Origin of the sequence: Neisseria perflava (genome assembly GCF_019334725.1) — a bacterium.
Lineage (GTDB): Bacteria > Pseudomonadota > Gammaproteobacteria > Burkholderiales > Neisseriaceae > Neisseria > Neisseria subflava_A.
In genome coordinates, this window is sequence record NZ_CP079818.1 from 746,129 (window position 1) to 803,799 (window position 57,671).

At 49.5% G+C, this 57,671-nt stretch carries 36 protein-coding genes, 4 tRNA genes, 3 rRNA genes and 1 riboswitch (2 of these 44 running past the window's edge); of the genes, 23 read left to right on the forward strand and 20 right to left on the reverse strand.

Going from position 1 to position 57,671, the window contains the following annotated elements:
- Both LPB400_RS03660 and pepN read left to right on the forward strand, forming a co-directional pair.
- Positions 1–9,034, forward strand: partial view of a YadA-like family protein gene (locus LPB400_RS03660; RefSeq protein ID WP_219089431.1) — the 3' portion only. It extends 5,876 nt beyond the left edge of the window; 9,034 of the gene's 14,910 nt are visible here — the last part of the coding sequence; its start codon lies beyond the left edge, outside the window; it ends in the stop codon at positions 9,032–9,034.
- A gap of 154 nt (positions 9,035–9,188) precedes the next feature.
- Entirely contained in the window at positions 9,189–11,810 is a 2,622-nt protein-coding gene (gene pepN / locus LPB400_RS03665; RefSeq protein WP_219089434.1) for an aminopeptidase N, read from the forward strand.
- Positions 11,811–11,994: 184 nt separating this feature from the next.
- On the opposite strand, the gene porB is transcribed toward pepN, so the two are convergent.
- From porB to LPB400_RS03695, 6 genes are all read right to left on the reverse strand, one after another.
- The gene (gene porB, locus LPB400_RS03670) at positions 11,995–13,056 is read right to left on the reverse strand and encodes a trimeric porin PorB (RefSeq protein ID WP_219089436.1); all 1,062 of its coding nucleotides are present in this window, start codon (positions 13,054–13,056) and stop codon (positions 11,995–11,997) included.
- Positions 13,057–13,444: 388 nt separating this feature from the next.
- Positions 13,445–14,458 (reverse strand): ketol-acid reductoisomerase, encoded by a 1,014-nt coding sequence (gene ilvC, locus LPB400_RS03675; protein WP_070646594.1) that lies wholly within the window; start codon positions 14,456–14,458, stop codon positions 13,445–13,447.
- Between the two features lie 61 nt (positions 14,459–14,519).
- The gene (locus LPB400_RS03680) at positions 14,520–14,813 is read right to left on the reverse strand and encodes a putative quinol monooxygenase (RefSeq protein ID WP_219089439.1); all 294 of its coding nucleotides are present in this window, start codon (positions 14,811–14,813) and stop codon (positions 14,520–14,522) included.
- A gap of 66 nt (positions 14,814–14,879) precedes the next feature.
- Positions 14,880–15,371, reverse strand: a complete 492-nt coding sequence (ilvN, locus tag LPB400_RS03685) for an acetolactate synthase small subunit (RefSeq protein ID WP_003685820.1) — start codon at positions 15,369–15,371, stop codon at positions 14,880–14,882.
- A gap of 10 nt (positions 15,372–15,381) precedes the next feature.
- Positions 15,382–17,109 carry a biosynthetic-type acetolactate synthase large subunit gene (gene ilvB / locus LPB400_RS03690; protein WP_003680037.1) on the reverse strand — a complete coding sequence of 576 codons (1,728 nt, stop codon included), beginning with the start codon at positions 17,107–17,109 and terminating at the stop codon, positions 15,382–15,384.
- A 389-nt stretch (positions 17,110–17,498) separates the two neighbouring features.
- Positions 17,499–17,583 (reverse strand) — tRNA-Leu (locus LPB400_RS03695).
- 284 nt (positions 17,584–17,867) lie between these two features.
- Between LPB400_RS03695 and LPB400_RS03700 the strand changes: the two genes are divergently transcribed.
- The 4 genes from LPB400_RS03700 (at position 17,868) to hisD (ending at position 21,404) form a co-directional block, all read left to right on the forward strand.
- On the forward strand, positions 17,868–18,530 hold the full coding sequence (locus LPB400_RS03700; RefSeq protein ID WP_070583489.1) for an SCO family protein: 663 nt from the start codon (positions 17,868–17,870) through the stop codon (positions 18,528–18,530).
- A gap of 82 nt (positions 18,531–18,612) precedes the next feature.
- The gene (gene hisG / locus LPB400_RS03705; RefSeq protein ID WP_219089441.1) at positions 18,613–19,266 is read left to right on the forward strand and encodes an ATP phosphoribosyltransferase; all 654 of its coding nucleotides are present in this window, start codon (positions 18,613–18,615) and stop codon (positions 19,264–19,266) included.
- Between the two features lie 48 nt (positions 19,267–19,314).
- Positions 19,315–20,040 carry an oxygen-insensitive NADPH nitroreductase gene (gene nfsA, locus LPB400_RS03710; protein ID WP_219089443.1) on the forward strand — a complete coding sequence of 242 codons (726 nt, stop codon included), beginning with the start codon at positions 19,315–19,317 and terminating at the stop codon, positions 20,038–20,040.
- Positions 20,041–20,111: 71 nt separating this feature from the next.
- Entirely contained in the window at positions 20,112–21,404 is a 1,293-nt protein-coding gene (hisD, locus tag LPB400_RS03715; protein WP_219089446.1) for a histidinol dehydrogenase, read from the forward strand.
- Between the two features lie 107 nt (positions 21,405–21,511).
- Here hisD and LPB400_RS03720 read toward each other — a convergent pair whose 3' ends face one another.
- Complete coding sequence (locus LPB400_RS03720; RefSeq protein ID WP_219089448.1) at positions 21,512–22,393, reverse strand: prephenate dehydrogenase; 882 nt, start codon at positions 22,391–22,393, stop codon at positions 21,512–21,514.
- Positions 22,394–22,689: 296 nt separating this feature from the next.
- Between LPB400_RS03720 and LPB400_RS03725 the strand changes: the two genes are divergently transcribed.
- From LPB400_RS03725 to LPB400_RS03740, 4 genes are all read left to right on the forward strand, one after another.
- Positions 22,690–23,184: a MarR family transcriptional regulator gene (locus LPB400_RS03725; protein ID WP_004521040.1), complete on the forward strand. Its 495-nt coding sequence runs from the start codon at positions 22,690–22,692 to the stop codon at positions 23,182–23,184.
- Between the two features lie 49 nt (positions 23,185–23,233).
- Complete coding sequence (locus tag LPB400_RS03730) at positions 23,234–24,640, forward strand: efflux transporter outer membrane subunit (protein WP_219089450.1); 1,407 nt, start codon at positions 23,234–23,236, stop codon at positions 24,638–24,640.
- Positions 24,641–24,865: 225 nt separating this feature from the next.
- Positions 24,866–26,056, forward strand: coding sequence for an efflux RND transporter periplasmic adaptor subunit (locus tag LPB400_RS03735; RefSeq protein ID WP_070591702.1), 1,191 nt, complete (start codon positions 24,866–24,868; stop codon positions 26,054–26,056).
- Positions 26,057–26,157: 101 nt separating this feature from the next.
- Complete coding sequence (locus LPB400_RS03740; protein ID WP_219089452.1) at positions 26,158–27,684, forward strand: DHA2 family efflux MFS transporter permease subunit; 1,527 nt, start codon at positions 26,158–26,160, stop codon at positions 27,682–27,684.
- A 42-nt stretch (positions 27,685–27,726) separates the two neighbouring features.
- Here the strand turns inward: LPB400_RS03740 and thrB are convergent, their stop codons facing one another.
- A complete protein-coding gene (gene thrB / locus LPB400_RS03745) occupies positions 27,727–28,644 on the reverse strand; it encodes a homoserine kinase (RefSeq protein ID WP_219089454.1) in 918 nt (305 codons plus the stop codon).
- 526 nt (positions 28,645–29,170) lie between these two features.
- Here thrB and LPB400_RS03750 point away from each other — a divergent pair.
- From LPB400_RS03750 to LPB400_RS03780, 7 genes are all read left to right on the forward strand, one after another.
- Positions 29,171–30,711: ribosomal RNA gene (locus LPB400_RS03750) — 16S ribosomal RNA — on the forward strand.
- Between the two features lie 105 nt (positions 30,712–30,816).
- A tRNA-Ile gene (locus tag LPB400_RS03755) sits at positions 30,817–30,893 on the forward strand.
- A gap of 5 nt (positions 30,894–30,898) precedes the next feature.
- Positions 30,899–30,974 (forward strand) — tRNA-Ala (locus LPB400_RS03760).
- Between the two features lie 347 nt (positions 30,975–31,321).
- Positions 31,322–34,210 (forward strand): 23S ribosomal RNA (locus tag LPB400_RS03765).
- Positions 34,211–34,304: 94 nt separating this feature from the next.
- Positions 34,305–34,418, forward strand: a 5S ribosomal RNA gene (rrf, locus tag LPB400_RS03770).
- Together the 16S, 23S and 5S rRNA genes with 2 tRNA genes alongside form the textbook arrangement of a ribosomal RNA operon.
- Positions 34,419–34,807: 389 nt before the next feature.
- Positions 34,808–35,095 carry a ComEA family DNA-binding protein gene (locus tag LPB400_RS03775; RefSeq protein ID WP_036472233.1) on the forward strand — a complete coding sequence of 96 codons (288 nt, stop codon included), beginning with the start codon at positions 34,808–34,810 and terminating at the stop codon, positions 35,093–35,095.
- A gap of 194 nt (positions 35,096–35,289) precedes the next feature.
- Positions 35,290–35,784 carry a type IV pilin protein gene (locus tag LPB400_RS03780; protein WP_219089457.1) on the forward strand — a complete coding sequence of 165 codons (495 nt, stop codon included), beginning with the start codon at positions 35,290–35,292 and terminating at the stop codon, positions 35,782–35,784.
- A gap of 79 nt (positions 35,785–35,863) precedes the next feature.
- Here LPB400_RS03780 and LPB400_RS03785 read toward each other — a convergent pair whose 3' ends face one another.
- From LPB400_RS03785 to metK, 6 genes are all read right to left on the reverse strand, one after another.
- Positions 35,864–36,688: an undecaprenyl-diphosphate phosphatase gene (locus tag LPB400_RS03785; RefSeq protein ID WP_107792448.1), complete on the reverse strand. Its 825-nt coding sequence runs from the start codon at positions 36,686–36,688 to the stop codon at positions 35,864–35,866.
- 44 nt (positions 36,689–36,732) lie between these two features.
- On the reverse strand, positions 36,733–37,374 hold the full coding sequence (locus tag LPB400_RS03790) for a thiol:disulfide interchange protein DsbA/DsbL (RefSeq protein ID WP_107768929.1): 642 nt from the start codon (positions 37,372–37,374) through the stop codon (positions 36,733–36,735).
- A gap of 11 nt (positions 37,375–37,385) precedes the next feature.
- Positions 37,386–38,486 (reverse strand): SPOR domain-containing protein, encoded by a 1,101-nt coding sequence (locus tag LPB400_RS03795; protein WP_107768915.1) that lies wholly within the window; start codon positions 38,484–38,486, stop codon positions 37,386–37,388.
- A gap of 154 nt (positions 38,487–38,640) precedes the next feature.
- The gene (locus LPB400_RS03800) at positions 38,641–40,137 is read right to left on the reverse strand and encodes a YifB family Mg chelatase-like AAA ATPase (protein ID WP_107768914.1); all 1,497 of its coding nucleotides are present in this window, start codon (positions 40,135–40,137) and stop codon (positions 38,641–38,643) included.
- 13 nt (positions 40,138–40,150) lie between these two features.
- Positions 40,151–40,471 (reverse strand): accessory factor UbiK family protein, encoded by a 321-nt coding sequence (locus tag LPB400_RS03805; protein ID WP_003684455.1) that lies wholly within the window; start codon positions 40,469–40,471, stop codon positions 40,151–40,153.
- A gap of 109 nt (positions 40,472–40,580) precedes the next feature.
- A complete protein-coding gene (gene metK / locus LPB400_RS03810) occupies positions 40,581–41,750 on the reverse strand; it encodes a methionine adenosyltransferase (RefSeq protein ID WP_107768913.1) in 1,170 nt (389 codons plus the stop codon).
- A 173-nt stretch (positions 41,751–41,923) separates the two neighbouring features.
- Positions 41,924–42,034: riboswitch (SAM-I-IV-variant riboswitch) on the reverse strand.
- 108 nt (positions 42,035–42,142) lie between these two features.
- On the opposite strand from metK, the gene LPB400_RS03815 reads away from it, so the two are divergent.
- Complete coding sequence (locus LPB400_RS03815) at positions 42,143–43,024, forward strand: lysophospholipid acyltransferase family protein (RefSeq protein WP_219089459.1); 882 nt, start codon at positions 42,143–42,145, stop codon at positions 43,022–43,024.
- 48 nt (positions 43,025–43,072) lie between these two features.
- Here the strand turns inward: LPB400_RS03815 and LPB400_RS03820 are convergent.
- Positions 43,073–43,149, reverse strand: a tRNA-Pro gene (locus tag LPB400_RS03820).
- A gap of 199 nt (positions 43,150–43,348) precedes the next feature.
- Between LPB400_RS03820 and recC the strand changes: the two genes are divergently transcribed.
- Together recC and LPB400_RS03830 are read left to right on the forward strand one after the other, a co-directional pair.
- A complete protein-coding gene (gene recC / locus LPB400_RS03825) occupies positions 43,349–46,648 on the forward strand; it encodes an exodeoxyribonuclease V subunit gamma (protein WP_219089461.1) in 3,300 nt (1,099 codons plus the stop codon).
- A gap of 3 nt (positions 46,649–46,651) precedes the next feature.
- Positions 46,652–47,158 (forward strand): thioredoxin family protein, encoded by a 507-nt coding sequence (locus tag LPB400_RS03830; protein ID WP_219089463.1) that lies wholly within the window; start codon positions 46,652–46,654, stop codon positions 47,156–47,158.
- A gap of 114 nt (positions 47,159–47,272) precedes the next feature.
- On the opposite strand, the gene lapB is transcribed toward LPB400_RS03830, so the two are convergent.
- Positions 47,273–48,442, reverse strand: a complete 1,170-nt coding sequence (gene lapB, locus LPB400_RS03835; RefSeq protein WP_107810861.1) for a lipopolysaccharide assembly protein LapB — start codon at positions 48,440–48,442, stop codon at positions 47,273–47,275.
- A 25-nt stretch (positions 48,443–48,467) separates the two neighbouring features.
- On the reverse strand, positions 48,468–48,791 hold the full coding sequence (locus LPB400_RS03840) for a LapA family protein (RefSeq protein ID WP_070873824.1): 324 nt from the start codon (positions 48,789–48,791) through the stop codon (positions 48,468–48,470).
- Between the two features lie 213 nt (positions 48,792–49,004).
- On the opposite strand from LPB400_RS03840, the gene ilvE reads away from it, so the two are divergent.
- On the forward strand, positions 49,005–50,003 hold the full coding sequence (ilvE, locus tag LPB400_RS03845) for a branched-chain-amino-acid transaminase (RefSeq protein WP_219089465.1): 999 nt from the start codon (positions 49,005–49,007) through the stop codon (positions 50,001–50,003).
- Positions 50,004–51,079: 1,076 nt separating this feature from the next.
- Positions 51,080–53,320, forward strand: coding sequence for a right-handed parallel beta-helix repeat-containing protein (locus tag LPB400_RS03850; RefSeq protein ID WP_219089682.1), 2,241 nt, complete (start codon positions 51,080–51,082; stop codon positions 53,318–53,320).
- 92 nt (positions 53,321–53,412) lie between these two features.
- Here the strand turns inward: LPB400_RS03850 and metE are convergent, their stop codons facing one another.
- The 3 genes from metE to iscX form a co-directional block, all read right to left on the reverse strand.
- A complete protein-coding gene (gene metE, locus LPB400_RS03855; protein WP_219089468.1) occupies positions 53,413–55,689 on the reverse strand; it encodes a 5-methyltetrahydropteroyltriglutamate--homocysteine S-methyltransferase in 2,277 nt (758 codons plus the stop codon).
- 89 nt (positions 55,690–55,778) lie between these two features.
- Positions 55,779–56,660 (reverse strand): methylenetetrahydrofolate reductase, encoded by an 882-nt coding sequence (gene metF, locus LPB400_RS03860; RefSeq protein ID WP_049323818.1) that lies wholly within the window; start codon positions 56,658–56,660, stop codon positions 55,779–55,781.
- A gap of 171 nt (positions 56,661–56,831) precedes the next feature.
- A complete protein-coding gene (iscX, locus tag LPB400_RS03865) occupies positions 56,832–57,029 on the reverse strand; it encodes a Fe-S cluster assembly protein IscX (protein WP_070461311.1) in 198 nt (65 codons plus the stop codon).
- Positions 57,030–57,344: 315 nt separating this feature from the next.
- On the opposite strand from iscX, the gene LPB400_RS03870 reads away from it, so the two are divergent.
- Positions 57,345–57,671, forward strand: the 5' portion of a protein-coding gene (locus LPB400_RS03870) for a hypothetical protein (protein ID WP_070461312.1). 294 nt of this gene lie beyond the right edge of the window; the window shows 327 of its 621 coding nt (coding positions 1–327); the start codon lies at positions 57,345–57,347; the stop codon falls past the right edge of the window.

Sequence of the window (57,671 nt, forward strand, 5' to 3'; positions counted from 1 at the left end):
CACCGTTGACAGCAAAGGCCTGACCTTCAACGGCGACAGCGGCAGCACCAATGTCGAAAAACTCGGCTCCACCGTGACCGTTGCCGGCGACGACAACATCACCACCGAAGCCCGAGACGATAAAGTGACCGTTAAGCTGAAAAAAGACCTGGTAGTGAACAGCGTCAAAGCCGGCGACACCACCGTGAACAACGACGGCGTTAAGATCGCAGGCGGTCCTAGCCTGACCAAGTCCGGTATCGATGCCGCCGGCAAGAAGGTTACCAACGTAGCCGACGGTGACCTCAATGCCAACAGCAAAGACGCCGTCAACGGCAGCCAACTGTTTGCGACCAACCAAAACGTAGCGACCAACGCCGCCAATATCGCCAAAGGCATCAACTTCGGCGGTACCGCCGGCAGCAACAACTACGCATTGGGCGACACCATCAATGTCAAAGGCGACAGCAACATCATCAGCGAAACCGTAGCCGGTGGCGCACAGCTGAAACTGGCCAAAGACATCACTGTTGACAGCGTCACCGCAGGCAACAGCAAACTGAATACAGACGGCCTCACCATTACCGGTGGCCCGAGTGTGATCAAGTCAGGCATCAATGCCGCCAGCACCAAGATCACCAATGTTGCCGCCGGTACCGATGACAACGACGCGGTCAACTACAGCCAGCTGAAACAGCAAAGCGCCGCCGCCCGTACCGAAGTTGCAGCCGGTACCAACATCAAAGACGTGGTTAAAGGAGTCGGCAATAAAGGCCAAGACGTTTACACCGTCAACGCCAAAGGCACGACTGCGAGCGCCGGTTCGAGCAAATTGACCGTTACCGCCGCTGAAAAGGCCGACAACGTGACCGACTACAGCATCGACTTGGCTGATGACACCAAAGCCGAAATCCAAAAAGGCGTAGATGCCAAAACCACCGTTGACAGCAAAGGCCTGACCTTCAACGGCGACAGCGGCAGCACCAATGTCGAAAAACTCGGCTCCACCGTGACCGTTGCCGGCGACGACAACATCACCACCGAAGCCCGAGACGATAAAGTGACCGTTAAGCTGAAAAAAGACCTGGTAGTGAACAGCGTCAAAGCCGGCGACACCACCGTGAACAACGACGGCGTTAAGATCGCAGGCGGTCCTAGCCTGACCAAGTCCGGTATCGATGCCGCCGGCAAGAAGGTTACCAACGTAGCCGACGGTGACCTCAATGCCAACAGCAAAGACGCCGTTAACGGCAGCCAACTGTTTGCGACCAACCAAAACGTAGCGACAAACGCCGCCAATATCGCCAAAGGCATCAACTTCGGCGGTACCGCCGGCAGCAACAACTACGCATTGGGCGACACCATCAATGTCAAAGGCGACAGCAACATCATCAGCGAAACCGTAGCCGGTGGTGCACAGCTGAAACTGGCCAAAGACATCATCGTTGACAGCGTGACCGCAGGCGACAGCAAACTGAATTCAGACGGCCTCACCATTACCGGTGGCCCGAGTGTGACCAAGTCAGGCATCCATGCCGCCGGCAACAAGATCACCAACGTTGCCGCCGGTACCGATGACAACGACGCCGTCAACTACAGCCAGCTGAAACAGCAAAGCGCCGCCGCCCGTACCGAAGTACGTGCCGGTACCAACATCAAAGACGTGGTTAAAACCGTCGACACTAACGGCCAAGACGTTTACACCGTCAACGCCAAAGGCGCGACTGCGAGCGCCGGTTCGAGCAAAGTGACCGTTACCGCCGCTGAAAAGGCCGACAACGTGACCGACTACAGCATCGATTTGGCTGACGGCACCAAAGCCGAAATCCAAAAAGGTGTGGATGCCAAAACCGCCGTTGACAGCAAAGGCCTGACCTTCAACGGCGACAGCGGCAGCACCAATGTCGAAAAACTCGGCTCCACCGTGACCGTTGCCGGCGACGACAACATCACCACCGAAGCCCAAGACGATAAAGTGACCGTTAAGCTGAAAAAAGACCTGGTAGTGAACAGCGTCGAAGCCGGCGACACCACCGTGAACAACGACGGTGTGAAAGTAGGCGACGATGTCGCATTGACCCAAGACGGTGTTAAAGCGGGTGATGTCAAACTGACCAAAGACGGTTTGAACAACGCCGGCAAGAAGGTTACCAACGTAGCCGACGGTGACCTCAATGCCAACAGCAAAGACGCCGTTAACGGCAGCCAACTGTTTGCGACCAACCAAAACGTAGCGACAAACGCCGCCAATATCGCCAAAGGCATCAACTTCGGCGGTACCGCCGGCAGCAACAACTACGCATTGGGCGACACCATCAATGTCAAAGGCGACAGCAACATCATCAGCGAAACCGTAGCTGGTGGCGCACAGCTGAAACTGGCCAAAGACATCATCGTTGACAGCGTGACCGCAGGCGACAGCAAACTGAATTCAGACGGCCTCACCATTACCGGTGGCCCGAGTGTGACCAAGTCAGGCATCAATGCCGCCGGCAACAAGATCACCAACGTTGCCGCCGGTACCGATGACAACGACGCCGTCAACTACAGCCAGCTGAAACAGCAAAGCGCCGCCGCCCGTACCGAAGTACGTGCCGGTACCAACATCAAAGACGTGGTTAAAACCGTCGACACTAACGGCCAAGACGTTTACACCGTCAACGCCAAAGGCACGACTGCGAGCGCCGGTTCGAGCAAATTGACCGTTACCGCCGCTGAAAAGGCCGATAACGTGACCGACTACAGCATCGATTTGGCTGACGGCACCAAAGCCGAAATCCAAAAAGGTGTGGATGCCAAAACCGCCGTTGACAACAAAGGCCTGACCTTCAACGGCGACAGCGGCAGCACCAATATCGAAAAACTCGGCTCCACCGTGACCGTTGCCGGCGACGACAACATCACCACCGAAGCCCAAGACGATAAAGTGACCGTTAAGCTGAAAAAAGACCTGGTAGTGAACAGCGTCGAAGCCGGCGACACCACCGTGAACAACGACGGTGTGAAAGTAGGCGACGATGTCGCATTGACCCAAGACGGCGTTAAAGCGGGTGATGTCAAACTGACCAAAGACGGTTTGAACAACGCCGGCAACAAAGTGACCAACGTAGCCGATGGCGACCTCAACGCCAACAGCAAAGATGCCGTTAACGGCAGCCAACTGTTTGCGACCAACCAAAACGTAGCGACAAACGCCGCCAATATCGCCAAAGGCATCAACTTCGGCGGTACCGCCGGCAGCAACAACTACGCATTGGGCGACACCATCAATGTCAAAGGCGACAGCAACATCATCAGCGAAACCGTAGCCGGTGGTGCACAGCTGAAACTGGCCAAAGACATCATCGTTGACAGCGTGACCGCAGGCGACAGCAAACTGAATTCAGACGGCCTCACCATTACCGGTGGCCCGAGTGTGACCAAGTCAGGCATCAATGCCGCCAGCACCAAGATCACCAATGTTGCCGCCGGTACCGATGACAACGACGCGGTCAACTACAGCCAGCTGAAACAGCAAAGCGCCGCCGCCCGTACCGAAGTTGCAGCCGGTACCAACATCAAAGACGTGGTTAAAGGAGTCGGCAATAAAGGCCAAGACGTTTACACCGTCAACGCCAAAGGCACGACTGCGAGCGCCGGTTCGAGCCAAGTGACCGTTACCGCCGCTGAAAAGGCCGACAACGTGACCGACTACAGCATCGACTTGGCTGATGACACCAAAGCCGAAATCCAAAAAGGCGTAGATGCCAAAACCACCGTTGACAGCAAAGGCCTGACCTTCAACGGCGACAGCGGCAGCACCAATGTCGAAAAACTCGGCTCCACCGTGACCGTTGCCGGCGACGACAACATCACCACCGAAGCCCGAGACGATAAAGTGACCGTTAAGCTGAAAAAAGACCTGGTAGTGAACAGCGTCAAAGCCGGCGACACCACCGTGAACAACGACGGCGTTAAGATCGCAGGCGGTCCTAGCCTGACCAAGTCCGGTATCGATGCCGCCGGCAAGAAGGTTACCAACGTAGCCGACGGTGACCTCAATGCCAACAGCAAAGACGCCGTCAACGGCAGCCAACTGTTTGCGACCAACCAAAACGTAGCGACCAACGCCGCCAATATCGCCAAAGGCATCAACTTCGGCGGTACCGCCGGCAGCAACAACTACGCATTGGGCGACACCATCAATGTCAAAGGCGACAGCAACATCATCAGCGAAACCGTAGCCGGTGGCGCACAGCTGAAACTGGCCAAAGACATCACTGTTGACAGCGTCACCGCAGGCAACAGCAAACTGAATACAGACGGCCTCACCATTACCGGTGGCCCGAGTGTGATCAAGTCAGGCATCAATGCCGCCAGCACCAAGATCACCAATGTTGCCGCCGGTACCGATGACAACGACGCGGTCAACTACAGCCAGCTGAAACAGCAAAGCGCCGCCGCCCGTACCGAAGTTGCAGCCGGTACCAACATCAAAGACGTGGTTAAAGGAGTCGGCAATAAAGGCCAAGACGTTTACACCGTCAACGCCAAAGGCACGACTGCGAGCGCCGGTTCGAGCAAATTGACCGTTACCGCCGCTGAAAAGGCCGACAACGTGACCGACTACAGCATCGACTTGGCTGATGACACCAAAGCCGAAATCCAAAAAGGCGTAGATGCCAAAACCACCGTTGACAGCAAAGGCCTGACCTTCAACGGCGACAGCGGCAGCACCAATGTCGAAAAACTCGGCTCCACCGTGACCGTTGCCGGCGACGACAACATCACCACCGAAGCCCGAGACGATAAAGTGACCGTTAAGCTGAAAAAAGACCTGGTAGTGAACAGCGTCAAAGCCGGCGACACCACCGTGAACAACGACGGCGTTAAGATCGCAGGCGGTCCTAGCCTGACCAAGTCCGGTATCGATGCCGCCGGCAAGAAGGTTACCAACGTAGCCGACGGTGACCTCAATGCCAACAGCAAAGACGCCGTTAACGGCAGCCAACTGTTTGCGACCAACCAAAACGTAGCGACAAACGCCGCCAATATCGCCAAAGGCATCAACTTCGGCGGTACCGCCGGCAGCAACAACTACGCATTGGGCGACACCATCAATGTCAAAGGCGACAGCAACATCATCAGCGAAACCGTAGCCGGTGGTGCACAGCTGAAACTGGCCAAAGACATCATCGTTGACAGCGTGACCGCAGGCGACAGCAAACTGAATTCAGACGGCCTCACCATTACCGGTGGCCCGAGTGTGACCAAGTCAGGCATCCATGCCGCCGGCAACAAGATCACCAACGTTGCCGCCGGTACCGATGACAACGACGCCGTCAACTACAGCCAGCTGAAACAGCAAAGCGCCGCCGCCCGTACCGAAGTACGTGCCGGTACCAACATCAAAGACGTGGTTAAAACCGTCGACACTAACGGCCAAGACGTTTACACCGTCAACGCCAAAGGCGCGACTGCGAGCGCCGGTTCGAGCAAAGTGACCGTTACCGCCGCTGAAAAGGCCGACAACGTGACCGACTACAGCATCGATTTGGCTGACGGCACCAAAGCCGAAATCCAAAAAGGTGTGGATGCCAAAACCGCCGTTGACAGCAAAGGCCTGACCTTCAACGGCGACAGCGGCAGCACCAATGTCGAAAAACTCGGCTCCACCGTGACCGTTGCCGGCGACGACAACATCACCACCGAAGCCCAAGACGATAAAGTGACCGTTAAGCTGAAAAAAGACCTGGTAGTGAACAGCGTCGAAGCCGGCGACACCACCGTGAACAACGACGGTGTGAAAGTAGGCGACGATGTCGCATTGACCCAAGACGGTGTTAAAGCGGGTGATGTCAAACTGACCAAAGACGGTTTGAACAACGCCGGCAAGAAGGTTACCAACGTAGCCGACGGTGACCTCAATGCCAACAGCAAAGACGCCGTTAACGGCAGCCAACTGTTTGCGACCAACCAAAACGTAGCGACAAACGCCGCCAATATCGCCAAAGGCATCAACTTCGGCGGTACCGCCGGCAGCAACAACTACGCATTGGGCGACACCATCAATGTCAAAGGCGACAGCAACATCATCAGCGAAACCGTAGCTGGTGGCGCACAGCTGAAACTGGCCAAAGACATCATCGTTGACAGCGTGACCGCAGGCGACAGCAAACTGAATTCAGACGGCCTCACCATTACCGGTGGCCCGAGTGTGACCAAGTCAGGCATCAATGCCGCCGGCAACAAGATCACCAACGTTGCCGCCGGTACCGATGACAACGACGCCGTCAACTACAGCCAGCTGAAACAGCAAAGCGCCGCCGCCCGTACCGAAGTACGTGCCGGTACCAACATCAAAGACGTGGTTAAAACCGTCGACACTAACGGCCAAGACGTTTACACCGTCAACGCCAAAGGCACGACTGCGAGCGCCGGTTCGAGCAAATTGACCGTTACCGCCGCTGAAAAGGCCGATAACGTGACCGACTACAGCATCGATTTGGCTGACGGCACCAAAGCCGAAATCCAAAAAGGTGTGGATGCCAAAACCGCCGTTGACAACAAAGGCCTGACCTTCAACGGCGACAGCGGCAGCACCAATATCGAAAAACTCGGCTCCACCGTGACCGTTGCCGGCGACGACAACATCACCACCGAAGCCCAAGACGATAAAGTGACCGTTAAGCTGAAAAAAGACCTGGTAGTGAACAGCGTCGAAGCCGGCGACACCACCGTGAACAACGACGGTGTGAAAGTAGGCGACGATGTCGCATTGACCCAAGACGGCGTTAAAGCGGGTGATGTCAAACTGACCAAAGACGGTTTGAACAACGCCGGCAACAAAGTGACCAACGTAGCCGATGGCGACCTCAACGCCAACAGCAAAGATGCCGTTAACGGCAGCCAACTGTTTGCGACCAACCAAAACGTCGCGACCAACGCCGCCAATATCGCCAAAGGCATCAACTTCGGCGGTACCAGCGGCAGCAACAACTACGCATTGGGCGACACCATCAATGTCAAAGGCGACAGCAACATCATCAGCGAAACCGTAGCCGGTGGCGCACAGCTGAAACTGGCCGATGTGTTGAATGTCGGTCAAGCGGCTCCGGTGAAAATTGATGGCGAGAAAGGCGAAGTCAGCGGCTTGAGCAATACGACTTTGGGCGGTAGCGACTTTGCCCAAGGCAAACGTGCGGCGACTGAAGAGCAGCTGAATGCGGCCCAAGATCAGTTGGTGAATGTGTTGGGTGGCAATGCGGCCAATAATGGCGGCAACATCAGCATGACTGATATTGGCGGTACTGGTGAGAACAATATCCACGATGCAATCAAAGCCGTCAATGCAACTGCCAATCTGCCTTTGACTTTCGGTGGTGACAGCGGCAAAGACGTTGAACGCAAACCGGGTACGAAACTGAATATTGTTGGCGGTCAAACCGATGCAGCCAAACTTTCAGACGGCAATATCGGCGTTGTAGCGAATGGCTCTGATAAGTTGGAAGTCAAATTGGCTAAAGACTTGGCAGTTGACAGCGTGAAAGCCGGTGATACCACAGTCAATACTGACGGCGTGAAAGTTGGTGATGTCAACCTGACTAAAGCCGGCTTGGACAATGGCGGCAACAAGATTACCAATGTTGCAGCCGGTACCGATGACACTGATGCGGTCAATGTTGCTCAGTTGAACAAAGCTGCGGCTGCGGCTAAGACCGAAGTCGTTCAAGGCGATAACATTGTTGTAACTCAGGATGTCGGCGCCAATGGCCAAACCATTTACAAAGTGGCTACCGATAAAAACCTGAAAGTCGACAGTGTTACCGCAGGCGATACCGTGATGAATAATGACGGTGTCAAAGTTGGCGATGATGTTGCATTGAACAAAGACGGCTTGAAAGTTGGCGATGTGAACCTGACCAAAGCTGGCTTGAACAATGGCGGCAACAAGATCACCAACGTGGCAGCCGGTACGGATGACACCGATGCAGTCAATGTTTCTCAACTGAAACAAGCTGCTGCTGCGTCCAAGACTGAAGTCGTTCAAGGTAAGAACATCGTTGTGACGGAAAAAACAGGTGACAAAGGTCAGACTGTTTATGAAGTTGCTACCAATAAAGACTTGGACGTTGACAGCGTGAAAGCCGGCGATACCGCAGTGAATACTGATGGTGTCAAAGTTGGTGACGATGTTGCATTGAACAAAGACGGCTTGAAAGCAGGCAAGGTAAACCTGACTAAAGACGGCTTGGACAATGCGGGCAACAAAGTAACCAACGTAGCGGATGGCGACATCAATGCCAACAGCAAAGATGCCGTTAACGGCAGCCAGTTGTACGCAACCAACCAAAACGTAGCCAACAACGCTGCGACTATCGCCAAAGGCATTAACTTCGGCGGTACGACCGGCAGCAACAACTATGCGTTGGGTTCTACCATCAACGTTAAAGGCGACAGCAACATCATCAGCGAAACCGTAGCCGGTGGCGCTCAACTGAAGTTGGCTGACGAAATTAGCGTGAAGACAGTGAATGCCGATACCTTCAAAGCAGGTGATACTGTGATGAATAACGACGGCGTGAAAGTCGGCGATAAAGTTGCGTTGAACAAAGACGGTCTAACCGCAGGCAATACCGTGGTCAACAACGATGGCGTAACCATCGCTGCACCGACTGAAAACAATCCGAACAACCAAGTCAAACTGTCTCCTGTCGGTCTGAATAACGGCGGCCAACGCATTACCAATGTAGCTCCGGGTAAAGACGGTACAGATGTGGCAAACGTGAACCAGTTGATCGGTTTGGGTACCGAGTTGCAGAACAACATCAACCAAGTAGGTAAGAAAGCCTACGCGGGTGTGGCCGGTGCGATTGCCCAAGGCTCGATTCCGCAAGTAACCCGTCCGGGTGCGACCGGTATCGGTGTCGGCAGCGGCTACTACGGTGGTCAGTCTGCCATGGCCATCGGCGTGTCTGCGATGAGCGACGGCGGCAACTGGATTGTCAAAGGCAACTTCTCGGCCAATACCGACGGTCATGTCGGTGTCGGTGCCGGTGCGCTGTATCAATGGTAAGTTGGCAATGACAGGCAACTAGATTTGTTGTCTGAATAGGGAGGCCGTCTGAAATTTTAGGTTTCAGACGGCTTTTTTTCTGAAAACACTTGAATTTAGGCTAGATGAAACGATATGCTTCATCTATTTACCGCATGACTCTGAAAGAGAACAAATGAGCAAAACCATCCATTATTTGAAAGACTACGCCGCGCCAGCGTACCGTATTCTGAAAACCGACCTGCATTTCGATATTTTAGAACCGCAAACCATCGTCAAATCCAGTCTGACCGTTCAACCTGAAAGAGCAGGGGAGCCATTGGTATTGGATGGTTCGGCAAAACTGCTGTCAGTGAAAGTAAACGGCCAGGCCGTAGATTATGTCTTGGAAGACGAAAAACTGACGATTGCCGGCGTGCCGTCTGAAAACTTTACGCTGGAAGTGGAAACCGAAATTCTGCCTGCTGAGAACAAATCTCTGATGGGTCTGTATGCTTCCGGCGGCAATTTGTTTACCCAATGCGAACCGGAAGGTTTCCGCAAAATTACGTTCTACATCGACCGTCCGGATGTCATGTCTAAATTTACCACCACGATCGTTGCAGACAAAAAACGCTATCCGGTGTTGCTGTCTAACGGCAATAAAATCGGTGGCGGCGAGTTTTCAGACGGCCGTCATTGGGTGAAATGGGAAGATCCGTTTGCCAAACCGAGCTATCTCTTTGCTTTGGTGGCAGGCGATTTGGCGGTAACGGAAGATTATTTTACGACCATGAGCGGCCGTAAGGTCAAAATCGAGTTCTACACCACTGAGACAGACAAACCTAAAGTCGGTTTTGCCGTGGAATCGTTGAAAAATGCGATGAAATGGGACGAAACACGCTTTGGCTTGGAATACGACTTGGATATTTTCATGGTCGTTGCCGTGGGCGATTTCAATATGGGCGCGATGGAAAACAAAGGTTTGAATATTTTCAATACCAAGTTCGTCCTGGCTAACAGCCGTACCGCGACCGATACCGACTTTGAAGGCATCGAATCTGTTGTCGGCCACGAATATTTCCATAACTGGACGGGCAACCGCGTGACCTGCCGCGATTGGTTCCAATTGTCGCTGAAAGAAGGTTTGACTGTATTCCGCGATCAAGAGTTTTCCGGCGACCGAGCCAGCCGCGTGGTACGCCGTATCGACAATGTCCGCATGCTGCGCTTGTTCCAATTCCCTGAAGATGCGGGTCCGACTGCGCATCCTGTCCGCCCAGCCAGCTATGAGGAGATGAACAACTTCTACACCATGACCGTCTATGAAAAAGGTGCGGAAGTAGTGCGCATGTATCACACCTTGCTCGGTGAAGAGGGCTTCCAAAAAGGCATGAAGTTGTATTTCCAACGCCATGATGGACAAGCTGTGACTTGTGATGATTTCCGTGTTGCAATGGCAGACGCAAACGGTATCAATCTTGATCAGTTCGCCTTGTGGTACAGCCAAGCCGGTACGCCGGTTTTAGATGCTCAAGGCTGTCTGAAAGATGGAGCGTTTGAATTGACCATCAAACAAACCATTCCGGCCACGCCCGATATGGCGGACAAGCAGCCGATGATGATTCCGGTCAAAACCGGTTTGCTGAACGAAAAAGGCGAAGCGGTTGAGTTTGAATATCAAGGCAAACGGGTGAAAGAGGCGGTTTTGGTATTGACTGAGGCCGAGCAGACTTTTGTGTTGGGTGGCGTCAATGAGCCGGTTATCCCGTCTCTGCTGCGAGATTTCTCTGCACCGGTTACCCTGAACTATCCGTACAGCGAGCAAGAGTTGGCCACTTTACTGGCGGCAGATGAGAATGAATTTGCCCGTTGGGAAGCTGCTCAAACCTTATACCATCGTGCCATTAACGCCAACCGTCAGGCATTGGCGGAAGGCCGTCCTTTGCCTGAACACAAAGCATTGATGGACGCTTTGGCTTTGGTGGTTTCTGGTGACTTTGATCCGGCATTCCGTGCCATTTTGCTGCAAATGCCGTCTGAAACCGATGTATGGTCAGAAGAAGAAAATATTGACCCGATTCAGGTTCATCAAGCGCGAGAAGCCTTGCTCAATGCCGTTGCCGTCAAGTTCCTGCCTCAATGGCGTGAGCTGAACCGTCAAGCTACCGAGCAAGAAAACCAAGCCGATGCCGCTGTTCGTTATGAATACAGCCCAGAATTGGCCGGCTGGCGCACTTTGCGCAATGCTTGCAGGGCATTCGTTCTCCGTGCTGACGTCGCGCATATCGAACACGTTGCGGAAAATTACGAGGCAATGGCGCAAAATATGACCCATGAATGGGGTATCTTATCCGCAATCAACAGCAATGAAAGCGACATCCGCGATCGTTTGTTGACACAATTTGCTGATAAATTTGCCGATGATGCTTTGGTAATGGACAAATACTTTGCCCTGATTGCTTCAAGTCGCCGTAAAGATACTTTACAGCAAGTTCAGACGGCCTTGAGTCATCCTAAGTTCAGTATTGAAAATCCAAATAAAGCCCGTTCTTTATTGATGAGCTTCAGCCGCAATATTCCGCACTTCCATGCAGAAGACGGCAGCGGCTACCGCTTTGTAGCCGATAAAGTGATGGAGATCGACCGCTTTAACCCGCAGGTTGCCGCCCGACTGGTGCAGGCTTTCAACATCTGCAACAAATTGGAAGCCAACCGCAAAGCCGTCATGATCAAAGAATTACAACGCATTAATGCACAAGAAGGTTTGTCCAAAGATGTGGGCGAGATTGTCGGTAAGATTTTGAATGAAAAATAAAGCTTGTCTGTTGAACTTATTGTCATTTGGCAATAAGGATAGATAGACTAAAGGCCGTCTGAAACTGATTGGTTTCAGACGGCCTTTTTATATACAACGCTTAAATTAATTTTCGTTGAGGGTAGGGCATAAGAATAAAAAAGAGCCTGCATAAAACAGGCTCTTTTTCATACTAATCCAAAGATTAGAATTTGTGACGCAGGCCAACAGTGCCAGCAGTTTTCTCGTATTTGTAGTCGCCTTTGCCTTCTTTCAACCAGCCGGCAGAAACCAGAGCAGAAGTGCGTTTAGAGAAGTCGTAGTCAGCACCAATGATAACTTGGTTGTAAGCGCTGTTCTCTTGTTTCACGCCTTCTTCTTTAGCTTTAAAGCCGTGAGCGTAAGAAACACGAGGAGTTACATTACCGAAGCGGTAAGCAGCAGTTGCACCAACTTCAGTACGTTCGTTTTTCTTAGCACCAGCTACGTCAGCTTTGAAGCCTTCGTATTGACCTACAACAGCAACCATCAGGTTGTTAGCATCGTAACCAGCAGTCAGACGGTGAGCTTGGTGATCTTTATAAGTACCAGCAGTCAAAGTAGTGTTGCTGTTGAACGCATCCAGGTAACCAGAAGTCAAGTCAGCACGTTTAGCATAAGAACCAGCGTAGCGACCGAAGAAGCCAGAGTTTTCGTAGTTCAGACCCAAGTCGTAAGACTCACGGCTTTTCACAGTGTGAGTGTATTTGTCGCCAGGGTTAGCATTGTCACGAGGTTGGTATTGTACGCTTGCGCTGAAACCACCCAATACAGGAGTATCGTAACGTACAGATACTTTACGAGAATCTACACGTTTGATTTTACCCAATTGCAGAGCGTCTGCGTTAGCATCACTAGATTCCCAAGGGTCGAAGCTATCGCTGCTGTCGTTCAGAGCAGTATTCAAGTTACCGGCACGAACTTTACCGAAACCGCCTTCCAAGCCCAAGAAAGATTCACGGTTAGCGAAACCAGAGTCACCACCGGCGATAGAAGTTTTTTGTTCAACTTGCCAGATAGCATTCAGGTTGCTACCCAAGTGTTCGTGGCCTTTGAAACCGATGCGAGAGCCGAAGTCAGCAATCTCAGTAGCAGTTTTAGAAGAAGTCTTACCCTCTTTTACTTTAGAAATTTCTACGCCAGCTTTAATTTGACCGTACAGAGTTACGTCAGCCATAGCTGCAACAGGCAGAGCCGCCAGAGTCAGGGCAATCAGGGATTTTTTCATTGCTGTTTTCCTTTTTTAAGTGTGAAGAAGCGAGCATTCGTTCTTCTTATTACGATATCGTTCTGTTTCAACGATTCCATGACCATAATATAAAGGTTATGGCTTAAGAAAACAAATTTTCCTCTTGTTTTAGGCGTATTTTTGATTGGAAACGTTGTTTTTTGCAGACAGAGTAGGTATAGAAAATAGTCGTTTATTTCGTAATATGTTTTTCTAAAAGGAAATTTTAGGAGAACCATAAAAGACGGCTTATTGAGGTTGGAGTTTAAATGTTGTTTATATTGTTTTTAGACGGCCTTGTTGAGTGTGATTTATAGTGTATTGGGTTTTAAAATTATAAAAAACCTGCCTGAGTGATCAGGCAGGTTTCATTTGCTTGAAAGACAGATTAGTTTTTGTCTTGGTCAACCAGTTTGTTTTTAGCGATCCAAGGCATCATAGAACGCAGTTGTGCACCCACTTTTTCAATTTGGTGGTCGGCGTTCAGACGGCGACGGGCAGTCATGCTGGCGTAGTTGGTCGCGCCTTCTTGGATGAACATTTTCGCATATTCACCGCTTTGAATGCGGTACAGTGCTTTTTTCATCGCTGCTTTGGTTGCAGGAGTCACTACTTCAGGGCCGGTAACGTATTCACCGTATTCGGCATTATTGGAAATGGAGTAGTTCATGTTGGCAATACCGCCTTCGTACATCAGGTCAACGATCAGTTTCAGCTCGTGCAGACATTCGAAGTAGGCCATTTCCGGAGCGTAACCGGCTTCAACCAAAGTTTCAAAGCCGCATTTCACCAATTCAACTGCGCCACCGCACAGTACGGCTTGTTCGCCGAACAAGTCGGTTTCGGTTTCTTCGCGGAAGTTGGTTTCGATTACGCCGCCTTTAGTGCCGCCGTTGGCTGCTGCGTAAGACAGGGCGATGTCTTTGGCTTTGCCGCTTTTATCTTGGTAAACAGCGATCAGGGAAGGTACGCCGCCGCCTTTCAGGAATTCGCTGCGTACGGTGTGACCTGGGCCTTTAGGGGCGATCATGATAACGTCGAGGTCGGCGCGAGGTACGATTTGGTTGTAGTGTACGTTGAAGCCGTGAGCGAACGCCAATACTGCGCCTTCTTTCAAGTTAGGCTCGATTTCGTTTTTGTATACGATAGGTTGGTTTTCGTCAGGCAACAGAATCATTACAACGTCGGCTGCTTTGGTTGCTTCAGCAACGGTGCGCACGTCGTGGCCGGCTGCTTCGGCTTTTTTCCAAGAGCCGCCTTGGCGCAGACCGATTACGACATTTACGCCGGAATCTTTCAGGTTTGCTGCGTGTGCGTGACCTTGTGAACCGTAACCGATGATGGCAACGGTTTTGCCTTTGATCAGAGAAAGGTCAGCGTCTTTATCGTAATAAACTTGCATTTTATTTCCTTAGTGTAAGAGGGTTCCGGATAATCCGGGTTGAGTTAAAAGTAATAGGGGCTTAAGCGGGGACTTGGTTCATCAAGACGATTTCCAATGCTTCGGTTTTTCCTTCGATGGATTTGACGAAGTTTTGGAAATGTTCGCTGGTATTATGTCCGTCAATAGCTGCTTGGGATTTCCAGCTTTCTACGAATACGAAACGGTTGGGTTTGCCGATTTCTTGGTGCAGGTCGTAGCTGATGTTGCCTTCTTCTGCACGGCTGGCTTTGACCAATTCTTTAAACTGGGCAGCCAGAGCCTCGGTGTATTCGGGTTTGACGGTAACTAATGCAACGATTTGGATGCTTGACATATTTGTCTCCTACTGTTTTTCAGACGGCCTTTGTTGAAAGTAAAAGGCCGTCTGAACGATACAGCGTTAAATTTTCAAAATACGCTCGCCACGACCGATACCGGCTGCGCCTGTGCGTACGGTTTCCAAAATTTGGGCGCGACCGACTGTTTCGAGGAAAGAGTCGAGTTTTTCGGTGGAACCTGTGATTTCGATGGTGTAGCTGCGGTCTGTTACATCAATAACGCTGCCGCGGTAGATTTCGGTCAATCGCAGGAATTCGTCGCGGTCTTTGCCGACGGCGCGGACTTTTACCAACATCAGTTCGCGTTCGACAAAACGGCTTTCGTTCAAGTCAACCACTTTGATAACTTCAATCAGTTTGTTGAGTTGTTTGGTGATTTGCTCGATAACGTGTTCGTCGCCATGAGTAACGATGGTCATGCGAGACAAGGTTTTGTCTTCGGTTGGCGCAACAGCCAAGGAGTCGATATTGTAATCGCGTGCGGAGAACAAACCTACCACACGGCTCATCGCACCTGATTCGTTTTCCATCAGAATAGATAAGATATGTCGCATTTTTCTCTCCTTACGCTGACAATGTTTCGCGCATATGCGGCGGCAGAACCATCTCGTCCAAGCCTTTGCCGTTGCCGACCATAGGCAGTACGTTTTGTTTCTTGTCGGTCAAGAAATCGAGGAATACCAGACGGTCTTTTTGGTTTAATGCTTCCAGTAAAGCGCCTTCTACATCGGATTTCTTGTCCACACGGATGCCGATATGGCCGTAGGCTTCAGCCAGTTTGACAAAATCAGGCAATGAGTCGAAATAGGTTTCCGATTCACGGTTGCCGTAATAAAGTTCTTGCCATTGGCGGACCATGCCGAGGTAGCCGTTGTTCAGGGTAACGACGTTAACCGGAACTCGGTATTGGAAGCAGGTCGACAGCTCTTGGATGTTCATCTGAATCGAGCCTTCGCCGGTGATGCAGAATACATCTTGATCAGGAGCGGCCAGTTTCGCACCGATGGCATATGGCAAGCCGACGCCCATTGTGCCCAAGCCACCGGAATTGAGCCACTGGCGTGGACGCTCGAATGGGTAATATTGTGCGGTAAACATTTGGTGTTGACCAACGTCGGAAGTAATGATGGCAGAATTATTGGTGATTTCGGCCAGTTTTTGAATGACGTATTGCGGTTTGATGATTTCGCTTTCATTATCAAACCACAGGCAGTTGCGCGAACGCCATTCTTCGATGCTTTTCCACCATTTATCCAATGAGTCGGCTGCAGGTGCAGATTCTTGCTTACCCCACAATTGAATCATTTCGGACAATACGTTTTTCACGTCGCCGACAATCGGGATATCCACTTTGACGCGTTTGGCAATGCTGGACGGGTCAACGTCGATATGAATAATTTTTTTGGCTTTTTCAAAGAATTTGGACGGCACGGAAATCACGCGGTCATCGAAGCGCGCACCGATTGCCAGTACAACGTCTGCATTCTGCATGGCGAGGTTGGCTTCGTAAGTGCCGTGCATACCCAGCATACCCAAGAATTGGCGGTCGCTGGAAGGGTATGCACCCAAGCCCATCAATGTACCGGTACAAGGAGCGCCGATCATGCGGACGAATTTGGTCATTTCCTCAGAGGCATTGCCTAAAACCACACCGCCGCCAAAGTAAACAATAGGGCGTTTGGCGGAAGCCAGCATTTGTACGGCTTTTTTGATTTGACCGATGTGGCCTTGTACAACCGGTTGGTAAGAGCGGATGAAGATGTCTTCTTGCGGATAGCTGAATTTAGCCATTGCTTGGGTGACATCTTTAGGAACATCGACAACAACGGGACCCGGACGGCCGCTTGCGGCGATTTGGAAAGCTTTTTTGATGGTGTCTGCCAACTCAGCGATATTGGTTACCAAGAAGTTGTGTTTGACACAAGGGCGAGTAATGCCGACTGTATCCACTTCTTGGAATGCGTCTGTCCCGATGAGGGAATTGCCCACCTGGCCGCTGATGACTACTAACGGAATAGAGTCACTGTAAGCAGTGGCGATACCGGTCAGGGCATTGGTTACGCCCGGGCCGGAAGTCACCAAGGCAACGCCGACTTTGCCGCTGACACGGGCATAGGCATCTGCCGCATGTACGGCTGCCTGTTCGTGGCGAACCAGGATGTGCTTGAATTTATTGAGTTGGAAAAGGGCATCGTAGATTTCGATAACCGCGCCGCCTGGATAGCCAAATACATACTCGACACCTTCGGCTTTGAGACTTTGCACGATGATTTGTGCGCCAGATAATTGCATATTGACCTCTTTTATATGGTTTCAAACCAATAGGAACAATCCGCCTCACCACAGCACCTGTAATGCAATTCCACCAAGCAGCGATTTAGGGTACGCGCACTGAGGGAATACGATGACAGTCAGACTATCCAAGCAATTGGGAAGAAACACAGAGTTTGTGAAAAAGAGTAGAAACGATAACGCAATCCGACTGTACAAGCAAGACAAAATCTTTCATCTTTTAACGTTTAAGGAGTGAAAATAGATTATCGTTTGATTTTAAAGAAATAAAAAAACAGTTTGATTGAGCTTGTTGTGGGGAGATTGTTGACAGTTTGAGTAAGGAGAAGGTTTTTGTAAATGATAAATAGCAAAAAACCTCTTGACTGAATCAAGAGGTTTTTTTAATTTGGTGCCCAGGGTCGGACTCGAACCGACACACCTTGCGGCGGGGGATTTTGAGTCCCCTGCGTCTACCAATTTCGCCACCTGGGCTAGCGAAGAAGTCGTCATTATAGCGAGTTCTCGAATCTTGTAAAGCAGTAATTGAAAAAAAATTGGATTATTTTTATATTTGTTTGATTTTTAATGAATTAAACTTTTTGTGTTTGATGGTTATCTAAATGGGAGGCAGATTTTTAAAACAAAAAAAGCAGTATTTATCTGCAAAAAGGGCTACATTTAATGTGTTAAACGCGTTAATATGAAGATGTTTTGTTTTTATATCGGCCGGGCAGTTGTTTGGCCTTACTTATTTGAAACGGTTTTGGAGAAAATTTATGCTTTCCGTTACACGAACTTTCCTACTCAGTGCTTTTGCGTTGGCTGCTCTGGCTGCTTGTCAGCCTAAAGAAGAGGCCAAAGAGGCTTCTTCGACACCTGCCACTTCTGCTGCGCCTGCTGCTTCCGGTGAGTCTGCACCCAAAGTGCAAGCGCGTGGTACCGATATGCGCAAAGAAGATATTGGTGGCGACTTCACATTGACCGATGGCGACGGCAAACCTTTCAGCCTGAGCGACTTGAAAGGCAAAGTGGTTATCCTGTCTTTCGGTTATACCCACTGTCCTGACGTATGCCCGACCGAGTTGCTGACTTACAGCGATACTTTGAAACAATTGGGCGATCAGGCTAAAGACGTGAAAGTAGTATTTGTCAGCATCGACCCGGAGCGCGATACGCCTGAAGTAATCGGCAAATACGCCAAACAGTTCCACCCTGATTTTATCGGCCTGACGGCTACCGGCGATCAAAGCCTGCCTGTCATCAAACAGCAATACCGTGTGGTATCGGCTAAAGTCAACCAAAAAGAAGACAGCGAAAACTATTTGGTCGACCACTCTTCAGGTGCATATTTGATTGATAAAAACGGTGAAGTGGCGATTTTCTCACCTTATGGCAGCGAGCCAGAAACGATTGCGGCTGATGTGAAAACTTTATTGTAAAAACGTAGTTGAGGCCGTCTGAAATGGGTTGTGGATTTCAGACGGCCTTCTTATTTTTGATACGGCAAAGGAGAAGAACAAAATGACCGACACACTGTTAACGGTTGCTTTATCCAAGGGACGAATTTTTGAGGAAACCCTGCCGCTGTTGGCGGCCGCCGGTATTGTGCCTGCAGAAGAGCCGGAAAAATCGCGCAAGCTGATTATTGGCACGAATCATGACAATATCCGTCTGGTGATTGTGCGCGCAACCGACGTGCCGACTTATGTCCAATATGGTGCGGCGGATTTCGGTATTGCCGGTAAGGACGTACTGATCGAGCATGGCGGAGACGGCCTGTATCAACCTTTGGATTTGCACATCGCCTCATGCCGCATGATGGTTGCGGTAAAAAAAGGTTTCGATTACGCCGCCGTTTCCAAACCCGGCAGCCGCTTGCGGATTGCCACCAAATATCCCGACATTGCCGCCGAACACTTTGCCGACAAGGGTGTGCATGTGGACATCATCAAACTGTACGGCTCGATGGAGCTTGCGCCTTTGGTCGGTTTGAGCGACGCGATTGTCGATTTGGTTTCCAGCGGCAATACATTGAAGGCCAATGGTTTGGAAGCTGTGGAACATGTGGCTGATATTTCCAGCCGCTTGGTGGTCAACAAGGCGGCGTTGAAAACCAAATATGCGCTGTTGAATCCGATTATTCAGGCATTTGAAAGTGCCGCCAAGGCCGTCTGAAAAGTTTTTGGCAAAACCTGTCTGCCAACCTAGTTTGAAAGCCCCGTCATGATGCAAAGCAAACCGACACTCGATACGATTCTTTCCCATCGTTCCATCCGCAGGTTTACTTCCGAACCGATTGTCGATGAAATCCTCGATACGCTGGTTCGCGCCGGACAACAGGCTTCGACTTCCAACAACCTGCAATGTGTTTCCATCATCCGCGTATCCGACCTTGAGCTGAGACAGGGGATACATGAAGCGGCAGGAAGCGCACCTTATATTGTCCATTGTGCGGAATTTTTATTGTTTTGCATCGATTTTTCCAAACACAAGGCGATGTTTCCCGATGCGCAAATTGATTGGGCGGAAATAACCCTGATTGGCGCGGTCGATGCAGGCATTATGGCGCAAAACGTATTGCTTGCCGCCGAATCACTTGGGCTGGGCGGCGTGTATATCGGCGCGTTGCGCAATAATGCGCAAAAAGTGTCGGACGTATTGAACCTGCCGGATTATTGCGTGCCTTTGGTGGGATTGTGTCTCGGTTATCCCGACCAAGACCCGCCGCTCAAACCGCGCCTGCCTAAGGAAATGGTGTATGCCGAAAACGCTTGTTCGAGCCTGAATGCCGAGGCGGTTGAAGTCTATAATCAGGCAGTGGCGAATTATTATGAGTTACGCAAGGGCAGTCCGATACCTTGGAAGGAATCGCTGGCTAAAACCTTGGGCAATCCTGTGCGGCCGCATATGTTAGCGTTTTTGCAGAAAAAAGGTTTTTTGAAAAGATAATGTTCAGACGGCCTTTGAGTGACTGAGGCCGTCTGAAAACAATAGGAACGAAACAAGGAAGAGAGCAAACCATGAAGAAACTCGACACCCAATCCCCTGATTTTCAAGCCAAACTCAAAGCGTTACTCGCTTTTGAAACCGCGCAAAATCCTGAAATCGACCGTATTGTTGCCGACATCTGCGCCGATGTTCAAAAACGCGGCGATGCGGCGCTGATTGAATACACCAACCGCTTTGACGGTACATCTGCTCAAACTATCGACGATTTAATCCTGACGCAAGACGATTTGCAGTCTGCGTTTGAGCGTTTGCCTGAAAATATTCAGACGGCCTTGAAAACGGCCGCGAGACGGGTGGAAAGCTACCATAAACACCAAAAAATGGAGTCGTGGACTTACGAAGACGAAGACGGCACGCTTTTGGGCCAACAGATTACGCCGCTTGACCGTGTCGGTATTTATGTTCCGGGCGGTAAAGCCGCTTATCCGAGTTCCGTCATCATGAACGCTATGCCTGCCCACGTTGCTGGCGTGAAAGAAATCATCATGGTCGTTCCTACTCCTAAAGGCGAGCGCAACGATATTGTGTTGGCGGCTGCTTTTGTGGCCGGTGTAACCAAAGTGTTTACGGTCGGAGGCGCGCAGGCGGTTGCGGCTTTGGCCTATGGTACGGAATCTGTGCCTCAAGTCGATAAGATTACCGGCCCGGGCAATGCTTTTGTCGCTGCGGCCAAACGACGCGTGTTCGGCGTGGTTGGTATCGATATGGTGGCAGGGCCGTCTGAAATTTTAGTGATTGCCGATGGCACGACGCCTGCCGATTGGGTGGCCATGGATTTGTTCAGTCAGGCGGAACACGATGAAATTGCACAAGCGATTTTGATCGGCACTTCTCAAGCGTATTTGGACGAAGTTCAGACGGCCATGAACCGCTTGATCGAAACCATGCCGCGCCGTGCGATTATTGAAGCTTCATTGGGCAACCGCGGCGCAATGATTTTGGCTAAAGATTTGGACGAAGCCTGCGAAATCGCCAACTATATTTCTCCCGAACACTTGGAATTGTCGGTTGAGAATCCGCAAGCGTGGGCGAAAAAAATCCGCCATGCAGGTGCGATTTTCATGGGGCGCTATACCAGTGAAAGCCTTGGCGACTATTGTGCAGGGCCCAACCACGTTTTGCCGACCAGCCGCACGGCGCGTTTCTCTTCTCCTTTGGGAACATATGATTTCCAAAAACGCTCCAGTCTGATTCAGGTTTCAGAACAAGGTGCGCAGAAGTTGGGCAAAACCGCCAGCGTGTTGGCGCATGGCGAAAGCTTGACCGCGCACGCCAGAGCGGCTGAGTTCCGTTTGAAAGACTGAGTGAAACATTGAAGTTGTAAGAAATCTAAAAGGGCATCTAAACAGATGCCCTTTTTATTGTGATGAAGATTTTAGCTGAGAAGGTATCAGGCCGTCTGAAAACAGGTTTAACGGTTTTTCAGCCAGTCATTACGCATTTGTGCGGCTTCTTCAAAATAGCGGTAAAGCTCGGTTTTATTGCCGTCTGAAAGGAGTTGTTCCAATTTGGATAATTGTTCTTTCAAATCTCCGGTCAGTTTGAGCAGGGCAGGGCGGTTGGCCATGCAGATGTCTGTCCAAACGGCAGGATGGCTGGAAGCGATGCGGGTAAAGTCGCGAAAGCCGGTGGCGGCATAGGGGAGGTAGTCTTTGCCGTGCGGATGGTCAACCAAAGCGTGGACATAGGAAAAGGCGGCCAAGTGCGGCAAGTGGGAAACGGCGGCAAAAATATTGTCGTGTTCTTCGGCGCTCATGGTCGAAATTTGCGAACCAACCGCCTGCCACAGGCTTTTCAACCGTCTTAGGCCGTCTGAAGCCTCTTGGCCGTGTAGCGTAATGATAAGGCGGCTGTTTTGAAACAAACCGCAACGCGCGGATTTTGCGCCGCTTTGATCCGAGCCGGCTATCGGGTGGGCGGCAAAACATTGCGGCAGACGGTCGGATAAGTGGGTGCGGAAGGCATTGAGTGCCGATTGTTTGGTGCTGCCGACATCGGAAACGCAGGCGGTGTCTTTTAAGAAGGGCTTGATGTCGCGGCATACGTCAGGCAGGACGGAGACTGGAGTGGCAATCAAAACCAAATCGGCATTGCTAATGCTTTCGGCGCAAATATTCGGATAGGCATGGTCGATGATGCCGCATTCGAGTGCGTAATTGAGGTTGTCGGCATTGGTGTCGATGCCGGTAACGGTTTGCACCAGTCCCAAGCGTTTGAGGTCGAGCATGAACGAACCGCCGATTAAACCGACGCCGATAAGGGTAATGTGGGGGAAAAAGGCGGAAGTGTTCATGGTTTGAATCCGGTTTAAGTGGAAAAGCTTATTTTAATCTGTCATCGAGGCCGTCTGAAAGTTGTCATCAAGGTTTCAGACGGCCTTTTTTATGGTCGAATTTTCATGATTTAGGCATAGAAAACTCCGTTTAGTAGGATCATGTAACCGATTATCAGATTTTCATACACTAAAATAATCATCTGAATTAGTATAACGTCTTAAAGTAAGTAATTGGTATCTTAAAGTAAATTATTACATCATATTTTATTTTAATTGATATCGAATAAAATAACTCACTCAGAAAGAAGGAATTTATGAGTTTTTCACAAACCGAATTAGTCAATGCAATGCGTTTGCTTTCTACCCGTCTGCCGCAGTTTCCAGAGCAGCAAAACCAAGTATCCCGCATGTTGCGCATCGTAACCGAACGTTTGAGCAGCCATTTGAACGAAAACCTGAAAGCGTTCGGCATCAATGAAAATCTGTGGTTTTCCCTGATGGCGGTTTACGTCAGCCCAAACAGCGAAATCCTGCCTTCACGTTTGAGCGACCTGATGGACTTGACGCGCACCAGTGCCACACGCCTGTCGGACGACATGGTTGAGCGCGGCTGGGTAGAGCGTTATATCAATCAAAAAGACCGCCGTCAGATTGTGCTAAAATTGACCCCTTCGGGTGAGACCTTCATCCACGAAGTATGGCCGCAAATTGCCCGTCAGAGCGGCCAGGCGTGGGAAGATTTCACGAAAGAGGATTATGATACGCTGCAACACCTGTTGGGTAAGCTGTTGAACCGTTTGGGTAATTGACAACAGACGGCCTGATGGTCTGCGGCAGGCACACATAAACGGAGTCTGTATGAAATTAGGTTTGGTCAAATCAAGCGTATGCGTTGCCGCTGTTTCGCTGTTGGCGGCATGTGCGCCGTTCGGCAAACAGTCGCCTCTGGATGAGACAACAGCCTATCCGCTGCCGCAAGGCCAATCTGCCGCTACTGCCCAAGACGGCTGGTGGATGAAGCTGAAAGATAAAAAATTAAACAATTTGATTGCTTCCGCCATTCAGACGTCTACCAATCTGCGTGTCGTCAAGGCAAGGTTTGAGCAGGCTCAGGCGCAGCTGGGCGTTGTGGGAGCCGCAAACAAACCGCAAGTCGGCTTGGGTGTAACCGGTATTGGTACCTATGTTTCACCCAAACCTCAAGCCGGTATGGTCGATACCGACCATACATTGGTTTTGGCGCACGCAGCCTTACAAGGCAGTTTGGTTTTCGACTTTTGGGGTAAAAACCGAGAGCAGATTCAAGCTGTTTTAGGAAAAAGTAGGGCTGCGGTGTATGAAGCGCATCATATCCGCACCGAGTTGGCTCATGCTGTGGCCGCCCAATATTTTGCGTGGCAGATGGCGACAGAACAACTGGCTTTGCTGGATACGCGCATAGAGCTGGCTGATAAAGCATTGAAACTGATGCAACAACGCGTTAAAGCGCAGCTGGCTCCTGCCGATGCCTTGCACGCTCTGGAAATGGCGCAACAGCAATTACAGCTTGAAAAATCGGCATGGGCTCAGAAAAATGAGAAAATCCGCAACAGTCTGGCTGTATTGACCGGCCGAGTGCCGGGTGCATTGAATGGACAGGTTCCGGAAAAAATGGCGGCTGTGCCGTCATTGCCGGTTAGCCGTATTGAAGCGGACTTGTTGGCGGCCCGTTCCGATATCGCGGCACAAAAAGCCTTGCTTGAAGAGAAATGGCATATCGTCAAATCGACCGAGGCAGAGTTTTACCCGAATATCGAGTTGAAAGTTTTGGCAGGTATGACGCACATTGATGCGTTCAATCTGATTCGTGGACGGACATCCGGTATGTTGGGCATCGTTCCGGCTTTGAATCTGCCATTGTTTACTTCCGGTGCGCTGCAGTCCAAGTTGGCGGGCAAACGTGCCCAATATAACGAGCAGGTTGCTGTGTATGACCAAACTGTTTTGAACGCCATGCGTTCGGCGGCAGATGCCGTAGTGGACTATCAAAGCCTGAAAAGCCGACAAGATACTTGGAATAAGATGGTCAATATCGCCGATAAATCTGTGCAAAATGCGAAAGGACGTGTTCGTGCAGGTTTGGATAACGGCTTAACCGCTTTGCAAAAACAAGACGAAGCTGCGCGTACAAAAATGTCGGCGGTTCAATACCATGCAGAATATCTGACAGCTTGGAGTAACCTCAATGCCCAGTTGGGCGGAGGCTTTAAATTAAATAAGAAATAAACGTTTTATTAAAACGCAGGCCGTCTGAAAGTGATTTCAGACGGCCTTTTGCTTACCTTATTTACATTTGCTACCGGAAGAAATTATTGTAATGAATAGAGTGTAACTATAGAATATGACTCTTTAGCGCGTTAAACGCGGATATTGGGGACTGATGGGTATAAGTCAGCTGCCCAGTAAGACAATAATATCGTTATCACATGTGCAGAATTAAAGTTGGGACTTATGGATACTCAATCAGAAAAAAATAATGTCCAAAAAGAACCGGAAGTAGCCGCTTCCGGCGCTAAAACGCATCGCAAACGCAATTTGGTCATCGTTACACTCCTATTCCTTATTGCGGCAGCCGGATTCGCTTTGGCGTATTTCCTGTTTTGGCAGCATGAAGAAGAAACTGAAGATGCTTATGTGGCCGGTCATTTGGTGATGATTACGCCGCAGGTTAACGGCACGGTGCGCAAAGTCATGTATGACGATACGGATGTCGTGAAAAAAGGCGATGTGTTGGTGGCTTTGGACGACAGCGATTTTCAGCTGGCATACGATCGCGCGCAAAATGAATTGATTCAGGCCATTCGTCAAAACAAACAGCAAACTGCGGTCAATTCAAAAGCCAAAGCACAAGTGTTGTTGCGCAAAGCTGATTTGGCCCGTGCACAAGCCGATTTGCGCCGCCGTGAATCTTTGGCGGGTACGGAAGCGGTTTCCGGCGAAGAACTCAGCCATGCCCGCGCCGCTGTGGTTCAGGCTCAGGCTGCATTGAAAGCGGTTGAGGCGGAAGAAGTTTCTGCTCAGGCATCGTTGGGCAACAATATTCCTCTGCGCCAACAACCGGCAGTTCAGACGGCCATCAGCCACATCAAAGACGCTTGGCTGAACCTGCAACGTACGCAAATCCGTTCGCCGATTAGCGGCCAAATTGCCAAACGCAATGTCCAAGTCGGCCAACGTATCGCACAAGGTACGCCGATGATGGCCGTTGTGCCCCTGTCTGAATTGTGGGTGGATGCCAACTTTAAAGAATCGCAACTGCGCAAAATGAAAATCGGCCAGCCTGTTGAAATGACAGCCGATTTGTATGGTAGCAAAGTGGTTTACCATGGCAAGGTAATGGGCTTGTCGGCCGGTACGGGCAGTGCGTTCTCATTACTGCCGGCGCAAAACGCAACGGGCAACTGGATTAAAGTTGTGCAACGTGTGCCGGTGCGTATCAGTTTGGATGCTAAAGAATTGCAACAAAATCCGCTCCGTGTCGGTTTGTCGATGACTGTTAAAGTTGATATTGCCGAGAAGGGCAGCGGTAAAGCCATGACTGCCGAAGCAGAACGAAATACTGCATTGCCGGAAACAGAAAGTGTGGATTGGAAAGCCGCCGATGCTTTAGTCGATAAAATCTTCGAGCAATACGCAAAATAATCTTTTCAGACGGCCTGAGTCTTTTATTGAAGGCTCAGGCCGTCTGAAATATTGATTCTCTTCAACCGACCGCTTTGGCGGTTGTCTTATAGTTTACAAATATGAATTATCCGCCGTTACAAGGGTTTAAGCTGGTGTTGGCAACTTTGGCGCTCAGCTTGGCCGTATTTATGGAAGTCTTGGACAGCACCATCGCCAACGTCGCCGTGCCTGTTATTGCAGGGGATTTGGGCGCGGCTACCACACAGGGAACTTGGGTGATTACCTCATTTGCCGTAGCCAATGCCATTTCCGTTCCCTTGACGGGTTTTTTGGCCAAGCGGTTTGGCGAGGTCAAAATCTTTATTGCCGCTGTGATCGGGTTTGTCGTCACGTCATGGCTGTGTGGCATTGCACATAATCTTCAAGCCTTGGTTTTTTTCCGTGTATTGCAAGGCTTCATCGCCGGACCATTGATTCCCTTGTCCCAAAGCCTGTTGATGGCTTCCTATCCACCAGAAAAACGAACATTGGCACTGGCCTTATGGGCAATGACCGTCGTTGTTGCTCCTGTATTGGGGCCGATTTTGGGCGGTTGGATCTCGGACAACTGGCATTGGGGATGGATTTTCTTTATCAATATCCCGATCGGGATTTTGTCTGCAACTATTTCTTGGAAGCAGCTTAGACATAGGGAAACTGAAATCGTCAGGGCGCCAATCGATTATGTCGGGCTGGTGTTGATGACTGTCGGTATCGGCGCATTACAAATGATGCTGGATAGGGGCAAGGAATTGGATTGGTTTGCCTCGGGAGAGATTATCGTTTTGGGCGTTACCGCTTTGGTATTCCTAACATATTTTATTGTTTGGGAGCTGGGTGAGAAATACCCGATTGTCGATTTGTCATTGTTTAAAAATAGAAACTTCACGATAGGCGTCGTTGCTACATCGTTGGGCTTTATGGTCTATATGGGCACATTGACCCTGCTGCCGTTGGTGTTGCAATCAAATCTCGGCTATACCGCTACTTGGGCAGGTCTGGCTGCTGCACCGGTGGGCTTCCTGCCGATTATTCTGTCGCCGATTATAGGTAAGTTCGGCAATCGCGTCGATATGCGTCTGTTTGTCAGCGCCAGCTTCTTGGTGTTTGCTTACACATTCCATTGGCGAACCGATTTCTATGCCGGTATGGATATGAGCAACGTCGTTTGGCCACAGTTTTGGCAGGGTTTAGGCGTAGCCATGTTCTTCCTGCCTTTGACGAGCATTACCTTGTCGCATATGAAAGGCAATCAAATTGCCTCGGCCAGTAGCTTGTCTAACTTCTTGCGAGTCTTTATGGGTGGTGTCGGAGTATCTGTTGTCAGCACCATGTGGGAACGACGCGAAGCTCTACACCATACTCAACTGACCGAACATGTTAATTTATTGTCCACAATCAGCAACCAATCTATTCAAGGCATGATGGCCAATGGTCTGAGCAAGGAACAGGCTTTGGAGGCGATAAATAGTACCATTTCCCAGCAAGGCTTTATTATTGGCTCAAATGAAATCTTTTTGGCAGGCAGTATTATATTTATCAGTATGATTCCCATTATTTGGCTGGCAAGACCTCCATTTAGCGGTTCCGGCGGGGGAGGGCATTAGATAAAAGGCCGTCTGAATTTCAGACGGCCTTTTATCTATATATTATTTAAGACTCAAGAGCAGATCTCTAAATGCGTTCGGATCTTTAATAAACGTCATTTCTCCTGATTGAGGGAAATGGAAATCAAGCAGGCGCGATACCCAGAAACGAATACATCCGGCTCTTTGTGCAGTAGGGAAATATGCACGTTCTTCATCAGATAATGGACGTACACTTTCATAGCCATGGATAAAAGCATCATAAAGGACAGGGTCTAATTTGTTATCAGCTGTTCGTGCCCAATCGTTAACCGCAATTGCCAGGTCGTACATGAAATTACCGTTGCACGCATAATAGAAATCGATAAAACCGGAAACTTCATCTCCGTTAAGCAATACATTATCCTTAAATAAATCGGCATGGATAATACCGGAAGGTAAATGCTCTCCTAGATTTTCATCTAAAGCTGCAATTTCAGATTGAAGCAGTGCAGCATCCTCAGAATCTAAAACAGGCAGCAACTGAGTGCAGGCATCGCGCCACCAGTCATCATAACGAGGATTTTTCATTTTTAAAGGAAAGTCTTGGCCGGCTAAATGCATTTTGGCCAGCATAGCACCGGTATGGAAGCATTGAGCCTCAGTTGGCCAGCCGGTATCCGAGCCATTCAAACAAGTAACCAAACAAGCCGGTTTTCCGGCCAAAATAGAATGCAGTCTGCCATCTTTGCGAGCAATCGGAGCAGCGCAGGCAACACCATTCAGACTCAAATGCTGGTTTAGTTCTAGAAAGAAAGGCAGTTCTTCTGATTTCAAAACCTCAAAAACAGTCAATACATAACGACCGGTTGAAGTAGTCAAAAAATAATTACTGTTAGTAATTCCTTGAGCAATCCCCTGCAAAGAAACAAAATCTCCCAAATCATATTGCAGAAGGAAGTCACGCATTTGAGTGTCGGAAACACTTGTATAGACAGACATAGCAAACTCGAGGCTGATATAAAAGAATCAAGGAAGCATCATACCAAAAAACAAGCGCTAATAATATAAATTAAAGCGAGGGTCAAATTCAAAAGGCCGTCTGAAAGAGCAATTCAGACGGCCTTTGTTTTGTGTTTTTTTGTATGTATGGATTGTGTAGGAAGGTTGTTGGAGTTTTTTATAAAATAAAAAACCCTGTTAAAACAGGGTGGTGGTTAAATTTCTGAAAATAATTTTGCGAAAGGTGTTGACGGGTTTTATTGTGAGGCGTATAGTTCGGTTCTTCGCTGCTGACGCGGTGAAGAAAACGAAGCAGACAGTATAACACAGTTAGTTAGAATTTTCGATAATTTTAGTTGACATTTGCTAAATGTACTGTATAATTCGATTCGCTCTTTAAAAAACAGATTACCGATAAGTGTGAGTGCATTAGGCCTCACACTGTTTGAAAGACAGACAAGATGATGTTTTAGACATTGTCCTGTCGGTTTCTTTGAAGCAGACCAGAAGTTATAAGTTAGAGATTGAACATAAGAGTTTGATCCTGGCTCAGATTGAACGCTGGCGGCATGCTTTACACATGCAAGTCGGACGGCAGCACAGAGAAGCTTGCTTCTTGGGTGGCGAGTGGCGAACGGGTGAGTAATATATCGGAACGTACCGAGTAATGGGGGATAACTAATCGAAAGATTAGCTAATACCGCATATTCTCTGAGGAGGAAAGCAGGGGACCTTCGGGCCTTGCGTTATTCGAGCGGCCGATATCTGATTAGCTAGTTGGTGGGGTAAAGGCCTACCAAGGCGACGATCAGTAGCGGGTCTGAGAGGATGATCCGCCACACTGGGACTGAGACACGGCCCAGACTCCTACGGGAGGCAGCAGTGGGGAATTTTGGACAATGGGCGCAAGCCTGATCCAGCCATGCCGCGTGTCTGAAGAAGGCCTTCGGGTTGTAAAGGACTTTTGTCAGGGAAGAAAAGGCTGTTGCTAATATCGACAGCTGATGACGGTACCTGAAGAATAAGCACCGGCTAACTACGTGCCAGCAGCCGCGGTAATACGTAGGGTGCGAGCGTTAATCGGAATTACTGGGCGTAAAGCGAGCGCAGACGGTTACTTAAGCAGGATGTGAAATCCCCGGGCTCAACCTGGGAACTGCGTTCTGAACTGGGTGACTAGAGTGTGTCAGAGGGAGGTAGAATTCCACGTGTAGCAGTGAAATGCGTAGAGATGTGGAGGAATACCGATGGCGAAGGCAGCCTCCTGGGATAACACTGACGTTCATGCTCGAAAGCGTGGGTAGCAAACAGGATTAGATACCCTGGTAGTCCACGCCCTAAACGATGTCAATTAGCTGTTGGGCAACTTGATTGCTTAGTAGCGTAGCTAACGCGTGAAATTGACCGCCTGGGGAGTACGGTCGCAAGATTAAAACTCAAAGGAATTGACGGGGACCCGCACAAGCGGTGGATGATGTGGATTAATTCGATGCAACGCGAAGAACCTTACCTGGTCTTGACATGTACGGAATCCTCCAGAGACGGAGGAGTGCCTTCGGGAGCCGTAACACAGGTGCTGCATGGCTGTCGTCAGCTCGTGTCGTGAGATGTTGGGTTAAGTCCCGCAACGAGCGCAACCCTTGTCATTAGTTGCCATCATTTAGTTGGGCACTCTAATGAGACTGCCGGTGACAAGCCGGAGGAAGGTGGGGATGACGTCAAGTCCTCATGGCCCTTATGACCAGGGCTTCACACGTCATACAATGGTCGGTACAGAGGGTAGCCAAGCCGCGAGGCGGAGCCAATCTCACAAAACCGATCGTAGTCCGGATTGCACTCTGCAACTCGAGTGCATGAAGTCGGAATCGCTAGTAATCGCAGGTCAGCATACTGCGGTGAATACGTTCCCGGGTCTTGTACACACCGCCCGTCACACCATGGGAGTGGGGGATACCAGAAGTAGGTAGGGTAACCGCAAGGAGCCCGCTTACCACGGTATGCTTCATGACTGGGGTGAAGTCGTAACAAGGTAGCCGTAGGGGAACCTGCGGCTGGATCACCTCCTTTCTAGAGAAAGAAGAGGTCTGATGCATTCACACTTATCGGTAAACTGTAAAAGATGCGGAAGAGAAAAGCTTGAGTGAAGACAAGATTCGCTTAAGAAGAGAATCCGGGTTTGTAGCTCAGCTGGTTAGAGCACACGCTTGATAAGCGTGGGGTCGGAGGTTCAAGTCCTCCCAGACCCACCAAGAACGGGGGCATAGCTCAGTTGGTAGAGCACCTGCTTTGCAAGCAGGGGGTCATCGGTTCGATCCCGTTTGCCTCCACCAAGAACTTTACAAATCAAAGGAAGCCTGCTATACTTAGCAGCTTATTTTGATTTGCGAAGTGAAATATCGACGCATCGATCTTTAACAAATTGGAAAGCCGAAATCAACAAACAAAGACAATGAGTTTGTTTTGATTTTTTGTTCTTTGCAAAGGATGAAAAATCTCTCGCAAGAGAAAAGAAAACAAACACAGTATTTGGGTGATGATTGTATCGACTTAATCCTGAAACACAAAAGGCAGGATTAAGACACAACAAGCAGTAAGCTTTATCAAAGTAGGAATTTCAAGTTTACTTCCCTAGTCAACGGGTAGGTAAACGAAGTCAGAGAGGTTCTTGAAATGATAGAGTCAAGTGAATAAGTGCATCAGGTGGATGCCTTGGCGATGATAGGCGACGAAGGACGTGTAAGCCTGCGAAAAGCGCGGGGGAGCTGGCAATAAAGCTATGATCCCGCGGTGTCCGAATGGGGAAACCCACCTCTTAGGAGGTATCCTTATCTGAATACATAGGATAAGCGAAGCGAACCCGGAGAACTGAACCATCTAAGTACCCGGAGGAAAAGAAATCAACCGAGATTCCGCAAGTAGTGGCGAGCGAACGCGGAGGAGCCTGTACGTGATAACTGTCGGGATAGAAGAACAAGCTGGGAAGCTTGACCATAGTGGGTGATAGTCCCGTATTCGAAATCTCAACAGTGGTACTAAGCGTACGAAAAGTAGGGCGGGACACGTGAAATCCTGTCTGAATATGGGGGGACCATCCTCCAAGGCTAAATACTCATCATCGACCGATAGTGAACCAGTACCGTGAGGGAAAGGCGAAAAGAACCCCGGGAGGGGAGTGAAATAGAACCTGAAACCTGATGCATACAAACAGTGGGAGCACCCTTGTGGTGTGACTGCGTACCTTTTGTATAATGGGTCAACGACTTACATTCAGTAGCGAGCTTAACCGAATAGGGGAGGCGTAGGGAAACCGAGTCTTAATAGGGCGAACAGTTGCTGGGTGTAGACCCGAAACCGAGTGATCTATCCATGGCCAGGTTGAAGGTGCCGTAACAGGTACTGGAGGACCGAACCCACGCATGTTGCAAAATGCGGGGATGAGCTGTGGATAGGGGTGAAAGGCTAAACAAACTCGGAGATAGCTGGTTCTCCCCGAAAACTATTTAGGTAGTGCCTCGAGCAAGACACTGATGGGGGTAAAGCACTGTTATGGCTAGGGGGTTATTGCAACTTACCAACCCATGGCAAACTAAGAATACCATCAAGTGGTTCCTCGGGAGACAGACAGCGGGTGCTAACGTCCGTTGTCAAGAGGGAAACAACCCAGACCGCCAGCTAAGGTCCCAAATGATAGATTAAGTGGTAAACGAAGTGGGAAGGCCCAGACAGCCAGGATGTTGGCTTAGAAGCAGCCATCATTTAAAGAAAGCGTAATAGCTCACTGGTCGAGTCGTCCTGCGCGGAAGATGTAACGGGGCTCAAATCTATAACCGAAGCTGCGGATGCCAGTTTACTGGCATGGTAGGGGAGCGTTCTGTAGGCCGATGAAGGTGCATTGTAAAGTGTACTGGAGGTATCAGAAGTGCGAATGTTGACATGAGTAGCGATAAAGCGGGTGAAAAGCCCGCTCGCCGAAAGCCCAAGGTTTCCTACGCAACGTTCATCGGCGTAGGGTGAGTCGGCCCCTAAGGCGAGGCAGAAATGCGTAGTCGATGGGAAACAGGTTAATATTCCTGTACTTGATTCAAATGCGATGTGGGGACGGAGAAGGTTAGGTTAGCAAGCTGTTGGAATAGCTTGTTTAAGCCGGTAGGTGGAAGACTTAGGCAAATCCGGGTCTTCTTAACACCGAGAAGTGATGACGAGTGTCTACGGACATGAAGTAACCAATACCACGCTTCCAGGAAAAGCCACTAAGCTTCAGTTTGAATTGAACCGTACCGCAAACCGACACAGGTGGGCAGGATGAGAATTCTAAGGCGCTTGAGAGAACTCAGGAGAAGGAACTCGGCAAATTGATACCGTAACTTCGGGAGAAGGTATGCCCTCTAAGGTTAAGGACTTGCTCCGTAAGCCCTGGAGGGTCGCAGAGAATAGGTGGCTGCGACTGTTTATTAAAAACACAGCACTCTGCTAACACGAAAGTGGACGTATAGGGTGTGACGCCTGCCCGGTGCTGGAAGGTTAATTGAAGATGTGCAAGCATCGGATCGAAGCCCCAGTAAACGGCGGCCGTAACTATAACGGTCCTAAGGTAGCGAAATTCCTTGTCGGGTAAGTTCCGACCCGCACGAATGGCGTAACGATGGCCACACTGTCTCCTCCTGAGACTCAGCGAAGTTGAAGTGGTTGTGAAGATGCAATCTACCCGCTGCTAGACGGAAAGACCCCGTGAACCTTTACTGTAGCTTTGCATTGGACTTTGAAGTCACTTGTGTAGGATAGGTGGGAGGCTTTGAAGCAGAGACGCCAGTCTCTGTGGAGCCGTCCTTGAAATACCACCCTGGTGTCTTTGAGGTTCTAACCCAGACCCGTAATCCGGGTCGGGGACCGTGCATGGTAGGCAGTTTGACTGGGGCGGTCTCCTCCCAAAGAGTAACGGAGGAGTTCGAAGGTTACCTAGGTCCGGTCGGAAATCGGACTGATAGTGCAATGGCAAAAGGTAGCTTAACTGCGAGACCGACAAGTCGAGCAGGTGCGAAAGCAGGACATAGTGATCCGGTGGTTCTGTATGGAAGGGCCATCGCTCAACGGATAAAAGGTACTCCGGGGATAACAGGCTGATTCCGCCCAAGAGTTCATATCGACGGCGGAGTTTGGCACCTCGATGTCGGCTCATCACATCCTGGGGCTGTAGTCGGTCCCAAGGGTATGGCTGTTCGCCATTTAAAGTGGTACGTGAGCTGGGTTTAAAACGTCGTGAGACAGTTTGGTCCCTATCTGCAGTGGGCGTTGGAAGTTTGACGGGGGCTGCTCCTAGTACGAGAGGACCGGAGTGGACGAACCTCTGGTGTACCGGTTGTAACGCCAGTTGCATAGCCGGGTAGCTAAGTTCGGAAGAGATAAGCGCTGAAAGCATCTAAGCGCGAAACTCGCCTGAAGATGAGACTTCCCTTGTGGTTTAACCACACTAAAGAGTCGTTCGAGACCAGGACGTTGATAGGTGGGGTGTGGAAGCGCGGTAACGCGTGAAGCTAACCCATACTAATTGCTCGTGAGGCTTGACTCTATCATTTGAAGAACTTCAAAGATAAAAGCTTACTGACTGATTCAGTCATCACCAAATAATTGATTAAGGCTTTACCGATTTGTAACAGTTTAAGTTTGGCGGCCATAGCGAGTTGGTCCCACGCCTTCCCATCCCGAACAGGACCGTGAAACGACTCAGCGCCGATGATAGTGTGGTTCTTCCATGTGAAAGTAGGTCACCGCCAAACACCCATTCCAAAGCCCCCGACTGATGTCGGGGGCTTTTTATATACCTGTCGTTTCTGTCGGTTTGACGATAGGAGGTAGGGTAATGGGTGCAAGGATATTGATGAACCGATACCCATTCCGATACCTATTGAGTGTTCGTGCATGCTTGTTGTTTAAATTAAAGGATGACAACTCTGTTGTTATTCTTGAACAAAAGTACTGAAAGTTATGGTTAACTGTTTAGAATATTTGAAATCAAACGATATTTGCGTTAATATGTCGTAAGCATTTGTGTGGGTATGAGCTGTTGCCCTATCTGCGCGTATGTGACAGTGTTTACAGAGTGGAATAAAACCATTCGGTAGGCTTCCTGACTGATTCAATCAAATATGTTATGGGAAAAAATCTGATGAAGAAATTTTTATTTGGTGCATTTGCCGCCGTCTGTGCAGCATTCTCTTTGGCCGCCGTGAATATCAATACCGCGTCTTCTGCCGAACTGGAGGCTTTGCCGGGTATCGGTCCGGCTAAGGCGAAATCGATTGTGGAATACCGTCAGAAGAACGGTGCGTTCAAATCGGTGGAGGAGCTGAAAAACGTGAAGGGCATCGGTGATGCGGTGCTGAACAAGTTAAAGGCGGAGGCGACGGTTTCTTCTGCCGCGCCTAAGGCCGCACAGCCTGCCGTGAAAAAATAAGCCTGACGGTTAACTGCCGTATGCCGCCCCGAGGCTGAACCGTTTGCCGGTTCGGGCTGACGGGCGGCTTTGTATGGGCAGTGGCAATGAAGACTTGGACCAATGGGGGCCATTGAGTAAAGGGACAAACGGATAAGGTGCCTCCTGTCGGATAGGGATACAAAGATAAAGATAAAGATAAAGGGAAGAAAGATATGTACTTAAAAGCATTTGACGGAAAACGGAATGGGGCAGCTGTACAGAGGGGCTACTCCTTGATACAGCTGTTGGTGGTGATGCTGCTGGTTTCGATATTGGCGACGGCGGCATTGACTGCCTATCGGGAGTCAGTCCGTTCGGCCAACTTGCGTGCGGCTCATGCCGCCCTGCTGGAAAATGCGCGCTTTATGGAGCAGTTCTATGCGAAAAAGGGCAGCTTTAAGCTGACGTCGACGAAGTGGCCGGAGCTGCCGGTGAAGGAGGCGGGCGGTTTCTGCATTCGGATGAACGGTCAGGCTAAGGGGATCCTGGAAGGGAAGTTTACCCTGAAGGCGGTGGCTCTGGACAGGGAGGCGGAGCCGAGAGTATTACGCTTGAACGAGTCGTTGACGGCGGTAGTGTGCGGGAAGATGAAGGTGAAGGGAAGCTGTACGGACGGTGAGGAGATATTTAGGGGTAATGATGCGGAGTGTAAACCATTTGGCGCATAGGGTGGTCGTCTGAAGGGATAAAAGAAAAAAGGGCAAAAGAAAAGGACGTGTGTGGACACGTCCTTTGGGGGGAGAGGGGTTATTCGCTCCAGCTGACCCAGCCCAGCATCCAAGTAAGGAGAATCAGACCACCAAATACGATGCGGTAGTAGGCAAAAGGCACATAGTTTTTACTGGAGACAAATTTCAGCAAAGCTTTTACTGCCAATAAACCGGCGATAAATGCTGCGATAAAACCGATGGTAATTTGTCCGACATCTTGCAAGGTAAAGAGTCTGTAGTTTTTTAAGATGTCGTAACCTGTTGCCGCAATCATCATCGGCACGGCAAGGAAGAATGAGAATTCGGTAGCTGTTTTACGTTCCAGCCCCCACAACATACCGCCCATGATGGTACTGCCTGAACGTGATGTACCAGGGATAAGGGCGCAAATTTGGGCGCATCCTACAACAAATGCGTCGATTGGGCGCATATCATCTACATGATTGACTTTAGGTTTGGCTGTTACTTGGCGTTTTTCAACCCATAAAATGAAGAAGCCACCGAGTACCAGCATGGTAGCAACAGTAATTGGGTTGAAAAGGTGTAATTTAATTTGTTTGCTGAATAATAGACCCACAATTGCGGCAGGTATGAAGGCAATAAATAAATTCAGTACAAAGCGATTGGCTGTCCGTTCTTTACCGAGTCCTTTTATGATATGGGTAAATCGTTGGCGGTATTCGAATACGACGGCTAATACGGCACCGAGCTGGATAGCAATTTCAAATACTTTTCCGTTGCTTTGAAAGTTCATTAAGTTACCGAATACAATCAAGTGACCGGTACTGGAAATAGGGAGAAACTCGGTTAAACCTTCGATAACACCGAGAATAAGTGCTTTGAATAAAATCAGAATGTCCATAAGTTTTCAGACGGCCTTGAGGCCGTCTTTCTTTTGTTGATTAGTTAAAGTGGTTTTGAGGATTGTTCGCGGCGGACTTTGACGATGAGCTCGTCTATGGTTTTCATACCGGCTTTCCAGTCGGTACCGTTGAAATTGACTTTGTATTTACCACCGACGATGACAGTTGGTGTGTTTTCAATTCGATAAGTTTCCGTCAATTGCTGCATTTTTGCAGCAGCCGATGCGGCAGTAGGACTGTTATAGGCTTGAAGCAGTTTTTGACTGTCAAAACTCGTCTGTTTACCCACCCATGATCGGAATACATTGGTATCAGCCAGGTTGATTTTTTGTTCGTAAACTGCTTTGAAGATGACTGGATTGGCTTGATATTTCAAACCTGAAAGATTAACGGCAGCGGCTACTTTGGCCAAGCCTAACATTTCAGGCATCCAAACGACGTGTTCTGTCCGTAAGGAAACATCTTTGGCAAAGGTTTTGCTGTGTTGCAACAAAACTGGATCGAGATGGTAACAATGAACGCAGAAATAGCCGAAAAACTCAAGTACTTCAATTTTTCCAGCTTGTTGCTGCAGAATAGAGCGACTGAGGACAGTATAGTCCACGCCCTCGGTAGCAGCTTGCGCACTCAGACTGAGCAGGCTCAGGCTGAGTGCGGCAATGGTTTGTTTTATACGCTGCTTCATCAGTGATTCCATTATTTGCTAGAACGAATCAAGCTGTTGATATTATGGCCTTGCAGGTTTTTTTGCAGTTTTATAGCGGCTTCCTGCGGCATGGTGTTGCTTTGAACTCGGTAAATGGTTTTGTCGCCGTTTTGCGATTCAACCACTCTGGAAGAAACACCTAAAATAGCCAGTTTTGCACGTTGTGAGTCTGCGCTGGAGCGGTCTGCATATGAACCAAGTTGCAGGAAGGCTTTTTTACCGCTGTTAGCAGCTGTTTCGGCTTTTTCTGTTGACTGTTTACTTACAGAGTTGCTGCTTTCTTTTGTTGCAGAGGTATTTGCTGCTTTACGTGCTTTTTCGATGCTGCCGCTGTTGAGGATTTGTTCAGGTGTCGGCTTGTTTTGCTTTTTGGCTTCAGCCGCTTTTTTCTCGGCCAATTTGCGCTCGGCACGCTCTTTTTGTTTGGCAGTCAGCTGGTCGGCTGCTTTTTTGTCTTTGGTAACTTTATCGGCAGCTTCTTTTTCTGCGCGTTTTTTCTCTAACTCGGCTTTTTTCTCAGCCAGTTTTTTCTTAGTAGCTTCTTTTTCTGCTTCAGCTTTTGCAGCTTTTTCTTTGGCTTCGCGTTCGGCTTTATCGGCAGCAGTTTTGTCTGCTCTTTCTTTGGCTTCACGTTCGGCTTGTTCGGCGGCGGCTTTTTCAGCTTTTTCTTTAGCTTCGCGTTCGGCTTTATCAGCAGCGGCTTTCTCTGCTTTTTCTTTAGCTTCACGTTCTGCTTGTTCGGCTTTTTCCTGAGCTTCTTTTTCCGCTTGAGCTTTTTCTTCAGCTTCTTTGGCAGCTTTTTCAGCCTCTTCTTTAGATTTTACTTCTTTCTCTGCCGCTTCTTTTTCTGCTTTGGCTTTTTCTTCATCTGCTTGGGTAGATGAAGTGTCGGTAGCTGGGCGTTTCTCTGCTTTGTCCTGAGGTTTCAGGATTTCAGGTTCTTCGCTTTGTTTAGGCTGAGTCAGCTCTTTGAAAACGTTTTGGTTGCCTTGGTTCAAGAAGAACAAAATACCGGCAATAATACCTGTTGCCAGTATTAGGCCGAAAAAGAAACCGGACAAGCCTTTACCATATTGTGTAGATTTTTTCATGACTTACCTTGTAATAATGTGTTCAGACGGCCTGAAGTGAGACTGTCTGAGTTTGGATTCGATATTTTATCAATAACCGTTATAGACGGCAAAATCCTGATGCTTTGTTTACTCTAGTTTTACTTAAACATAAAGATTCAGGCCGTCTGACAAGTTAAAGGGCGCGACGGAAGCCGATGGCTTTCATCACATGGGTTTTGCTGACTTCTTCGTCGCCTGCCAAATCGGCCAGCGTACGGGCGACGCGCATGATACGGTGGAAACTTCGGGCGGAAAGGGACAGTTTTTCGAGCATGGTTCCCAAGGCTTCTTGCGCTTCTTTTTGGATGCGGGCTTTGCCATCGAGCTCGCCGACACTCAGTTCTGCATTGACTTTGCCTTGCCGGTTGTATTGGATTTTGCGTGCGGCGGTAACGCGTTCCAATACGGTAGCACTGGATTCGCCTGCCTCTTGTTGCATCAACTCGGCAGCGGAAAGGCTGGGTACTTCGATAGTTAAATCAATACGGTCGAGCAATGGCCCTGAAATTTTGTTGCGGTAGCGGGCAACGCTTTCAGGCGTGCAGCGGCAAGGTTTGGACGGATGGCCAAGATAGCCGCAAGGGCAGGGATTCATGGCGGCGACGAGCTGGAACTTGGCCGGATAAACGGCTTGGCGTGCGGCGCGGGAAATATGGATTTCGCCGTTTTCTAAAGGTTCGCGCAACACTTCTAATACTTTACGGTCAAACTCGGGCAATTCGTCTAAAAACAACACACCGTGATGCGCCAATGAAATTTCGCCCGGACGCGGGTCTGAACCACCACCTACCATAGCAGCCGAGCTGGCGCTGTGATGAGGGCTGCGGAAAGGACGGTTGCTGTCGAGTTGCTGTTGATGGTTGGGCAGGAGCGAACGCAATGCCCATACTTCGACTAATTCGTCTTCGGTCAAAGGAGGAAGGATGCCAGGCAAACGTTGCGAAAGCATGGATTTGCCCGTTCCTGGCGGCCCCATCATCAACAAGCTGTGTCCGCCTGCCGCTGCGATTTCCAAGGCAAGGCGGGCAGTATGCTGGCCTTTAACATCGGCTAAATCAGGAATTTTACTTTGTTCAGACGGCCTTTGCGTCAGCTTGCATTCGGTTTGTGTCAACGGTTCGATGCCGTTTAAATGCGCGGCCACTTCGCCCAAAGAACGCGCACCATAAACCGCGATACCGCGCATAACGGCAGCCTGTTCGGCATTTTCTTGTGGCAATACGAACGAACGGCCTGCCTGCATTCCCTGCCATGCCATGGCCAGCGCGCCGCGTACGGGACGCAGCAAGCCGGACAGCGCCAATTCTCCGGCAAACTCATATTGCGAGAGCTTTTCAGGATTGATTTGTCCCGATGCGGCAAGAATACCTAAGGCAATCGGCAAATCGAAACGGCCGGATTCTTTTGGGAGGTCGGCCGGTGCGAGGTTGACGGTAATTTTCTTGGCGGGAAAGTCGAAGCCGCTTTGGATGATGGCGGCACGCACGCGGTCGCGGCTTTCTTTGACTTCAGTATCGGGCAAACCGACGATATTGAAATGTGGCAAGCCGTTGGCAAGGTGGGCTTCCACTTCGACCAACGGCGCATTCATGCCGCTTAAGGCGCGGCTGTAAACCAAAGCAAGTGACATGTTTCAGACGGCCTTATTCGGCAGCTTCGGTTTGTTGTTTGATTTCGGCAACAGCTTCTTCAGCAGCGGCTTCGGCAGCTTTCAAAGCCGCTTCTTCAGGCTCTTGAGCAGCTTCGAGTTTGGCCAAACGGGCTTCCAATTCGGCCAGTTTGGTACGGGTTTTAATCAAAACCTGTTGTTGGATGTCGAATTCCTCACGGGTCACCAAATCCATGCGGTTGAACGCGCTGCCGAGCATGGCTTTAACGTTTTTCTCCATGTCTTTGGCAGGGCTGTTGGCGATGGTTTCGCTGATTTTGGAGCTGACTTCTTCAAAAAGTTGTTTGCCGAACATAATCCGTATCCTTTATTCAGAATGTATATAGAAATTCAAGTGGCTATTGTATAAGGAAAAAGGCCGTCTGAAAACGTTTTGCTTTTCAGACGGCCTCAAATGCGGAAGTTTACACGCCTGCGGCTGCTTTCAATGCGGCTGCTTTGTCGGTGCGCTCCCAAGTAAATTCAGGCTCCTCGCGGCCGAAGTGGCCGTAGGCGGCGGATTTGCTGTAAATCGGTCGCAGCAGGTCGAGCATTTGGACGATGCCTTTAGGGCGCAGGTCGAAATGTTCGCGAACCAAGGCGATCAGTTTTTCTTCGCTGATTTTGCCGGTACCGAAAGTATCGATGGAAATCGAAGTCGGTTCGGCAACGCCGATGGCGTAGGAAACTTGGATTTGGCATTGGGTTGCCAAACCGGCGGCGACGATGTTTTTCGCAACATAGCGGCAGGCGTAAGCGGCGGAACGGTCCACTTTGGACGGGTCTTTGCCGGAGAATGCGCCGCCGCCGTGCGGAGCAGCGCCGCCGTAGGTATCGACGATGATTTTACGGCCGGTCAAACCGCAGTCGCCTTGCGGGCCGCCGATAACGAAGCGGCCGGTCGGGTTGATCAGGTATTTGGTTTCGTCGGTCAGCAGTTCAGACGGCAGAACCGGTTTGATGATGTTTTCGATAACAGCGTTTTTCAGCTCTTCGTAACCGATAGACGGATCGTGCTGGGTAGACAGGACGACGGTGTCGATGCGTTTTACTTTGCCGGTTTCGCTGTCGTAAACCACGGTCAATTGGGCTTTGGCATCAGGGCGCAGCCAAGGCAGGCGGCCGTCTTTGCGCAATTCGCTTTGGCGTTGCATCAGGCGGTGGCTGTAATAGATGGCAAACGGCATCAGGGTAGGGGTTTCGTCGCAGGCATAGCCAAACATCAAACCTTGGTCGCCCGCGCCTTGGTTCAAGTCGATGCCTTCGCCTTCGTTCACGCCTTGGGCGATGTCCGGAGATTGTTGGTCGTAGTACACGCCGACTGCGCAGCCGTTGGCATCAAAGCCCAGCTCGGAGGAGTTGTAGCCGATGCGTTTGATGGTTTCGCGTGCGACTTTGATGTAGTCCACTTGGGCAGTAGTAGTGATTTCGCCTGCCAATACGCACAAGCCTGTGTTGACCAAGGTTTCCGCGGCGACACGCGCTTTGGGGTCTTGCGCCAAGATGGCATCCAAAATCGCATCGGACACTTGGTCGGCAACTTTATCCGGATGGCCTTCGGATACCGATTCGGAAGTAAACAGATATTCGCTCATTGCTATTCTTTCATTAAAAACAGGCTGCTGTGTTTTCAGACGGCCTTTTATTTCGGACAGCGGAAATCATAACAAAAACTCCGCTTTTTCTCTATACAAGTGAGAAACATTCGCACTTGCCTGCTGTTTCGGAATCCTGTTGCGCGTTTCTTACAGGCAAAAAAATTCCCGCATTAAGCGGGTTTGGATTGCTCTGGCGAGCCACATCGGTTTTTCAACCGTCCACCTTACCTTTCCGTTTGAAAAGCAGGTTGGCATGGAATTCCCAACTCTTAATGCAGCGCGGATAGTAGCAGAAAAGCAGGTGTGCCGCAATATATTTGCCCGAAGTCTGTTTTGTTCAGACGGCCTGTTTCGTTTACAATCTGTCCACTTCATTTTGGTAAAACCTTATGCAAACGCTTGTTACCTTTGTTTTTAAATTTTTGGCCGCGCTGCCTTTGGCTTGGTTGCACAAATTAGGCAACTTGCTGGGCAGTTTGGGTTTCTGCGTGCTGTCGAAAGATCGCCGGCGTGTTTTCGAGAACATGAAACTTGCCGGATTGAACCCGACGGACGAGGCGGTGAAAAAAGTTTTCCGTGAAACGGCAAAAGGCGGCTTGGAATTGCCGGTGGCGTTTTTCAGACGGCCTGAGGAAATTGAAAACCTGTTTGTCAGCGTCAACGGTTGGGAACATGTTCAGACGGCCTTGAGCGCGGGTGAAGGTTTGCTGTTTATCACGCCGCACATCGGCAGCTATGATTTGGCGGGCCGCTACATCAGCCAGCAACTGCCGTTTCCTCTGACGGCGATGTACAAGCCGCCGAAAATCAAGGCATTTGATGCGGTAATGCAGGCAGGGCGCGTGCGCGGTAAAGGCAAGACTGCACCGACCAGCATTCAGGGCGTCAAACAAATCATCAAAGCGCTGCGCGGCGGCGAAGCGACCATTGTGTTGCCGGACCATGTGCCGTCTCCAGAGGAAGGGGGCGACGGTGTGTGGGTGGACTTTTTCGGCAAACCTGCCTACACCATGACGTTGGCAGGCAAGCTGGCGCAAGTCAAAGGCGTGAAGGCTTTGTTTTTCTGCGGCGAGCGTCTGCCTGACGGCAAAGGCTTTTTCCTGCACATCGAGCCTTTGCGCGGCGAGTTGAACGGCGATAAGGAGCACGATGCGCGCGTGATCAATGAAAATACCGAGTATTGGATACGCCGTTTTCCGGAACAATATTTGTTTATGTACAACCGCTACAAACATCCTGAAGGTGCGCCTTTCCCGCCGCCGGAAGTATAGGCTTGCCGAATGTAAAAAACCTGCTTGGACTCAAGCATGTTTTGTATTTGGTCGGAATGAGAGGATTCGAACCTCCGACCCCTTCGTCCCGAACGAAGTGCGCTACCGGGCTGCGCTACATTCCGAATGTGGGAAATTATAGGATAGGAGAAGCCGGTTTGTACAGGGGTCGATAAATAATTAATAATTGGCTGCCGATGGGTTTGTTTTAGGCCGTCTGAAGCGATGTGTTTCAGACGGCCTGTGTTTTTGTTTGCCGCTTCTGCTGAAGCATTTGTCCTAATGGCATTATAATGTGGGCAATTGTTTTTTAGATTGTCTGCTATGTTTTATCTTTATCAGTCCGACCGTTTGGAAGCGCTTGCCGAAATGTGCGCGCATATTCATCAGACCTTGTCCTTGGATTCTGTATTGGCGCAGGAAGAAGTGGTGGTGCAGAGCCAGGGGATGCGGCGATATCTGAATGTGTTTTTTGCGCGCAAACTCGGCGTGGCGGCGAATTTGAAGTTCAGCCTGCCGGCCGGTTTGGCGTGGCAGCTGATGCGTAAATTGGTTCCCGATGTGCCGCCGCTCAGTCCGTTTTCGCCTGAAGTCATGCGTTGGCGTTTGCTGGATTTGTTCCGCAGTGAAGCGTTTCAGACGGCCCCGGAATACGAAAACGTGCGCCTGAAGCTGGAAAGTTATTTGCACAGCTCGGCATCGGCGGATTATCAGCTTGCCGGACAAATGGCGGATATTTTCGACCAATATTTGGTGTACCGCCCAGATTGGATTGATGCGTGGCAGGCTGGGAAGCTGCTGGGTTTGGGCGATGATGAGGATTGGCAGGCACGGCTGTGGCGTTATTTGGACGATGGCAGCCAATCTGCGCCGCACCGCGTGGCCTTGTGGGAAAAGCTCTTGGCGCAGTTGGATAAATCGGTCTTGCCGCAAAGGTTGTTTGTATTCGGCATTTCGACAATGGCGCCGATGTATCTGCAATTGCTGCACCAAATTTCCAAGCATTGCGATGTATTTGTGTTTGCGCTCAATCCGAGCAGCCAATATTGGGGCGAGGTCATCGACGAGGCGCAGATTTTGAAAAGGGGCGATGAGGCGGATTTGTCGCAGGCAGGGCATCCGCTGTTGGCTTCTTTGGGCAAGCAGGGGCGCGATTTCTTTGATTTTCTGTCGGAAGTGGAAACCGAGCAGGATATTCAGGTTTATGAAGAGGGAAAAGACGATACCTTATTGCATTGCCTGCAAAACGATATCCAAAACTTAATCATGCCGTCTGAACGCTTATATCAACAGGAAGAAGGCAAAGCAGGCGGGCAACAGGCTTTGGTTCAGGTTCACGATGCGGACGGCAATCCAGTGTGTGTCGAGCCGGACAAGCTGTTGAATGACGGCTCGGTCAAAATTGTTGCGGCACACAGCCCTTTGCGCGAACTGCAGGTTTTGAAAGAAGAGCTGTCGCTGGTGTTGCAAAAAAATCCCGACTGGCAGCCGCACGATATTGCCGTTTTGACGCCGAACATCGAGCCGTACAGCCCGTTTATCGAAGCCGTTTTTGGACAGGAGCAGGCAGGCAGCCAGGCTTTACCATATTCGATTTCGGATGTGAAACTCAGCCGCCGCCAGCCGTTGCTGTATGCTTTGGCGCAAACTTTGGACTTGCTGGAAAGCCGATTTGAAGTGGACAAGGTTTTGCCTTTGCTGGAAAGCCGGTTGGTGCTGCAACGCTTCGGTTTGAGCGAGGAAGATGTGCCGCTGCTGCATGAGACTGTTGCCGGATTGAATGTGCATTGGGGTTTGGACCAAACCATGCGCGAGGGCAAAGACAACCTCTTTACTTGGCAGCAGGCGGTAGAGCGTTTGGCCTTGGGCTGGATGCTGCCCGAAGGTGGCAACGGCATGTGGCAGGGAGTGAGCGCGTGGCATAGCAATGTCAACCAGTTGGACGTGTTCAGCGGTTTTGCCGAATTTATCCGTACTTTGGCCGATATGGCGGCGCAATGGCAAGAGCCTGCCAATGTGGAAAGCTGGGTGCAGCGTTGCCGCGATTTGCTGGAGAAACTGTTTGCTCCGGATACGGACGACCAATACGCCAAGCAGCAGTTTGAGCAGTCTTTGGCGAAATGGCAGGAAGAGGCGCAGTTGGCTGAATTTGACGGATTATTGCCGTGTAAAACCGTTATCCGCCATATCCGCCGCTTTTTGGACAGTGAAAGCCAAGCCGGATTTTTGAGCGGCGGCATCACTTTTTGCAGTATGGTGCCAATGCGCAGCCTGCCGTTTAAAATGGTTTGCCTGTTGGGTTTGAATGACGGCGATTTTCCGCGCAATACCAAAGCGGCGGTGTTCGACCTGATTGCCAAACATCCGAAAAAAGGCGATCGCGCCCGCCGCGACGATGACCGTTATCTCTTCCTCGAAGCCTTAATCAGCGCGCGAGAAATGCTGTATTTGTCTTACATCGGCCACGATATACGCAATGATGCCGAGTTTGCGCCGTCTTCGTTAATCAGCGAGCTGCTGGATACCATTGCCGCCATGACAGGGAAAAGCGGGCGCGAGTTGTCGGAGAAATGGGTGAAACATCATCCGTTGCAGGCGTTTTCACGCCGTTATTTCCAAAAGGACGCGCTTTCAGACGGCCTCTTCAGTACGCGCCAAGATTACGCCGATGCGTTGAACCAACCGCCAGCGGAAGCGCAGCCGTTTTTCATTGAGGCTTTAAGTCAGGAAGAGCCGGGCAAAACCATTCAGCAGGGCGAGCTCATCAGTTTTTGGCGCAACCCTGTCAAAGTTTGGCTGAAGAAAAATTTAAGCTGGGAACAGCCGTATCTGGACGGCGCATGGGAGTCTGCCGAACCGTTTGAGCCGCAACATGAAGGCCGGATTGCCGATGCCTATTTAGATGCACGGCGCAAAGGGGAAGATTTTGAAGATACGGCCATTCAGCTGAATGCCGAAAGCCTGATGCCGGTAGGCGAGTTGGGCGGTTTGTGGCAGAAGCAGTATCAGATATCTGCGAAAAACGTGGATGCCGAGCTGATACGCAGCAATAAAAGGCCGTCTGAACCTTATGAAGAATCCTTTGACGACTTGGTTTTACAAGGCACCATCGGCAATCTTTATGAGTGCGGCCGCATTGTGTTCCTAAATCAAAAAGACAATGCACCCAACCGCATTGCCCGTTTATTGGAGCATTTGATTTTTTGCGCCGTCGCCCCTAAATCCGTTGCAAACCGACAAACCTATATTGTTAGCTTGGGAGAGACCGAAACCTATGCCGCCATCGAGCAACAAACAGCAAAAGAACTTTTGAAAGAATGGTTGGTATATTTCCGAATCGGACAAAATACCCCCTTGCCATTTTTTGCCAAAACCAGTCTTGCCGCTGCGGAGGAGTACAACAAGAAAGAGGATTGGGATACTGCCTTGAGAAAAGCCCATGAGGTTTTTAACGGCAACAAAATGAGCAAAGGGCAGAAAGAATATACCGAAGTGAAGCTGGTGTTTGGCCATTCGGACGAATCGCCGCTTGATGAGCCGCTATTTGAAAACCTCATCGTCAATCTGCTTGTGCCGCTTTTGACCGGCGTGGCAGGGAAAACCGATACAACAGAACAGGAGTAAAGCATGGCCACTTATACAGAATATTTGGATTTTGATACCGAAGAAGACAAATTGAAACAACAGCAGCTCTATCAGGCGACCGAGCTGTCGGCGCAAACGGCAGCGGCGGTCAAAAAGATCAGCCGTCCGCAACACTGGCTGCTTGCCGCTGCGCCATATTGTCCAGATTGCCGCGTGTTTGTGCCGTTTATTCAAAAAATGGCGGAGTTGAACCCCCGTATCCGCATCAACTATATTGCCCGCAGCGATTTCGACGACAGCAGCCGTTTCGATAATCCGTGCCAACAGGAAATCGTCCGCGCCAATCAAAAAATTCCAGCGCTGTTTTTGATGGGGCATGAAGAGGAAGGGCCTGTGTTTAACGAGTTTCCGCAAGTGGTGTTAAACCAAATTGCGGCAAATGAAACCCGTCGCACGGAATTGCGCGATGCGTACCGTGCCGGCGAATTTAATGCCGATATTGAGGCGCAGATTGTAGCGGCGTTGGCATGGGCAGAGCAGCGTTGTTGAGCAAATATTGCCGGTGTGTGCGCCTATGTTTTGAGCTGTTTTGATATTTTGCTTTGTAATAAAAAGGCCGTCTGAAAAGATTTCAGACGGCCTTCTTTGATGCTTAACGCTTTATCAAATCTCGATTTTATTCGGCGTAAAGGTTTGCCATTTGTTGCAGGCTGGGCAGTGCCAGAAGAAGACTTGGGATTTGAAGTGGCAGTTGCGGCAGCGGTACATGACACTTTTTTGCAGCTGGCGGCCGATAATGGAACGAATCATATCGGTATCGGCTTTCCACTCCGGATTCATATTGCTGAGTTTCAAACCAAGCAGGCGGTACACGCCGTTGAGGTCGGGTTTTTGGCGGACGAGTTCGACAGCGATTTGCGCCGCTTCGGTTTCGCCCTTAAGCAACAGAGCTTTCTCGTAGATGACGTTGATCAGGTCAAGCTCGGGGAAGGTTTGCATATAGCCGATAAGGCGGTTGAGGCCTTCTTCCTGTTTGCCTTGCGCGGCATAGGCTTCATAGAGTTTCTCGCCGACCATGCTCAGATAGGCGTGGTTTTGCTGCTCGATGGCGGAATACGCTTCTACTGCGGCAGGGAAGTTGCCCTGACGGTATTCGATGTCGCCGAGAATGATGTTGGCGCGCGTACATTTCTTGTTGGCTTCGAGTGCTTTGCCGATGTTGTAGCGGGCGGCGTCGAAGTTGGATTTGAACAGCGCGGCTTGGGCGATTTCGCAATAGAACTGGGCGATTTCAAACTGGTAGGTCTGTTCGTCATGGCTCAAGAGCTGCGCCATTTCGATGGCTTTTTCCCAGTCGCGGTCTTGTTGGTAGATGCTCAAAAGGTGTTGGCGGGCTTCGCGTGCCATATCGCCTTCCTGCAAGCCGAGGAAGATTTGTTCGGCACGGTCAACCAAGCCTGCGCTTTGGTAGTTTTGCGCCAATTCAAAAAGCACGCGTGCGCGTTTTTCGTTGACTGTGTCGGGCGAATCGAGCAGGGCGCGGTGCATATTGATGGCTTTGTCGTTTTCGCCGCGTTGGCGGTAGAGCTTGCCTAGGGTCAGGTTTAAGTCGTATGACTGCGGCTGCTGGTCGATTACTTCCGCCAATTCTCGCGCGGCACGGCCGCTGTTGCGGTCAACAAGGGCATCAAGGCTTTTGTAAAACCCTGCCGGTATGCTTTTGGCCTGTTTCAGGACGGTCTTCATATCGACGCGCGCGGCAAACCAGCCCATAGCGAAGAAAACGGGGAGGAGGACGATGGGCAGTAAGATGACCCACAATTCGTTGTCCATGGTATTCCTTTATTGATTGGTGGCGTTACGCTTTGGGAGTGGTTTCGGAAGTCGTTGCCGGTGTTTCGGTTTTGACCGGGGTCAGGTCTTTTTCGGAAAGGTGGGCGTATTTTTTCACTTCGGCACGCAGGCGGTTGTTTTCGCTGCGCAGGGTCAGCAGACGGCCGAAGAGGGCAAACATACCGAACACGATGCCGATAATAAAGGCGCCGAAAAGCACGACAATCAGCGGCAGATTGACGTTTTGGCCGGGCAGGTAGAAGAAGGATACGGTGTGGGTATTGGTGATGGCCAGCAGGAGGAAAACAAGAAGAATCAGGATTTTGATGATGGTAGAGATGAGTTTCATGGGTTACTCCGGGTTGGCTGCGGTTGGGGCAGGCCGTCTGAAAAATGGTATCAGTTTAAACGATTTGCCGGATTTCGGATAGGACGGCATGTTTCAGACGGCAGGGGGACGGAATCTTTAATGCTGACGGGTACTTGTCAAACCCATATTGAAAGGCGTATTGTTCAGTCTTTAATTATTATCTTACAAATCAGAATAAGAAAGGCAATCATCATGAGCAGACCAGTTCCAGCCGTATTCGGCAGCGTTTTTCACGCTGAAATGCCCGTTATCGCTTATCGTGAAGGTAAATGGCAGCCGGTAGAGTGGCAATCTTCCACAGACCTGACAATCGCCCCAGGCGCGCATGCTTTGCATTACGGCAGCGAATGTTTTGAGGGCTTGAAGGCATTCCGTCAGGCAAACGGCAAAATCGTGATGTTCCGCCCGACCGCCAACATCGCGCGTATGCAGCAAAGTGCGGATATTCTGCACCTGCCGCGCCCTGAGACTGAGGCTTATTTGGATGCTTTGATTGAATTGGTCAAACGCTCTGCCGAAGAAATTCCTGATGCGCCAGCCGCGTTGTACCTGCGTCCGACTTTGATCGGTACCGATCCTGTGATTGGTAAAGCCGGATCTCCTTCCGAAACAGCCTTGCTGTACATTTTGGCTTCTCCTGTCGGCGACTATTTCAAAGCCGGTTCGCCCGTTAAAATCTTGGTGGAAACCGAACACATCCGTTGCGCCCCTCATATGGGCCGCGTGAAATGCGGCGGCAACTATGCTTCAGCCATGCCTTGGGTGTTGAAAGCCAAAGCTGAATATGGTGCAAACCAAGTGTTGTTCTGCCCGAATGGCGACGTTCAGGAAACCGGCGCGTCTAACTTTATCCTGATTAACGGCGATGAAATCATTACCAAACCGTTGACAGACGAATTCCTGCACGGCGTTACCCGTGATTCCGTGCTGACTGTTGCCAAAGATTTGGGCTACACCGTTACCGAACGCAACTTTACCGTTGATGAGCTGAAAGCAGCTGTGGAAAATGGCGCAGAGGCGATTCTGACCGGTACGGCTGCGGTTATTTCTCCGGTAACTTCTTTCGTGATTGATGGCGAAGAAATCGAAGTGAAGAGCCAAGAGCGCGGTTATGCAATCCGTAAGGCGATTACCGACATCCAATACGGTTTGGCAGAAGACAAACATGGCTGGTTGGTCGAAGTTTGTTAAATAGAACGCATTCAATAAAAAAGGCCGTCTGAAATATTTTTTCAGACGGCCTTTTTTATTGGATTTTAGAGAGGGAAGACAAATAATAAAATGCTAAATTTTACAAACAAACGGTAGCATTTTAAGATAATCGGTATATAATGCGCAATTATGTTGTAAAAATACACATTGAAAATATCGAATTTTATTGATTTTTCGATGAAGTTAAAAACATTTATAGATATTTATTTTGTATATTTTGTAAATTTAGTTAAATGGGGAATGCTAAAAACATATTGTGTTAGAATTCCCCTCCTTTTTGGCTTCGCGGGATTAACTCTGTCCGCCAAAAAAGAAAAACAATGCAAGATAAAACCATTTTTATTTTGCTATAAAAATCAAAAATAACTTAACTTTGGATGAACTAATCAATTAAAAAGGGACTCTGATACATTTTCCGTCAAAAATAACCGGACACATGGTGCGCGGACAGATTGCCTATAAAAGTCATCCAAGGGTTCTGTCCAAGCACCATTACCGTTTTCAATCAGAAAATCGGCAGAAGGGGAAACGCTGCCGAGTTTCTCAAAGTGGCCAGCTTTATACAGGCAATTGCTGTTACGACAGAATCCGTCTTACCTCTTTATTCATCGAACTTTTTTGTTGCACGCTTGTGCGGTGGGAAAGGACGATATTTGATACAAGGAAATACGCTGATTATGTCACATAAACTTGCCCCTCTTGGCCGTACCCATATCCGTCAAGGCTCCTCAACTCCTGAAACCACTTCCGAATCATCTTCTCCTCTAAAAGAATGGATACACACCCAAAATTTTGGGGGAAGTCCGTCTGTTTTTCCTGAACCCAAGCAATTAAGCGGTAAAAATACTGTAACGAAAGAATCGGTTCATGTGGCTGAGGCAGCAAGATTAAACAGTACCTCATCATCTTCAGACGGCGTTGTAACAAAAATGCGTGTCGTACGGGCTAGTGTTGCTTCTGCAGGCAGCGTTTCCAGTAAAAATACCATTGCGTCTAAAGTAACGGACAAACAGGTTGTTTCAAAAGAGCCGGTAAACAAACCGGTTAATCAATCGATGGAAAAAATTTTGGCTGAAAAGCAAAAAAAATACGAAGAGGCTAAAGCAAAAAAAATAGCCGAAGCCGCCACAGCCAAAGCAAACGCCGTCGAGCATGCAAAAGAAGCGCATAAAGCAGCAGTCGAAAAAGCGATTGCAGAGCGTAAAGCCAAACAAGACGCTGCCCGCAAAGAAAAAGAGGCAGAAGACAGAATTGCCGAAGGAAAAAAAACAGTCGAAATTGTGCATAAAAAGATTTTGAACGATTCAGACGGCCATAATAAAGTCGTGAGCGTTTCTTCCAGCAAAAAAACAGCCATGAGTCACGATAGCCACCTCAGTTCAGTCAAAGAAAACAAAATTGACGATCATGCCGAAAGCAGGGCTGTTGTATCTGGAAAATACCGCGTGTATCAATCTAAAGAGTACGGTAATTATGTTCGCGTGAATGATTTTGGTGCCGATGCGCAGGGTAAAAAAGACAGCCTTCAGGCATTTAAAGCGGCTTTAGAAGCGGCTCATAAAGAAAAAGCCATGGTCTTCTTGGATGGTACCTACTATATTTCCAACCAGATTGTGATGGATAAAACCGTTTCCGGTGCACGCGGTTTGTTTGGTTCGGGGATGGGCAAAACCAAAGTAACGTTTGATAAGGTGCAGACGGGTGTGTTCAATCCGAACACCAACCATGATGATATTCGCCAATTTGCCGGTATCTTGATCGATGGACAAAACAATAAAACCATTGCCAACTTGTCGGTTCAATATACCAACCCTGATTTTTACCGCAAAGGCTTAAGCTATTTTGGCAAGGTAAACGGCATTTTGGTAAACGATGCGGACAATACTTTAATCAGTAAAGTAGAAGTTTCCGGTGCCAATCGTGCTGGTGTGATGTTTACGTCGACCGCTTCTTTGGAAAAGGAAAAAGGTCAAAAGCTGACCTTTAAAGAGCGCGTACAAAGCGGCGAAATTGATGAAAAATATGAAGCGCTGCCTTTGGGTGAAAACAACCGTATTGTTGATTCGTATCTGCACCACAACCGCGTTGCCGGTGCGCTGATCGGTTTCCAACAAAACTTTATCGGCGAGGGCAACCGTTTGGATTGGAACGGCCACGAAGCGGACGGCGGTACCGGCTACGGTATGGCTGTGGTTGCGGGCAGCTACAATTACGGTGTCACATACCGTAAAAATACGACCAACCACAACTACCGCAAAGGCTTGGATGTGCATGATGGTACAGGCATTGTCATTGAAGACAATGTGTTAACAGGTGACCGGCTGTATGGTATTGCTGCTTACAACCGCCAGTTTTCTATGGATAAAGTCAAAATTACCGGCAATACCATTATCCAAGACCCGAGCTTCCGTTTGAATGTTGATGATGACTTGGGCAAGTACTATCACATGTATTCAGGTATCCAGGTGCAAACCAATACCCAATACAAAGATTTGCACTCGGCTAACAAAGGCTATTTCGATATCAGCAATAATGTCATTAAAAATCTGACGGTTTATCAAAACAATATTCAGACTTACGCGATTGAGTTCCGTAACCATGAAAGCAAAATGGATTACACGCTCAATATGGCAAATAACAAGATCAGCGGCGAATCCACCAAATATCTGATTGCCGTCATCAACGATACCTACGACCGCGTTTTATCTAAAAACGGCATTGGCAGCGGTACTATTACCATTAGCGGCAATGATGCCGATATCGGCAAGATTATGAAAGGCGCAGTACCGGTTTATGTGGAAGAACACCATGGTAATGTCGCTATGCATGGTGCGGTGACAATTCACAACAACAAAATTTCCGTGCGTGAAAAATCTGACGGCTATGTCGAATTTGCTTATTTGAAAAGCAATGCCAAAGAGTACAACATCACTAATAACACATTGAAACTTGGTGGTGCCCTGGATGATGTTTTGGTAGACGTATACAGTACCAACCCTAAGGGCAAGGCATCTTTAAATGTAGCCAACAATAAAATCATGACGGACATCAAAGACGAACTGTATGATTCATGGCTGCGCTTTGAAAATAACATCAAAACGTATTCAGAAGGCAATAGCCATAATGGTGCAGCACTGACAAAGGTGAATACGACCGGCAGTAAAGTTGCCTTGAGCGATATCTTGTCAGAAGCCAACTATATTGTCGCAACAACTAAAGATGCTGTGTATCACCATACTAAGAATGTGTATACATCAGGAGTGGAAGAGCATCATACAACGACAGGGATTTTGTAAGCTGTTGAAGCTGTAATCTTTATGGTCTAAATATCGATAAATAAAAAAAGGCCGTCTGAAAATTTTCAGACGGCCTTTTCATCTAACTCACATTATTTAGCCAGTTCGGCACGCAGTTTGTGGGTTACATTCATCATCACTTGGAGTTGTTCCAGAGTTTCTTTCCAGCCACGGGTTTTCAGGCCGCAGTCTGGGTTAACCCACAGACGTTCAACCGGTACAACCTCGATGGCTTTGCGCAACAGGTGCTCAACTTCAGCTTCAGTCGGTACGCGTGGGCTGTGGATGTCGTAAACACCCGGGCCGATGTCGTTCGGGTATTTGAACTCGCCGAATGCAGTCAAGAGCTCCATATCGGAACGTGAAGTTTCAATGGTGATGACGTCAGCGTCCATGGCGGCGATGGCAGGTAAGATGTCGTTGAACTCAGAGTAGCACATATGAGTGTGGATTTGGGTGCTGTCTTCGCAACCGGTAGAGGACAGGCGGAAAGATTCGCCGGCCCAGTTCAGGTAGGCATCCCAATCGGCACGTTTCAAAGGCAGACCTTCGCGGATGGCAGGTTCGTCAATTTGGATGACTTTGATGCCAGCTTTTTCCAGATCCAATACTTCGTCGTTCAGAGCCAGTGCGATTTGTTTGCATACGGTAGAGCGAGGAATATCGTTGCGGACGAAAGACCATTGCAGAATGGTTACAGGGCCGGTCAACATACCTTTCATCGGGCGTTTGGTCAGGCTTTGAGCGTAAGTAGACCAAGCGACAGTCATGGCTTCAGGACGGCTTACGTCACCGAAGATGATAGGTGGTTTAACGCAGCGTGAGCCGTAGCTTTGTACCCAGCCGTATTGGGTGAATGCAAAACCGCTCAACAGTTCGCCGAAGTATTCAACCATGTCGTTACGCTCGGCTTCGCCGTGTACCAGTACGTCCAAGTCCAGTTTTTCTTGCTCTTCAACCACCAAGGCGATTTCTTTTTTCATCGCGGCTTCGTAATCGGCGGCAGACAGTTCGCCTTTTTTGAAGGCTGCGCGTGCTTGGCGGATTTCGGTAGTTTGTGGGAAAGAACCGATGTTGGTAGTCGGCAGCAGAGGCAGGTTCAACCATGCTTGTTGCGCTTTGATACGGTCGGCAAATGGAGATTTGCGTTGGTCTGCATTGGCAGGCAAATCGGCCAAGCGTTTGGCAACGTCTGCACGGTGGATTTCACTGCTGTTGGCACGGGAGTCGGCAGCAGCTTGGCTGGCAGCCAGTTCTTCGGCAACAGAATCACGACCTTCATTCAATGCGGCTTTCAGAACGCGCAATTCTTGGGTTTTTTGCAGGGTGAATGCCAACCAAGAGTACAGGTCAGGTTTGTTGGCTTTCAGTTTTTCTTCAACTGACAAGTCAAATGGAGTGTGCAGCAGAGAGCAAGAGCTGGAGATCCACAAACGGTCGCCCAGTTTGGCTTGCAGAGGCTCAACAGTTTCCAAAACTTTGTTCAGGTTGGCGCGCCAAATGTTGCGGCCGTCGATAACGCCGGCAGACAGAACTTTGTCGTAGTCGGCAAATGCGTCCAGTTGCTCAGGGGCGCGTACCAAGTCGATGTGCAGGCCGTCAACAGGCAGGGATTTCAGCAAAGCAGCGTGTTCGGCAACAGAACCGAAGTAAGTGCTCAACAGGATTTTGGCGCTTACTTTGCTCAAAGTAGCGTAAACGTCTTTGTATGCTTCTACCCATTCTTTAGGCAGGTCAACAGTCAAAGCTGGCTCGTCGATTTGAATCCACTCGGCACCGGCTTCAACCAAAGCAGTCAGGATTTCAACGTAAACAGGCAACAGTTTAGGCAACAGGCTCAGACGGTCGAATTCAACGGCGCCTTTTTCTTTACCCACCCACAGGAAAGTCAACGGACCAACAACGGTCGGTTTGGCTTTCAGGCCCAAAGCTTGGGCTTCTTGCAGCTGTTGAACGTAGTGTTTGGCGTTGGCTTTGAATTCGGTATCGGCGTGGAATTCAGGCACCAAGTAGTGGTAGTTGGTGTCGAACCATTTGGTCATTTCGATAGCGAATTGGTCTTTGTTACCACGCGCCAGTTGGAAGAATTGTTCCAAAGACAGGTTTTGGCTGTCGAAGCCGAAGCGGGCAGGGATGGCACCGGTAGCAACTTGCAGGTCGAGGATGTGGTCGTAGAAAGTGAAATCGCCTACGGCAACGTAATCGGTGTTGGCAGCAGCTTGGTGTTTCCAGTTTTTCTCGCGCAAGTCTTTAGCAACAGCCAGCAATTCTTGCTCGCTGATTTCTTTGCGCCAGTATTTTTCTTGTGCGAATTTCAATTCGCGGAAGGCACCGACGCGCGGGAAGCCTGAAAAATGTAATGTTGTCATGTTAACTCTCCTAGTTGGAATTTTGAATCAGGCCGGTATGGCCTGAATGTTCGATATTGTAAATCAGAATGGTGAGGCCGTCTGTTTTATTAACGGGGGCGTACACCCAAAATATGGCAGATGGCGTAAGTCAGTTCGCTGCGGTTGAGGGTGTAGAAGTGGAAGTCTTTGACACCTTCGCGAGAGAGGACTTTGACCATGTCGATGGCGATGCTGGCGGCAACAAGGTTGCGTGTGCCTTGGTCGTCATCCAAACCTTCGTACATTTTAGACAGCCAGCTTGGAATTTTGACGTTGGTCACTTGGGCCATTTTGGTCAATTGTTTGAAATTGGTTACAGGCAGGATGCCGGGAACGATTTCAACGTCGATGCCCATCATCACGCAACGGTCGCGGAAGCGCAGATAGCTTTCCACGTCAAAGAAGAATTGGGTGATAACGTGGTTTGCGCCCGCATCGATTTTACGTTTCAGATTGATCAAGTCGGCTTGGGCGGATTTGGCTTCAGGGTGAACCTCTGGATAGGCCGCTACGGAAATATCAAAGTCGGCCACGGAGCGCAACAGTTTGACCAAATCTTCGGCATAGAAAGGTTTTTTCTCGTAGCCGGGCGGCTCGTCGCCACGCAGGGCGACAATGCGGCGGATACCGCTGTCCCAATAATCTTTGGCGATTTGGCGCAACTCGTCAGGGCTGGCGTCGATACCGGTCAGGTGGGGGGCTGCGTCAAGGCCGGTTTCTTGTTTGATGCGTTTAACGATACTGTGTGTGCGGTCGCGTTCGCCGGAGTTTGCACCGTAAGTTACGGAAACGAATTTCGGATGCAAGGTTTGCAGGCGATGGATGGAATCCCATAGCATGGTTTCCATTTGTTCGTTTTTCGGCGGGAAAAATTCGAACGAAACATTGATGTCGCCTTTCAAATCAGAAAGGCTGTTGTTTAAAGCGGCGATTTCTCGAGCGTGATTCATGGTTATGCACCTTCTGCATATCTTTTATTTGTTGTCAGACTGCATAATAAATTTGAGGTCAGTATGAGTCAATTTCGAAATTTTCCAAAATTGTATGAATAGATTTAATAAAGACCTCAGGCCGTCTGAAAAATAGCCTGAGGTCTTGTTTGATAGGGAAGGGAAGAAAGCTTATTCTGCTTCATCTATCCATGCTTGTTGCACGGCTTCGAGAATGCGCTCGCCGCAACGCGCCGGATCATCGTCAAATCCAGGCAAAGCCATAATCAGATCACGCAGTTGGGTAAAGCGTACGGTTTTCGGGTCGATGCTGTCACCGTGTAAGTCGTAGAGTTCTTCGGCGATGCGTTGGGTATCTGTCCATTTCATGATGTGTTCCTTTATTGGGTTTGGGCTAATAGTAATTATTTTAATCAAGAAGAAGTCGGACTGCCAGAATGTTTTACTGCAGATGCGGATATAAATAATGCGGGTATTTTTTAACAAAATAGCATATTTGCGTTAAAATACGGCACGACACTTAAAAACTACGGCACATTCGCTTTGAATTTGCCGTTTTATATATTTTATTCCGTTTTGAATGATGGTTTGCGCATGAATAATTTACATTATCTCAATGCAACCAAATCATTTGGAACGGCTCTTAATACGAAATCCATCGCTTAAAAATAAAAGGAAAAAAAGATGAATAACGCACTCAACGCCAAGCTATCCAAACTAATTTACGCGCTTGCTTCAGATGATCCGGAGTATCTGTCTAAAGCAGGCGCATTTGACCGTTTGCTGCTGTTGGTTCGCGAACTTTATCGGATGCTGGACGAAACAGAAGGTTTGAAGCAGCTGGTGTTCCGTCTGTATTACGGCAAGCACTATGGCTTAATTAAACTGGATGCCGCTTCGCCCAATGACGATGCAGGCGCGTTGAGGTTGAAACGTTGGATGGTTTATTCGCGGATCGCAGAGCGTATCGAAAAGTGCGGCAAGCATTTGTCGGTCGTGCTTGAAGATGCG

What these genes read in the sequence shown, in the direction of transcription:
- pepN (WP_219089434.1), top strand. Translation starts at nt 9,189, where the DNA reads ATGAGCAAAACCATCCATTATTTGAAAGACTACGCCGCGCCAGCGTAC.
- porB (WP_219089436.1), bottom strand. Translation starts at nt 13,056, where the DNA reads ATGAAAAAATCCCTGATTGCCCTGACTCTGGCGGCTCTGCCTGTTGCA.
- ilvC (WP_070646594.1), bottom strand. Translation starts at nt 14,458, where the DNA reads ATGCAAGTTTATTACGATAAAGACGCTGACCTTTCTCTGATCAAAGGC.
- LPB400_RS03680 (WP_219089439.1), bottom strand. Translation starts at nt 14,813, where the DNA reads ATGTCAAGCATCCAAATCGTTGCATTAGTTACCGTCAAACCCGAATAC.
- ilvN (WP_003685820.1), bottom strand. Translation starts at nt 15,371, where the DNA reads ATGCGACATATCTTATCTATTCTGATGGAAAACGAATCAGGTGCGATG.
- ilvB (WP_003680037.1), bottom strand. Translation starts at nt 17,109, where the DNA reads ATGCAATTATCTGGCGCACAAATCATCGTGCAAAGTCTCAAAGCCGAA.
- LPB400_RS03700 (WP_070583489.1), top strand. Translation starts at nt 17,868, where the DNA reads ATGCTTTCCGTTACACGAACTTTCCTACTCAGTGCTTTTGCGTTGGCT.
- hisG (WP_219089441.1), top strand. Translation starts at nt 18,613, where the DNA reads ATGACCGACACACTGTTAACGGTTGCTTTATCCAAGGGACGAATTTTT.
- nfsA (WP_219089443.1), top strand. Translation starts at nt 19,315, where the DNA reads ATGATGCAAAGCAAACCGACACTCGATACGATTCTTTCCCATCGTTCC.
- hisD (WP_219089446.1), top strand. Translation starts at nt 20,112, where the DNA reads ATGAAGAAACTCGACACCCAATCCCCTGATTTTCAAGCCAAACTCAAA.
- LPB400_RS03720 (WP_219089448.1), bottom strand. Translation starts at nt 22,393, where the DNA reads ATGAACACTTCCGCCTTTTTCCCCCACATTACCCTTATCGGCGTCGGT.
- LPB400_RS03725 (WP_004521040.1), top strand. Translation starts at nt 22,690, where the DNA reads ATGAGTTTTTCACAAACCGAATTAGTCAATGCAATGCGTTTGCTTTCT.
- LPB400_RS03730 (WP_219089450.1), top strand. Translation starts at nt 23,234, where the DNA reads ATGAAATTAGGTTTGGTCAAATCAAGCGTATGCGTTGCCGCTGTTTCG.
- LPB400_RS03735 (WP_070591702.1), top strand. Translation starts at nt 24,866, where the DNA reads ATGGATACTCAATCAGAAAAAAATAATGTCCAAAAAGAACCGGAAGTA.
- LPB400_RS03740 (WP_219089452.1), top strand. Translation starts at nt 26,158, where the DNA reads ATGAATTATCCGCCGTTACAAGGGTTTAAGCTGGTGTTGGCAACTTTG.
- thrB (WP_219089454.1), bottom strand. Translation starts at nt 28,644, where the DNA reads ATGTCTGTCTATACAAGTGTTTCCGACACTCAAATGCGTGACTTCCTT.
- LPB400_RS03775 (WP_036472233.1), top strand. Translation starts at nt 34,808, where the DNA reads ATGAAGAAATTTTTATTTGGTGCATTTGCCGCCGTCTGTGCAGCATTC.
- LPB400_RS03780 (WP_219089457.1), top strand. Translation starts at nt 35,290, where the DNA reads ATGTACTTAAAAGCATTTGACGGAAAACGGAATGGGGCAGCTGTACAG.
- LPB400_RS03785 (WP_107792448.1), bottom strand. Translation starts at nt 36,688, where the DNA reads ATGGACATTCTGATTTTATTCAAAGCACTTATTCTCGGTGTTATCGAA.
- LPB400_RS03790 (WP_107768929.1), bottom strand. Translation starts at nt 37,374, where the DNA reads ATGAAGCAGCGTATAAAACAAACCATTGCCGCACTCAGCCTGAGCCTG.
- LPB400_RS03795 (WP_107768915.1), bottom strand. Translation starts at nt 38,486, where the DNA reads ATGAAAAAATCTACACAATATGGTAAAGGCTTGTCCGGTTTCTTTTTC.
- LPB400_RS03800 (WP_107768914.1), bottom strand. Translation starts at nt 40,137, where the DNA reads ATGTCACTTGCTTTGGTTTACAGCCGCGCCTTAAGCGGCATGAATGCG.
- LPB400_RS03805 (WP_003684455.1), bottom strand. Translation starts at nt 40,471, where the DNA reads ATGTTCGGCAAACAACTTTTTGAAGAAGTCAGCTCCAAAATCAGCGAA.
- metK (WP_107768913.1), bottom strand. Translation starts at nt 41,750, where the DNA reads ATGAGCGAATATCTGTTTACTTCCGAATCGGTATCCGAAGGCCATCCG.
- LPB400_RS03815 (WP_219089459.1), top strand. Translation starts at nt 42,143, where the DNA reads ATGCAAACGCTTGTTACCTTTGTTTTTAAATTTTTGGCCGCGCTGCCT.
- recC (WP_219089461.1), top strand. Translation starts at nt 43,349, where the DNA reads ATGTTTTATCTTTATCAGTCCGACCGTTTGGAAGCGCTTGCCGAAATG.
- LPB400_RS03830 (WP_219089463.1), top strand. Translation starts at nt 46,652, where the DNA reads ATGGCCACTTATACAGAATATTTGGATTTTGATACCGAAGAAGACAAA.
- lapB (WP_107810861.1), bottom strand. Translation starts at nt 48,442, where the DNA reads ATGGACAACGAATTGTGGGTCATCTTACTGCCCATCGTCCTCCTCCCC.
- LPB400_RS03840 (WP_070873824.1), bottom strand. Translation starts at nt 48,791, where the DNA reads ATGAAACTCATCTCTACCATCATCAAAATCCTGATTCTTCTTGTTTTC.
- ilvE (WP_219089465.1), top strand. Translation starts at nt 49,005, where the DNA reads ATGAGCAGACCAGTTCCAGCCGTATTCGGCAGCGTTTTTCACGCTGAA.
- LPB400_RS03850 (WP_219089682.1), top strand. Translation starts at nt 51,080, where the DNA reads ATGGAAAAAATTTTGGCTGAAAAGCAAAAAAAATACGAAGAGGCTAAA.
- metE (WP_219089468.1), bottom strand. Translation starts at nt 55,689, where the DNA reads ATGACAACATTACATTTTTCAGGCTTCCCGCGCGTCGGTGCCTTCCGC.
- metF (WP_049323818.1), bottom strand. Translation starts at nt 56,660, where the DNA reads ATGAATCACGCTCGAGAAATCGCCGCTTTAAACAACAGCCTTTCTGAT.
- iscX (WP_070461311.1), bottom strand. Translation starts at nt 57,029, where the DNA reads ATGAAATGGACAGATACCCAACGCATCGCCGAAGAACTCTACGACTTA.